The organism is Streptomyces sp. NPDC053427, assembly GCF_044544985.1.
GTDB lineage: Bacteria > Actinomycetota > Actinomycetes > Streptomycetales > Streptomycetaceae > Streptomyces.
In genome coordinates this window covers 669,377-711,265 of the sequence record NZ_JBITYA010000004.1, presented here as the reverse complement: position 1 = coordinate 711,265, position 41,889 = coordinate 669,377, and the positions used below count along the sequence as shown (strand labels likewise).

At 70.7% G+C, this 41,889-nt stretch carries 41 protein-coding genes and 2 rRNA genes (1 of these 43 running past the window's edge); 17 read left to right on the top strand and 26 right to left on the bottom strand.

Features of this window, described 5'->3' with window-relative positions:
• Together ACIGWZ_RS14975 and rrf are read left to right on the top strand one after the other, a co-directional pair.
• Nucleotides 1–144: ribosomal RNA gene (locus ACIGWZ_RS14975) — 23S ribosomal RNA — on the top strand; the annotation flags it as partial.
• Between the two features lie 77 nt (nt 145–221).
• Nucleotides 222–338, top strand: a 5S ribosomal RNA gene (gene rrf, locus ACIGWZ_RS14970).
• A gap of 450 nt (nt 339–788) precedes the next feature.
• On the opposite strand, the gene ACIGWZ_RS14965 is transcribed toward rrf, so the two are convergent.
• From ACIGWZ_RS14965 to ACIGWZ_RS14935, 7 genes are all read right to left on the bottom strand, one after another.
• Nucleotides 789–2,480, bottom strand: coding sequence for a type IV secretory system conjugative DNA transfer family protein (locus ACIGWZ_RS14965; protein ID WP_400064396.1), 1,692 nt, complete (start codon nt 2,478–2,480; stop codon nt 789–791).
• On the bottom strand, nt 2,477–3,946 hold the full coding sequence (locus ACIGWZ_RS14960; RefSeq protein WP_400064479.1) for an ATP/GTP-binding protein: 1,470 nt from the start codon (nt 3,944–3,946) through the stop codon (nt 2,477–2,479). The genes ACIGWZ_RS14965 and ACIGWZ_RS14960 overlap by 4 nt, the downstream gene beginning before the upstream one ends.
• 37 nt (nt 3,947–3,983) lie before the next feature.
• Complete coding sequence (locus ACIGWZ_RS14955; RefSeq protein ID WP_400064394.1) at nt 3,984–5,546, bottom strand: SCO6880 family protein; 1,563 nt, start codon at nt 5,544–5,546, stop codon at nt 3,984–3,986.
• Nucleotides 5,543–6,865 carry a hypothetical protein gene (locus ACIGWZ_RS14950; protein WP_400064393.1) on the bottom strand — a complete coding sequence of 441 codons (1,323 nt, stop codon included), beginning with the start codon at nt 6,863–6,865 and terminating at the stop codon, nt 5,543–5,545. The genes ACIGWZ_RS14955 and ACIGWZ_RS14950 overlap by 4 nt, the downstream gene beginning before the upstream one ends.
• Nucleotides 6,855–7,700, bottom strand: a complete 846-nt coding sequence (locus tag ACIGWZ_RS14945; protein ID WP_400064391.1) for a hypothetical protein — start codon at nt 7,698–7,700, stop codon at nt 6,855–6,857. Before ACIGWZ_RS14945 ends, ACIGWZ_RS14950 begins: the two co-directional genes overlap by 11 nt.
• Nucleotides 7,701–8,178: 478 nt before the next feature.
• On the bottom strand, nt 8,179–8,487 hold the full coding sequence (locus ACIGWZ_RS14940) for a hypothetical protein (RefSeq protein WP_400064477.1): 309 nt from the start codon (nt 8,485–8,487) through the stop codon (nt 8,179–8,181).
• A 494-nt stretch (nt 8,488–8,981) separates the two neighbouring features.
• Nucleotides 8,982–9,146 carry a hypothetical protein gene (locus tag ACIGWZ_RS14935; RefSeq protein ID WP_400064389.1) on the bottom strand — a complete coding sequence of 55 codons (165 nt, stop codon included), beginning with the start codon at nt 9,144–9,146 and terminating at the stop codon, nt 8,982–8,984.
• A gap of 489 nt (nt 9,147–9,635) precedes the next feature.
• Here ACIGWZ_RS14935 and ACIGWZ_RS14930 point away from each other — a divergent pair, with 489 nt between their 5' ends.
• Both ACIGWZ_RS14930 and ACIGWZ_RS14925 read left to right on the top strand, forming a co-directional pair.
• Nucleotides 9,636–10,640 (top strand): NlpC/P60 family protein, encoded by a 1,005-nt coding sequence (locus ACIGWZ_RS14930; RefSeq protein ID WP_400064388.1) that lies wholly within the window; start codon nt 9,636–9,638, stop codon nt 10,638–10,640.
• 244 nt (nt 10,641–10,884) lie between these two features.
• A complete protein-coding gene (locus ACIGWZ_RS14925; protein WP_400064475.1) occupies nt 10,885–11,643 on the top strand; it encodes a phosphatase PAP2 family protein in 759 nt (252 codons plus the stop codon).
• Nucleotides 11,644–11,715: 72 nt separating this feature from the next.
• On the opposite strand, the gene ACIGWZ_RS14920 is transcribed toward ACIGWZ_RS14925, so the two are convergent.
• Nucleotides 11,716–13,329, bottom strand: coding sequence for an FAD-binding oxidoreductase (locus tag ACIGWZ_RS14920; RefSeq protein ID WP_400064386.1), 1,614 nt, complete (start codon nt 13,327–13,329; stop codon nt 11,716–11,718).
• 266 nt (nt 13,330–13,595) lie between these two features.
• A complete protein-coding gene (locus ACIGWZ_RS14915; RefSeq protein WP_400064384.1) occupies nt 13,596–13,769 on the bottom strand; it encodes a hypothetical protein in 174 nt (57 codons plus the stop codon).
• A 116-nt stretch (nt 13,770–13,885) separates the two neighbouring features.
• On the opposite strand from ACIGWZ_RS14915, the gene ACIGWZ_RS14910 reads away from it, so the two are divergent.
• Both ACIGWZ_RS14910 and ACIGWZ_RS14905 read left to right on the top strand, forming a co-directional pair.
• On the top strand, nt 13,886–14,740 hold the full coding sequence (locus ACIGWZ_RS14910) for a hypothetical protein (protein WP_400064382.1): 855 nt from the start codon (nt 13,886–13,888) through the stop codon (nt 14,738–14,740).
• Between the two features lie 143 nt (nt 14,741–14,883).
• Nucleotides 14,884–15,126, top strand: a complete 243-nt coding sequence (locus ACIGWZ_RS14905) for a hypothetical protein (protein ID WP_400064380.1) — start codon at nt 14,884–14,886, stop codon at nt 15,124–15,126.
• Between the two features lie 32 nt (nt 15,127–15,158).
• Here the strand turns inward: ACIGWZ_RS14905 and ACIGWZ_RS14900 are convergent, their stop codons facing one another.
• The gene (locus ACIGWZ_RS14900; RefSeq protein WP_400064378.1) at nt 15,159–15,548 is read right to left on the bottom strand and encodes a metal-sensitive transcriptional regulator; all 390 of its coding nucleotides are present in this window, start codon (nt 15,546–15,548) and stop codon (nt 15,159–15,161) included.
• A 209-nt stretch (nt 15,549–15,757) separates the two neighbouring features.
• Here ACIGWZ_RS14900 and ACIGWZ_RS14895 point away from each other — a divergent pair, with 209 nt between their 5' ends.
• Complete coding sequence (locus tag ACIGWZ_RS14895; protein ID WP_129246676.1) at nt 15,758–16,378, top strand: DUF47 domain-containing protein; 621 nt, start codon at nt 15,758–15,760, stop codon at nt 16,376–16,378.
• A gap of 9 nt (nt 16,379–16,387) precedes the next feature.
• Nucleotides 16,388–17,386, top strand: a complete 999-nt coding sequence (locus ACIGWZ_RS14890) for an anion permease (protein ID WP_400064375.1) — start codon at nt 16,388–16,390, stop codon at nt 17,384–17,386.
• 126 nt (nt 17,387–17,512) lie between these two features.
• Here ACIGWZ_RS14890 and pstB read toward each other — a convergent pair whose 3' ends face one another.
• From pstB to pstS, 4 genes are all read right to left on the bottom strand, one after another.
• A complete protein-coding gene (gene pstB / locus ACIGWZ_RS14885) occupies nt 17,513–18,289 on the bottom strand; it encodes a phosphate ABC transporter ATP-binding protein PstB (protein WP_400064373.1) in 777 nt (258 codons plus the stop codon).
• Nucleotides 18,290–18,341: 52 nt separating this feature from the next.
• Complete coding sequence (pstA, locus tag ACIGWZ_RS14880) at nt 18,342–19,421, bottom strand: phosphate ABC transporter permease PstA (protein ID WP_400064372.1); 1,080 nt, start codon at nt 19,419–19,421, stop codon at nt 18,342–18,344.
• Nucleotides 19,418–20,413, bottom strand: a complete 996-nt coding sequence (gene pstC / locus ACIGWZ_RS14875; RefSeq protein WP_400064371.1) for a phosphate ABC transporter permease subunit PstC — start codon at nt 20,411–20,413, stop codon at nt 19,418–19,420. Before pstC ends, pstA begins: the two co-directional genes overlap by 4 nt.
• Before the next feature lie 172 nt (nt 20,414–20,585).
• The gene (pstS, locus tag ACIGWZ_RS14870; RefSeq protein WP_400064369.1) at nt 20,586–21,710 is read right to left on the bottom strand and encodes a phosphate ABC transporter substrate-binding protein PstS; all 1,125 of its coding nucleotides are present in this window, start codon (nt 21,708–21,710) and stop codon (nt 20,586–20,588) included.
• 840 nt (nt 21,711–22,550) lie between these two features.
• On the opposite strand from pstS, the gene ACIGWZ_RS14865 reads away from it, so the two are divergent.
• Nucleotides 22,551–23,651: an NlpC/P60 family protein gene (locus tag ACIGWZ_RS14865; RefSeq protein ID WP_400064367.1), complete on the top strand. Its 1,101-nt coding sequence runs from the start codon at nt 22,551–22,553 to the stop codon at nt 23,649–23,651.
• 477 nt (nt 23,652–24,128) lie between these two features.
• The gene (locus ACIGWZ_RS14860; RefSeq protein WP_400064366.1) at nt 24,129–25,490 is read left to right on the top strand and encodes a PP2C family protein-serine/threonine phosphatase; all 1,362 of its coding nucleotides are present in this window, start codon (nt 24,129–24,131) and stop codon (nt 25,488–25,490) included.
• A gap of 59 nt (nt 25,491–25,549) precedes the next feature.
• Here the strand turns inward: ACIGWZ_RS14860 and ACIGWZ_RS14855 are convergent, their stop codons facing one another.
• The 4 genes from ACIGWZ_RS14855 to ACIGWZ_RS14840 all read right to left on the bottom strand — a co-directional run bounded on the left by ACIGWZ_RS14855 (nt 25,550) and on the right by ACIGWZ_RS14840 (nt 27,831).
• The gene (locus ACIGWZ_RS14855; RefSeq protein ID WP_400064364.1) at nt 25,550–25,894 is read right to left on the bottom strand and encodes a DUF2516 family protein; all 345 of its coding nucleotides are present in this window, start codon (nt 25,892–25,894) and stop codon (nt 25,550–25,552) included.
• Between the two features lie 130 nt (nt 25,895–26,024).
• Complete coding sequence (locus ACIGWZ_RS14850) at nt 26,025–26,645, bottom strand: hypothetical protein (protein WP_400064362.1); 621 nt, start codon at nt 26,643–26,645, stop codon at nt 26,025–26,027.
• A 32-nt stretch (nt 26,646–26,677) separates the two neighbouring features.
• Complete coding sequence (locus ACIGWZ_RS14845; protein ID WP_400064360.1) at nt 26,678–27,121, bottom strand: helix-turn-helix domain-containing protein; 444 nt, start codon at nt 27,119–27,121, stop codon at nt 26,678–26,680.
• Between the two features lie 104 nt (nt 27,122–27,225).
• Nucleotides 27,226–27,831, bottom strand: a complete 606-nt coding sequence (locus ACIGWZ_RS14840; protein ID WP_400064358.1) for a TetR/AcrR family transcriptional regulator — start codon at nt 27,829–27,831, stop codon at nt 27,226–27,228.
• A gap of 228 nt (nt 27,832–28,059) precedes the next feature.
• Between ACIGWZ_RS14840 and ACIGWZ_RS14835 the strand changes: the two genes are divergently transcribed.
• Complete coding sequence (locus ACIGWZ_RS14835; RefSeq protein ID WP_400064356.1) at nt 28,060–29,229, top strand: FAD-dependent oxidoreductase; 1,170 nt, start codon at nt 28,060–28,062, stop codon at nt 29,227–29,229.
• Between the two features lie 124 nt (nt 29,230–29,353).
• Here ACIGWZ_RS14835 and ACIGWZ_RS14830 read toward each other — a convergent pair whose 3' ends face one another.
• Together ACIGWZ_RS14830 and ACIGWZ_RS14825 are read right to left on the bottom strand one after the other, a co-directional pair.
• Entirely contained in the window at nt 29,354–30,808 is a 1,455-nt protein-coding gene (locus tag ACIGWZ_RS14830; RefSeq protein WP_400064354.1) for an erythromycin esterase family protein, read from the bottom strand.
• Nucleotides 30,809–31,153: 345 nt separating this feature from the next.
• Nucleotides 31,154–31,504 carry a winged helix-turn-helix transcriptional regulator gene (locus ACIGWZ_RS14825; RefSeq protein ID WP_400064352.1) on the bottom strand — a complete coding sequence of 117 codons (351 nt, stop codon included), beginning with the start codon at nt 31,502–31,504 and terminating at the stop codon, nt 31,154–31,156.
• A 108-nt stretch (nt 31,505–31,612) separates the two neighbouring features.
• Between ACIGWZ_RS14825 and ACIGWZ_RS14820 the strand changes: the two genes are divergently transcribed.
• Nucleotides 31,613–32,500, top strand: a complete 888-nt coding sequence (locus ACIGWZ_RS14820) for an NAD(P)-dependent oxidoreductase (protein WP_400064350.1) — start codon at nt 31,613–31,615, stop codon at nt 32,498–32,500.
• An 82-nt stretch (nt 32,501–32,582) separates the two neighbouring features.
• Here the strand turns inward: ACIGWZ_RS14820 and ACIGWZ_RS14815 are convergent, their stop codons facing one another.
• Nucleotides 32,583–34,082, bottom strand: a complete 1,500-nt coding sequence (locus tag ACIGWZ_RS14815) for an MFS transporter (protein WP_400064348.1) — start codon at nt 34,080–34,082, stop codon at nt 32,583–32,585.
• Nucleotides 34,079–34,732 (bottom strand): TetR/AcrR family transcriptional regulator, encoded by a 654-nt coding sequence (locus ACIGWZ_RS14810; protein ID WP_400064346.1) that lies wholly within the window; start codon nt 34,730–34,732, stop codon nt 34,079–34,081. Before ACIGWZ_RS14810 ends, ACIGWZ_RS14815 begins: the two co-directional genes overlap by 4 nt.
• 416 nt (nt 34,733–35,148) lie before the next feature.
• On the opposite strand from ACIGWZ_RS14810, the gene ACIGWZ_RS14805 reads away from it, so the two are divergent.
• On the top strand, nt 35,149–35,700 hold the full coding sequence (locus ACIGWZ_RS14805; RefSeq protein ID WP_400064344.1) for a DoxX family protein: 552 nt from the start codon (nt 35,149–35,151) through the stop codon (nt 35,698–35,700).
• 236 nt (nt 35,701–35,936) lie between these two features.
• Nucleotides 35,937–36,485 (top strand): NUDIX domain-containing protein, encoded by a 549-nt coding sequence (locus ACIGWZ_RS14800; RefSeq protein WP_400064342.1) that lies wholly within the window; start codon nt 35,937–35,939, stop codon nt 36,483–36,485.
• Between the two features lie 75 nt (nt 36,486–36,560).
• Here ACIGWZ_RS14800 and ACIGWZ_RS14795 read toward each other — a convergent pair whose 3' ends face one another.
• A complete protein-coding gene (locus tag ACIGWZ_RS14795; protein WP_400064341.1) occupies nt 36,561–37,370 on the bottom strand; it encodes a maleylpyruvate isomerase family mycothiol-dependent enzyme in 810 nt (269 codons plus the stop codon).
• A gap of 40 nt (nt 37,371–37,410) precedes the next feature.
• On the bottom strand, nt 37,411–38,373 hold the full coding sequence (locus ACIGWZ_RS14790; RefSeq protein WP_400064339.1) for a putative protein N(5)-glutamine methyltransferase: 963 nt from the start codon (nt 38,371–38,373) through the stop codon (nt 37,411–37,413).
• A gap of 421 nt (nt 38,374–38,794) precedes the next feature.
• On the opposite strand from ACIGWZ_RS14790, the gene ACIGWZ_RS14785 reads away from it, so the two are divergent.
• Nucleotides 38,795–39,781: an aldo/keto reductase gene (locus tag ACIGWZ_RS14785; RefSeq protein WP_400064338.1), complete on the top strand. Its 987-nt coding sequence runs from the start codon at nt 38,795–38,797 to the stop codon at nt 39,779–39,781.
• A gap of 38 nt (nt 39,782–39,819) precedes the next feature.
• Here the strand turns inward: ACIGWZ_RS14785 and ACIGWZ_RS14780 are convergent, their stop codons facing one another.
• Both ACIGWZ_RS14780 and ACIGWZ_RS14775 read right to left on the bottom strand, forming a co-directional pair.
• Nucleotides 39,820–40,194: a VOC family protein gene (locus ACIGWZ_RS14780; RefSeq protein WP_400064336.1), complete on the bottom strand. Its 375-nt coding sequence runs from the start codon at nt 40,192–40,194 to the stop codon at nt 39,820–39,822.
• Nucleotides 40,191–40,775 carry a TetR/AcrR family transcriptional regulator gene (locus tag ACIGWZ_RS14775; protein ID WP_400064473.1) on the bottom strand — a complete coding sequence of 195 codons (585 nt, stop codon included), beginning with the start codon at nt 40,773–40,775 and terminating at the stop codon, nt 40,191–40,193. The genes ACIGWZ_RS14780 and ACIGWZ_RS14775 overlap by 4 nt, the downstream gene beginning before the upstream one ends.
• A 231-nt stretch (nt 40,776–41,006) precedes the next feature.
• On the opposite strand from ACIGWZ_RS14775, the gene ACIGWZ_RS14770 reads away from it, so the two are divergent.
• Nucleotides 41,007–41,444: a VOC family protein gene (locus tag ACIGWZ_RS14770; RefSeq protein ID WP_400064471.1), complete on the top strand. Its 438-nt coding sequence runs from the start codon at nt 41,007–41,009 to the stop codon at nt 41,442–41,444.
• A 92-nt stretch (nt 41,445–41,536) separates the two neighbouring features.
• Nucleotides 41,537–41,889: the 5' portion of a carboxymuconolactone decarboxylase family protein gene (locus ACIGWZ_RS14765; protein WP_400064334.1), read on the top strand. The gene runs 106 nt beyond the window's last position; only the first 353 of its 459 coding nucleotides appear in the window; it begins with the start codon at nt 41,537–41,539; its stop codon lies off the right edge, out of view.

The following is a 41,889-nucleotide window of genomic DNA, read 5'->3' as shown; positions in this document are numbered from 1 at the left end:
AGCGGGAAGCCTGCTTCGAGATGAGTACTCCCACCCCCTTTGAGGGGTTAAGGCTCCCAGTAGACGACTGGGTTGATAGGCCAGATATGGAAGCCCGGTAACGGGTGGAGTTGACTGGTACTAATAGGCCGAGGGCTTGTCCTCAGTTGCTCGCGTCCACTGTGTAGGTTCTGAAGTAACGACCGTTTGAGCTGTGCTCCGGTTGGTTAACTTCATAGTGTTTCGGTGGTCATTGCGTTAGGGAAACGCCCGGTTACATTTCGAACCCGGAAGCTAAGCCTTTCAGCGCCGATGGTACTGCAGGGGGGACCCTGTGGGAGAGTAGGACGCCGCCGAACAAATTTTGAAAAAGCCTCATTCCCCGAGTTTTCACTCGGGGAATGAGGCTTTTTTGCGTTGTGGCCGGTTAATGGTTGGCATGCCAGGTGAGAGTCAGAAGGGCGGTCGCGATAGTCGGGGCGGCCAGGCGGATGGGCTTGTGGGGAGGAAGAGCGCGGCGGCGCATGCGTAGGGGAGTCCTGAGCAGGAGTACGGGGCCGGGGAGGTTGGGGGGATCTCTTGCCAGGAGGCGGCTATCAGGGCGGTGCCGCCGGCTGTGCCGATGCCGTAGACACCGAGGGTCCAGCGGAGGAGGCCGGGGCGGGCGCTGGGGAGCGGCTGGATCGTACGGGCCGCGCGGCCGAGGGAGGCCAGCAGGAGAAGGCCGGCGAGGACCGTGAGGGTGAATGCGGCGGGCCAGCCGGTGCTCCTGTTCGGCCAGTCCGATAAGGGGCGGTGGCTGTTTCGGGTCAGGCCTGCAAGGGGCGGAGTGGCCAGCGTGCCTGGGCCTGTTCCTGGGAGCGCATGGTGGCCAGGGTCAGCAGGCCGCGCGTGTGGCCGGACTCGAGGAGGTCGGGGAGCGTCGGCAGCGGGGCGAGCGCAGCGATGTCGTCCAGGACCAGGGTGAGTGGTGGGTCGAGCCGACCGTCAGATGACCGTTCGGCCATGCGGCGGCCGTGCTCGACCACGTGCGAGAGGAGTGCGGTGAGCAGGGGCATCGCACCCGGGTTGGTACGCGGGTCCTCGATGGGTTCGCCTACCACGTAGAGCGTTCCCCCCTCATCGACGAATGATTCGAGAATGAGCGAATCCGCTCGGGGAGGATTGCAGGCGTCGCGGATGTGGATGGAGGAGAGGGTGGCCAGCGCGCGGCCGATCAATTCCTTGGCCATTTCGCGGCGTTCGGCGTGTGCAGTGAGGACGGACTCCAGCTCGCCGGCTTGGCCGGCGGATGCCTTGGGGCTGGTGCGCAGGATGCGTACGGGTTCCTGTGCGGCGCCTGTGGCGTGGGCCCAGCGGTGTAGTTGGCGGAACGGACGACCGTCCACGGCGGCGGCGTGCAGCCAGCAGCGCAGCAGGGTCTGGGCGGCGTCTGCGACGGCCGAGTCCAGGGTGCTCGTGGGGCGCACGGGGGCCAGGAGGGCGGCGGCGCGGGTGGTGGCGGTCGTGATGTCCTCGCAGCCGGCGGTGGGTGACCAGCGCAGCCGGGCCGGGGTGTCGAGGCGGTGGGTGGGGTCGTAGGTCAGCAGGGGGCCGAGTTTGGCGCGGGCGTCCTTGGTCTCGGTCCAGAGGGCGGGGTCGGTGGTGGCGACGATCAGCGGGCCCTCGGCGGAGGTGATGGCGGCGGCCGCGGTGGTGCGTGCGGCGGTGCGGTCGGTGCCGAAGTGGAGGTGGGGGAGGGGCGGTGAGGACGGGCTCGCGGTCGCTGGTGCTGGTGCGGTGGTGGGGTTAATGACTTCGGGCGGCGTGGCCAGGGCGGTTGCGTTCACCTGTTCGGGTGATTCGAGCGGTTTGGTGGCGATAGGGGAATTGGGTGCGGGTGTCGGGCGTTGGGCGGGGTGAAGGTCGTTGGCGGGTGGGGTGGTGAGGCCGGCCGCGGCGGGGGGCTTCTGGAGGGAAGCGGGGGGTGGTTCAGGTGCGGGGGAAAGTGCCGTGTCGTGGGTGCAGGGGGCGGTTGTTGCGGCCTGGAATTGGGGCTCGGCCGCCGCCGGATCGCTGCTGGACGACGCGCGGGTGGCTTGGCGGCGTGCGGCGCGTACGGCGCGATAGCGGGTGACCGTTCCGAGCGTGAAGATCGTCAGGACGAGCAGCACCATCAGTTCGCCGATGAGGATGCCCCAGAACAGGCCGTAACCGGAGAGCTGGCCCTTGGGGGTGTGGGGCCAGGCTGCGGCGAGGTCGTGCGGGGCGGCGACGAGGTGGCGCAGGGCGATGGGGGTGCCGGGGTAGCTGACGCCGTGTGGCCAGGATCCGTGGGCCAGCAGGCCGGCCAGGCCGGTTGCCGTCCAGACCAGCAGCGTCAGGCCGAGAAGGAAGAGGAGCAGCCCTATGAGCAGGGCGTCGGGGACGCCGCGCTCGCGGTCGCGAGCGTTCCTGCCGTCGTGGTCGTCCCGCCTGCTGTATCTGCCGTGGCCTCGCTCCGGCTCGTATCCGCGTGTCACGCCACCGTCTCGCTCGACTCGTCTCTCCACTGCCGTTCCATCGCCAAGGCTTCGGCGCGTGCTTCGGCCTCGGCGTCCGCCGCCGCTTCGAGGGCGCGTGCCTCGTCCGTGGGCATCACGGAGGCCTCGGTCATCGCCCGGTCGGTGTAGACGAGCGGGCGCTCGGCCTCGGTGATGAGGTGTTTGACGACCTGGACGTTGCCGTTGACATCCCAGACCGCGATGCCGGGGGTGAGGGTCGGGATGATCTCGACGGCCCAGCGGGGCAGGCCCAGGACTTGGCCGGTGGCGCGTGCCTCGTCGGCTTTCTGGGCGTAGACGGTGCGGGTCGAGGCCATCTTGAGGATTGCCGCGGCCTCCTTGGCGGCCGCGCCGTCGACCACGTCGCTGAGGTGGTGGACGACGGCTACGAAGGACAGGCCGAGCCGTCGGCCGAACTTGAGCAGACGCTGGAAGAGCTGGGCGACGAAGGGGGAGTTGATGATGTGCCAGGCCTCCTCGACCAGGAAGATGCGTTTCTTCCGGTCGGGACGGATCCAGGTGTGCTCCAGCCATACGCCGACGATCGCCATCAGGATGGGCATGGCGATGGAGTTGCGGTCGATATGGGAGAGGTCGAAGACGATCAGCGGCGAGTCCAGGTCGATGCCCGCGCTCGTCGGGCCGTCGAACATGCCGCGCAGGTCGCCGTCGACGAGGCGGTCCAGGACCAGCGCCACGTCCAGGCCCCAGGCCCGTACATCGTCTATATCGACGTTCATGGCCTCGGCGGATTCCGCCTGTGGGTGGCGCAGTTGCTCGACGATGTCGGTCAGGACGGGCTGGCGGTTGGTGGGGGTCTTGTTGCCCTGACTGCCTTCGGTGGTGTCCGTGGGGCCGAAGTCGTTGAGTACGGCCGCGTGCGCCACCTTGAGGGCGAAGCCGGAGCGTTCGTCCAGGCCGTGCCCCATCGCGACCTCGATGATCGTGCGGAGCAGGGCGAGCTGGCCGGTGGTGGTGATGGAGGGGTCGAGGGGGTTGAGGCGGATGCCGCCGTTGAGGGCGGCGGTGGGGTCCAGGCGGATGGGTGTTATTCCCAGCTCCTGGGCGATGAGGTTCCATTCGCCGACGCCGTCCTCGCCCTGGGCGTCGAGGACGACGACTTGCCGGTCGCGGAAGCGCAGCTGGCGCAGGACGTACGTCTTCTCCAAGGCGGACTTGCCGTTGCCGGATTCGCCGAGGACCAGCCAGTGGGGGGCCGGGAGCTGCTGTCCGTACAGCTGGAAGGGGTCGTAGATATAGCCCTTGCCGCTGTAGACCTCGCGGCCGATGATCACGCCGGAGTCGCCGAGCCCTGGGGCGGCCGTGGGCAGGTAGACGGCCTGGGCCTGGCCGGTGGAGGTGCGTACGGGCAGCCGTGTCGTCTCCACCTTCCCGAACAGGAAGCTGGTGAATGCGTCGGTGAGGGCACCGAGCGGGTCGAGCATGGCCATGACGTACGCGCCTCCCAGCGGCTTAGCGGCGTTAGCGGCGGATCCCGGTCGCGAACGGCAGGGTGTTGACGAACGCCCGGTGGTGCTCGCGGTCGCACCACTCCAGCTTGAGGTAGGACTTGCCGGCGGAGGCGCGGATGGTGCGCTTGTCGCGGGCGAGTGCTTCGGGGGAGCGGGAGGAGACGGTGATGTAGCCGACGAGGTTGACGCCCGCGGCACCGGACGCCAGGTCCTCGCCGCGCTGGTCGACGCGGCCGTGGTGGGCGACATCGCGCGGGTCGACGACGCGGTTCATCTTGGCGGCGCGGCTGGCTTCGGCATCGTCGTTCGTCTTCTCCGTCAGCATCCGCTCGATGGCGACCTCGGTGGGCTCGAGGTCCATGCAGACGGCGACCGTACGGATGACGTCCGGGGTGTGCACCAGGAGGGGCGCGAGGAAGTTGACGCCTACCGGGGTCAGCGGCCACTCCTTGACCCAGGCGGTGGAGTGGCACCAGGGCGCGCGGGTCGTCGACTCGCGGGTCTTGGCCTGGAGATACGTCGGCTCGGTGGCGTCCAGCTCGGCCGGCCAGGCGTTGCGCTTGCTCATGGCCTGGATGTGGTCGATGGGGTGGTCCGGGTCGTACATGGAGTGCACGAGGGAGGCGAGGCGGCCCTGGCCGAGGGGCTGGCGTACGCGGATGTCCGCCTCCGCCAGGCGGGCGCAGATGTCGGTGAGCTCGCGGGCCATGACGACGGCGAGGCCGGCGTCGCGGTCCAGCTTCTTGCCGAAGAGACCGCCGCGCGTGGTGCGGGCGGCGCGCGCCATGGTGTGTGCCTCGGTGGCCAGTTCGCGGGTGTAGTGCATGCAGGCGACGAGGTAGGCGCGGTGCTGCTCGGAGGAGGTGGAGACCATCGACTGGAGCTGGTCGTAGGACTCCTGGAGCCAATGGGGGGAGCTCTTGTCGCCGCGCTGGGCGACGTCCTTGGCGTGCGCGTCCGGGTCGGCGGGCAGTGTACGGGCCAGGATCTGCAGGCGGGTGACGAAGCCGTCCCCGTTGGCGACGTGCTTGAGCAGCGTCCCGAAGCGGTCGACGAGGGCCTCCTGGTCCTCGCTGTCGCGCAGGCCGACGCCCGGCCCCTCGATCTCGATGGCGGCCGTCACCGTCCTGCGGTCCGCGTGCAGCAGTACGGCGATCTCGTCGGGGCCGAACGGGGCGGCCAGCCAGTTGATCCGGCCGATGCCGGGCGGCGGGCCGATCTCGATCTCCCGCCCGTCGAAGCGGGTGCCTGCCTCGGCGGCGCCGGAGCGATAGGCGGCGTTGTTGCGGACCGTACGGCGGTAGCTGCGGTTGATCTCGAACCACTTGTAGAACGTGCGGCCCTTGTACGGGACGTAGACGGCGGCGAGGCCGAGCATGGGGAAGCCGGTGAGGGTGACGATCCGCAGCGGGAGTACGGGCACCAGGAGGCCGCACATCATGCCGAGGAACGCGCCCGCGATGATCAGTGCGATCTCGCCGGTCTCGCGGTTCTTGCCGACGATCGCGTTGGGCCGGGCGCGGCCGATCAGATACGTGCGCCGGGGTGCGATCGGGTGGGACTGCGCGCTCAACGCCCATCACCTCCTGCTGTCTTGCCAGTGCGGGCGCTGGTGCTCGGACCGGGGTTGTTCGTACGGGGAGCGGGGGTCGAGGCCCGGCCGCCACCGGAGCGCGTGCTGTGCGCGGCGACGCCGCCGGCCACGGCGTCGGCCGGCCGGGACTGGCCGCCCTGTGGGGACTGCCCGCCCTGGTTGCCGCCGTCGCCGGACTTGCGGGTGCTGTGCGTCTTGATGCCCTGGGAGACGAGGGCGGCGGGGGAGCTGATGACGGCGGCCGCCTTGTTCTCGGCGCCCTGCATGAGCCGGTTGTTGCGGGAATTGGCGATCTCGTCGCCGAAGCCCGGGACGAAGCGGTAGATCACGGCGCTGGCGAAGATGGCCAGGAGGATGATCGCGAGGCCGGAGACGACGGCGGAGAAGGCGTTGGGGCCCTTGTCGGAGGAGAGCGCGCCGGCGATGCCGAGCACTATCACGATGACCGGTTTCACCATGATCACCGCGATCATGATGCCGGCCCAGCGGCGGACGTGCGCCCACATGTTCTTGTCGACCAGCCCGGCGTAGACGACGGTGCCGAGCAGCGCGCCGACGTACAGCAGCGCGGCGCGGATGACCAGCTCCAGCCAGAGCACACCGGCGGCGAGGACGGAGACCAGTGACACCACGATCAGCATGATCGGGCCGCCGCCGATGTCGGTCCCCTTGGTGAGCGCCGCCGAGAACGCGCCGAAGAAGGTGTCGGTCTGGGCGCCTGTGCCCTTCGCGATGATCTCGGTGACGCCGTCGGTCGCCGAGACGACCGTGTAGAGGATGAGCGGGGTGAAGGCGGAGGCGAGCACCGTCAGCCAGAGGAAGCCGACCGCTTCGCTGATCGCCTCCGTCAGCCGTACGCCGCGGACGGCGCGCTTGGCGACGGCGAGCAGCCACAGGACGAGGGTGAGGACGGTGGAGGCGGCGAAGACGACCGCGTACTGGCGCAGGAAGGCGGCGTTGGTGAAGTCGACCTGGGAGGTGGCCTTCACGGCTTCGGAGAGCTTGGTGACGATCCAGGCGGCGGCTTTGGCGCAGCCCTTGGCGAGGGAGGTGAGGGGGTCGAGGGGGTTGTTGTCGAGGCTTCCGCCCGGATCGGGGGCGCTACCACCGCCACCGCCACCCGTGCTGCGCTCTTCGCAGAGCTCTTTGGCCTTGCCCGTCAGCAGATCGCAGGCGCCTTCACTCGGCTTGGGCGAGGGAGCCGCAAATGCGCGAGCCGAGAGGATCACCAATGCCGCCTGCAGACTGGCCAGCACCGAGCCAACGGCCAGGGCACGGCGCCGGTTGTTACCTCGCATAGGTGAAGCCTCCGAACCCTTGGACGGCCTTGGACATTTCGCCGGCCGTCGCAGCGGTCTGGTCGCTCCCGATGGGAGCCGGCCCGGCCTTCTGCTTGATGTTGGCGACCTTCCAGTCGCCATTCGACCACTGCAGCTGCATCGTGGACGTGTACCAGTTCTCCGAGACCGGGTTCTGGGAGCCCTGGCCCGCGATGCCGAACAAGAGGGAGTACCAGACCTCGACCTTCGCGGTACCGCCCTTGAACTGCGTGGTCTTGGTGCCCACCGGGTTTGCCCGCGACACAAACGTCGTACCGCGAGGTGCGTTGCCGTCCGCCTTGAGGCCGGCACTGGCGAGGAACTTTGGGTCCGTGTAGAGCTTGCGCAGGCTCTCCTTGCGGGCTGTGGCCACGGAGGAGGCGTATACGGTGTCGAGGATGACGTCACGCTGGTCCGAGTCGTACATACCGCTGCTGTCGAGCGCCACCGCATAATTAGCCGCCGCCGACTGCGCCCCCTGTTCCGTCTTGGCGAAGCCCGTGGCGATGTCGCCGTTCTTGCCGGTGACGGGCTTGGTGCCGGTGGGGGCCGTGGGCTGGGTGTCGGAGCTCTTGGGGGAGTCGGCGGAGGGGGAGTCGCTGCTGGTGTCGCCGCTGCGGTTGGCGAAGGCGATGGCCGCGATCAGCAGGACGACCACGCCGACGCCCGTGACGAGGTTGCGGCTGGACAGGCTGGCTCGGGGTCGTCGTCCCGTGCCGTAGCCGTCGCCTCCGCTGTCGGGAAGCCTTGTGCGGGTCTGGCCCGTCTCGGGGCCGCGGTCGCCGCCGTAGCCGCCGTCATCACTGAGACTCATCGCGCCTGTGCCCCCTCTGCCGCCGTCGCCGTCCGTGCTGTTGTTGTGCCGCCCTCATATGACCGTAGCCGCGTGGGCGGCGGCTCGGGCGAAGTGGTACGAGTACATCTCACGGTGACGATTCCTCAGATGCTGGGCGGCAGAGGCGAATGGGGGACTCTGGGGCATTTACGCCCATTGCCTGTTCCGCGCCTGTCGTGGCCTTCTTCCCTCCGGAAGCACCTGTCCCCGCGCAACGGCCCGCCCAATCGGCCCGCTGGTGGCAGGGGTGGCGCAGGCGTGAAGGGGCGGGTGTCGAGCCGGGGTGAGGGGGCGTCAGCATGTGGCCTCGACAGGGGAGGTGGGGCCAGTGGGGGCAAGTGGGGGCACGGGCGGCGGAGAGGTGGCGGGCGGGGGCGCACGGGGGCGGCACCGGGACGGGTGCGTGCCGGGGTGTGCGGTGGGGGGCGGAGGCTATGGAGGGGCGGGGCTTGTGGCCCTAGACCGCCATGCCGTAGACGATGGTGAAGAGCGTCCCCAGTGATCCGATGATGAAGACGCCGGTCAGGCCGGCGACGATCAGACCCTTGCCCTGTTCGGCGCTGAAGGTGTCGCGCAGCGCGGTGGCGCCGATGCGCTGCTTGGCCGCGCCCCAGATGGCGATGCCGAGGCACAGCAGGATCGCGATCGCCATGACGACTTCGACCATCACGCGGGCTTCGTTGCCCAGGCTCCCGAACGGCCCCCAGTCCGGGGCGATTCCGCCGATGATGGTGGTGATGTCGCCCTTTTCGGCCGCAAGGAACATGTTTGACATGTGTGCCATGTGTGAACTCACCGCCCTTTATGGGTAGTTGTGTGCCTGCGCCCGGACGGCACAGTCAGCCTCTATCTTCGCCGACAAAGGCGCCGTCAGAAGTCGACTTGGCGGCTTTCTTTGAAGGATCCGGTGGGAGGGGTGTGTGCGTGGGCACTCACACCGTCCACTGAGCCCATTAGTCTCACTGTGTGTATCACGGTCGATAACGCTGAGCAATGATCATCGCGGGGGCGGCGGTCGACCGGTCGCGCCCGGTCGCTCTCGCAGTCCGGTTCGGTCTCGGAGCCCCGCGAAGTGGTCGAACTCACCGGTCTTTACGCCGAGCATGAAGGCGTCCCGGTCGACTCTATGGGGCCGGGGGCGTGGGCCGGGCGGGCCATGCGTGGGTTTCGGCCGTTGGGCGGGCCGCTGGGCGGCGTGGTGAGGTTCGCGGCGGCTCGTACGGGAGCGGGGCTCGCCGGAGCCCGTCGGGGCGAGGGGGCCTACTTCGGGGCGTGGGAGACGGCGAAGATCATGACGAGCGCTACGAGGTGGATGGCGAACAGGAAATAGCCGACGCGCCACCACAGGTGGCGGCTCATCTGCTTCGGGTTGTTCTGGTCCATGGGGCGCGTCCCGTCTTCGGTGTCCTCGGAAGTGTCGCGCATCGGGTGGGGAGCGGGCGAACGGGTGGGGAGCGGCCGGCGGCCGGGCGGCATGGGCCGGGACGGCCGGCGGGTTGCCGAAGGGTGCCGTGCCGGCCGCGCGCGGTGGCACGGCGAGGGGATCGGTGGCCCGGCGCACCGCATGAGCGAGATCCGTAGCGGCCCGCGAGGCCGACGTCTCCGGGGTGCTCTCCGGTTTTCGCGGGATCGACGTCGACGGGTGCGCGACCGGTGGTCGGCTCGATGCCGGTGCGACCAGTGGGGTCGGCAACTCCTGGTGGGCGGCGGAGCAGTGGTAGGTGCGAGGGGGCACGGGGCGGTGGCGGCCGCGGGTTCGCCGTCCGAGGGCCGCTCGCCGTGGGACCGGCGGCTCCGTGGCGCGTCCTGTGTGTGCCCCGACCCGAGCGCCCCCGCGCCCCCCGTGCGGCCGTAAATCGCGCGTAGGTGCGTAAAAAACCCGTGAACCCGGCCCGGATGGGGGAGGGTTGTGGGGTGCGGAAATTCTGGGTTGCGGGTGGGGTCGGGCTGGGGCTGATGCTCTGCCTGGTGGGGTTGTTGGTGGTGGGGACGTATTCGGCGGCGGCCGGGCTGGCGGGGGCCGGGGCGCGGGCGGTCGGGCTGGCCAAGGGGGCGGTGCCGGCTGCGTATCAGTCGTTGGTGCAGAAGTGGGGGACGCTCTGCCCGGCGATCAGTCCTGCGCTGCTGGCGGCGCAGCTCTACCAGGAGAGCGGATGGAACCCCAGGGCGCAGAGTCCCGCCGCCGCACAGGGCATGGCGCAGTTCATTCCGGGGACGTGGCAGACGCACGGGGTGGACGGGAACGGGGACGGGAAGCGGGACGTATGGGATCCGGAGGATGCGATTCCGTCGGCGGCTTCCTACGACTGCGACTTGGCGAAGTATGTGAAGGGGGCGTCGGGGAACGCCACGCACAACATGCTCGCCGCCTACAACGCGGGGGCGTACCGGGTGATCCAGTACGACGGGGTGCCGCCGTACCGCGAGACGCAGAACTATGTGAAGACGATCACGACGCTGGCGAAGAGCTTCGAGGCGCCGACCGGGCCGGTGGCGTCGTCCAAGCAGGCCGCGGCCGCCATTTACTACGCCCAGCAGAAGCTGGGGACGAGGTACCTGTGGGGCGGGACGGGGACGGCCGCGCAGGGCGGGCGGTTCGACTGTTCCGGGCTGACCCAGGCGGCGTACCACTCGGTGGGCATCGAGCTGCCGCGCGTGGCCAATGACCAGTGGAACGCCGGGCCGCATCCGGGGCGGGCGGAGCTGCTGCCGGGGGATCTGGTGTTCTTCGCGTACGACTTGAAGGATCCCCGGTCGATTCATCACGTGGGGATCTATGTGGGCGGTGGCTACATGATCAATGCGCCGTACACCGGGGCCGTGATCCGGTTCGACAAGATCGATACGCCGGATTACATCGGGGCGACCCGGGTCACCTCGGATGGCGCGAAAGCGCTGCCGCGGTCCGGTGCTGCGTGACGATGGAGGGCGGAGCGGGCCCGGATTCGGGCCCTGAACTGCGGTGATGAGTCAAGCTTCGATAACGTCCTGGTGATCATCCGGTAGCGAGTGGAACGCCGGAGGGGGGCACCACGTTTCCCTTGCGTGGGGACGTATGGACGTATCCGGGTGGACGCACGGAACGCGGCAGACGCTCGACGATCACGGGGGCCGGCAGCACACACAGGCGCTCGCGCGCGTGAAAGGTAAGGGGTCGCGGCAGATGGCTGGACTCGCACTGGAGGGGCCGAACCCCGATGTCGACGTGCTCGACGGCATCAACGGCCTTGCGAAGGGTGCCCCCCACTGGGTCAACAAGGCCATGGAGTACATCGGCGAGTACGGCATCATCGCCGCGCTCGCGGTGCTGTGTCTGATCGCGTGGTGGGGTGCCCGGCGCAAGCCCGATGCGCCCGCCGCCATCGCCGGGTTCGTCTGGGCGCCCCTGGCGGCCGGGATCGCGCTGCTGGCCAATATCCCGATCCGGGCGTTCGTGGAGCGGCCGCGGCCGTTCAAGGACCACGCCGGGCTGGAAGTGCTGATTCCGAGCAAGAGCGATTACTCGTTCGTGAGTGATCATGCGACGTTGACGATGGCGGTCGGCGTCGGGCTGTTCGTCGCCAGCCGGAAGTACGGGCTGATCGGGATCGTGCTGGCGCTGGCGGAGGGGTTCTGCCGCGTGTACATGGGGGTGCACTACCCGACGGACGTGGTGGGCGGGTTTGCGCTGGGGACGGCCGTGGCGCTGCTGCTCGCGCCGGTCGCGCAGGCGTTGCTGGTGCCGCTGATGACGGCGATCGGGCGGTCGCGGGCCGGGTGGATCGCATGGTGGGTGCGGGCGCCGGGCGGCCGGACGCAGGCCGCTGCCGGTGCGGGCGGCCGTGCGGAGCTCGACGCCGATGGCGAGCGGATGGTGTCTGCCGGCTCGGCGGTGCCGACGCGGCGCCGGGACCGTGACCGCGACAAGGATCTGGCGGCCTGACGCGCCGTACCCGGAGAGACGAAGACGGCCCGGCCCCTCTGCCAGAGGGGCCGGGCCGTCGCCGTACGTGGCTCAGAGCGCCTGCGGGAAGGTGCTGAACAGTCGCTGCGGGTCGTAGCTCTGCTTGACCTTGGCGAGGCGGTCGGCGGCCGGGCCGTAGTAGGCGGACTTCCAGTCGGTCAGGGCCGGGTCCGTGTAGTTCTGGTAGGCGGCGCCGGAGGAATGGCGGCGCATGGCGGCATGGAAGGAATTCAGCCATGCGGTGCGGGAGTCCGGCGAGCCGGTGGACGGCCAGGACGTCAAGTACTGGGCGAGGAAGCGGGATCCGCGGTGGACGAAGGCGGTGTCGGTGCGGCCGACGCGGTTGATCGCGCCGCCCAGTGCCGTCAGGGCGACATTGCCGGCGACGCCCTTGCGGCCGCCGCTCTCTATCTGGGCCATCAGGGTCTGGATGCCGGCCGTGGAGAGCGCGCGGTCGAAGAAGTGGGAGCGGGCGGCGTAGGTCTCGCGGCCCAGTTGGCCGTCGCCGGTGCGGCCGGGGAGGGTGCCCGGCATATGGCACTGTGCGGTGGTTTTGGAGGAGCAGCCGGCGTAGGACTCCATCGCGTCCAGGTAGCCGGTCGGGGTGAGGCGGACGGTGGTGGCGGGGCCGGGGCCGCCGGGCTGGTCGGCGAGCTTGTCGACGGCGTTCTGCAGGTCGCGGTAGCTGCCCAGGGAGAAGGCGGCGACGGAGACGGCGGGGGTGCCGCCGGGGCGGGCGTCGAGATGGCAGGCGGACCATATCTCGTCGGCCTGCGTCGGGCCCCACTTCTGCCAGGACGCCACGACCTTCGCCGCCTTGGCCCATGGCCAGGTCATGTATGCCATCACCGCGCGCGGCGCCGGATGCGTACGGAAGCGGAGCTCGGTGACCACGCCGAAGTTGCCGTTGCCCGCGCCGCGCAGCGCCCAGAAGAGGTCGGCGTGGTGGGACGCGTCGCAGTCGATTTTCTTGCCGTCGGCCGTGACGACGGTGGCGCCCACGAGGCTGTCGCAGGTCAGGCCGTACGCGCGGGAGACCACGCCATGGCCGCCGCCGAGGGTGAGGCCGGATATGCCGACGGTGGGGCAGGAGCCGCCGGGGACCGTCACGCCGTGTGGGGCCAGGCCTTCGTAGACGTCTATGAGCTTGGCGCCGGCGCCGATGCGGGTGATGCCGCCGGACGGCGCGCCGACCTTGGAGAGGGCGGAGACGTCGATGATGAGCTTGCCGTTGCCGCTGGACCAGCCGGCGTAGGAGTGGCCGCCGCTGCGGATGGCGACCGGGGCGTCGTAGCGGCGGGCGAAGGCCAGGCATGCGGCGATGTCGGACGGGTGCGCGACGTAGGCGATGGCCGAGGGCTTGAGGCTGTCGTAGCGGGTGTTGTAGAGGCGGCGGGCCGTTGCGTACGCGGCGTCGGAGGCCTGTATCAGCTTGCCGTCCAGGCTCTTGCCGAGGGCGGTCCAGGAGGACGCGGTGGCCCGGTTCTTGGTGACGGCTGCGGGGGCGGAGGCCGCGTTCGTCTGGGCGCCGCCGGCTCCGGTCGCCGCTGTCGTGGCGGAGGACGCCGCGTCCGGCTTGCCCGTTGTGGTGTTGCAGCCGGTGGCCCAGGCGACCGAGGTCGCCGCGAGTCCGCCGCCCGTCTGCAGGAGTGTGCGCCGCTTCACTGGGATGTGTCCCCCTCGATGTGTTCGGTCGGGCCCGTCCGCCGATGGCCCGGCGGGTGGACACGGGGTGCGTAGGGGAAGCGGGCCGCCGGACGGCGGCGCATAACGGATGCATGCCGCTGTGTCCGGAATTCGGCGGTGCCGTCCGGCGCTTGTTGCCCCGCGGTGTTGCGTTATGACCGTGAAGTCCGTTGCCGCTCGGTGCTGTCGCTTCCCTTATTACCCAGATGCGGTGCGGGCGTTGGGGGTTCCCGTGGTGGACCGGGTCATTCCGCGGAGCGGTTCGCGTCGCTTTCGGAGGCGGCCTTGTGCCGCTCGGCGTCCGTACGCGCCTGGGAGCGTGCGCGGCGGGCCGGACCCCGCCAGCCGCAGTCGCAGCGGGCGTAGCAGAAGGAACCGCTTTCGGCGGTGGAGGTCGCGTGCGGGGTCGGGTCGGGCACCCGGACACGCTACGCGCCTCCAGGGGGGCTGCGTGACGGGCCCCCGGTATTGGTCGTTGAACGGAGCGGTCGGCACAGGCCGTCCCGAACACAGCGGCCGAGGGGGCTCGTACGCGATGGTGGTGCAGGACAGACGAGGCGGCGCGGTCGCCATGGCCGTGGTGTGCGGGACGGGTCTGGCCGTTGGGCTGCTGGCGACGGGCTGTTCTCCCGACGGTGCGGCGGCCGACGACCAGGCGCCCCGCGGCCGGGCCGCCGCCTCCGAGGTCCGGCGCAGCGCCGATGTGCTGGTCCGGGCCGGCTCCGCCAGGGTCCGTACGGCGATGGAGACCGCGAGCGGCGGTACCCGCGTCGCCATCCGGGGCATCGGGGCCTATGACTTCCGCGCGAACAGCGGGCGGCTGCGGGTGCTGCTGCCGGACCCGGCGGGGCGGCCCGGCGAGGGGCATCAGCCGATCACCGAGATCCTGGCGCCCGGTGCGCTGTTCATGAAGAATCGCGGGGCCGGGGTGCCGGCCGACAAGTGGGTGCGGGTGGCGACCGCCTCGCTGGACGACGGGAATCTGGTCACCGGCGGCGCGACCGATCCGCTGGCCGCCGCCGAACTGCTGCGGGGCGCGCGGGAGGTGACGTACCGGGGGGACGAGCGGCTCGGGGGCGTCAGGGTGCGGCACTATCGCGGCACGACGGACATCGGGGTGGCCGCGCGGGCGGCGTCGGGGCGCAGCAGGCCGGCGCTGGTCGCGGCGCAGAAAGGGTTCACCACGGCGGTGGTGCCGTTCGACGCCTATCTGGATCGTGCGGGTCGGCTGCGCAAGGTGCGCCAGCGGTTCCAGTTCGCCAATGGTGCGCCCAAGGGGGCGTCGGTGACCTCCACCACCGAGCTGTCCGGCTTCGGCAGGAAGGCCGCGGTGCGGTTGCCGGAGGGGCGCGACATCTACGCAGGGAAGATCGCCTCCGCTACGCCGTAAGGGAACGGCCGGGCGGGGCGGCATCTGCCCGGGGCGTTTGCCGGATGGCGGAAATGGTCCATCCGTGCCATGCGCGGAGCGTGCGGCCGTCTCTACGCTGGGCGGTAACCACCAGAGGCGTGGGAAGGCGCTCGAAGGAGGAGGTGGGGTACGTGGCTGCGCACCGCCATCCGACGGTTCAGGACCACGTAGCCCTTGTCGAGATCGACCTGACTGGTGAGTTGATGATCGCGGCCGCGGCCGCCACGGGGGATCGGCTCAGCCCGGACCGTATCGACGAGGTGCTGGACGTGGACGGGGAGGAAGCTGACGGCGCGGAGCCGGGGGCACCGGATGCCACGGGGCCGGGGGCACCGGACACCGGCGCGCCGGCGAGACGCGCCTAGGGGGCGCTTTTCCCAGGGCCTGCCGGCCACCGTCAGGTGCGCAGCATCCGCTCGATGGCCTTGGTCGCTTCCTGGACCTTGGCGTCGATGGCGTCGGGGCCCTTGACGGCGGCGTCGGCGACGCAATGCCGCAGGTGCTCCTCGAGGAGCTGGAGGGCGAAGGACTGCAGGCCCTTGGTGCTCGCCGAGACCTGGGTGAGTATGTCGATGCAGTAGACGTCTTCCTCTAGCATCCGCTGCAGGCCGCGGATCTGGCCCTCGATGCGGCGCAGGCGCTTGATGTGGGCGTCCTTCTGCTTGGCGTAGCCGTGGATGCCGCGATCGTGGTCGGTCACCGTGTCAGGGTCGGTTTTCGGCTGCGGGGCGGGGTTGGCCGCGGCGGCTGCGGCGGTGCCGTTGGTGTCGGCGTCCGTGGTCGTCATGGCCGTCTCCCGTGGTATCTCGACGTTCCGTATACAGGCGATCCGTATACCCCTGGTGGGTATATTGTACCGAACTTTGCGGGCACCGGCGGTACCCCGTGCAGAGCATGGTGCCCGATGGGCGACACTGAAGGAATGCCGGTTAGCTGTGGCTGGATGATGCGCCTAGCATCAACTCGACCGAATCCGATGCACCCCGAGGATTTCACGTGCGCTTTCGTCTGACCCCCAGGGAGACGAGCTTCTACGACATGTTCGCCGCCTCCGCGGACAACATCGTCACGGGCTCCAAGCTCCTGATGGAACTGCTCGGGGCGGACGCCTCCGCGCGGGCAGAGATCGCCGAGCGGATGCGGGCGGCGGAGCACGCCGGGGACGACGCGACGCACGCGATCTTCCACCAGCTCAACTCCTCCTTCATCACGCCGTTCGACCGCGAGGACATCTACAACCTCGCCTCGTCGCTCGACGACATCATGGACTTCATGGAGGAGGCCGTCGATCTTGTCGTGCTGTACAAGGTCGAGGAGCTGCCCAAGGGCATCGACCAGCAGATCGAGGTGCTGGCGCGGGCGGCGGAGCTGACCGCCGAGGCGATGCCCAATCTGCGCACGATGTCCAACCTCACCGAGTACTGGATCGAGGTCAACCGCCTCGAGAACCAGGCCGACCAGATCCACCGCAAGCTGCTCGCGCACCTCTTCAACGGCAAGTACGACGCCATCGAGGTGCTCAAGCTCAAGCAGATCGTGGACATCCTGGAGGAGGCGGCGGACGCCTTCGAGCACGTCGCCAACACCGTCGAGACCATCGCGGTAAAGGAATCCTGAGCCCCGGCCATGGATACCTTCGCGCTTGTCGTGACCATTGCGGTCGCGCTCGGTTTTACGTACACCAACGGCTTCCACGACTCGGCGAACGCGATCGCGACCTCGGTCTCGACGCGGGCGCTGACCCCGCGGGCGGCGCTCGCGATGGCCGCCGTGATGAATCTCGCAGGTGCTTTTCTGGGCAGCGGGGTCGCCAAGACGGTCAGCGAGGGGCTGATCGCCACGCCACAGGGCAACAAGGGGATGGGCATCCTCTTCGCGGCGCTGCTCGGCGCGGTGGTCTGGAACCTCGTCACCTGGTACTTCGGCCTGCCGTCGTCGTCCTCGCATGCGCTGTTCGGCGGCATGGTCGGCGCGGCGCTGGCCGGTGGCACGACGGTGATCTGGTCCGGGGTGATCGAGAAGGTCGTCCTGCCCATGTTCATCTCGCCGGTGATCGGCCTGGTGCTGGGCTATCTGGTGATGGTCGCGATCCTGTGGCTGTTCCGTAAGTCCAACCCGCACAAGGCCAAGCGCGGCTTCCGCATAGCGCAGACCGTCTCGGCCGCGGGCATGGCGCTCGGCCACGGTCTGCAGGACGCCCAGAAGACCATGGGTGTCGTGGTGATGGCCCTGGTCATCGCCGATGTCGAGGACGCCGACGACGCCATCCCGATCTGGGTCAAGCTGGCCTGTGCGATCACCCTCTCGCTCGGTACGTACGCGGGTGGCTGGCGGATCATGCGTACGCTCGGCCGCCGGATCATCGAGCTGGACCCGCCGCAGGGCTTCGCCGCGGAGACCACGGCCGCCTCGGTCATGTACACCGCGTCCTTCATGTTCCACGCGCCGATCTCCACGACCCACGTCATCACGGCCGGGATCATGGGCGTCGGCTCCACCAAGGGCTCGCGCGCGGTGCGCTGGGGCGTGGCCAAGAACATCGTGATGGGCTGGTTCATCACCATGCCGGCGGCGGCGGGTGTCGCGGCGCTGGCGTACTGGCTCATCCAGCTGGCGTTCGCGTAGCGCACGGCAGCGGACAAGCAATGGGCCCGCCCCCCGGGAAGAGGGGCGGGCCCTTCGTCTTGCGGTGGCACCGCCATGCAGCACCGCAGGACGCTCAGGGGGCGTCGGCCGGGACCGGATCCGGTCCTAGCCGAAGCGGCCGGAGATGTAGTCCTCGGTGGCCTGCACCGACGGGTTGGAGAAGATCCGCTCGGTCTCGTCGATCTCGATCAGCTTGCCGGGCTTGCCGACCGCCGCGAGGTTGAAGAAGGCCGTACGGTCCGAGACGCGGGCGGCCTGCTGCATGTTGTGCGTCACGATGACGATCGTGAAGCGCTCCTTGAGCTGGCCGATCAGGTCCTCGATGGCGAGGGTGGAGATCGGGTCGAGGGCGGAGCAGGGCTCGTCCATGAGCAGGACCTGCGGCTCCACGGCGATCGCGCGGGCGATGCACAGGCGCTGCTGCTGGCCGCCGGACAGGCCCGAGCCGGGCTTGTTCAGGCGGTCCTTGACCTCGTTCCAGAGGTTGGCGCCCTTGAGGGACTTCTCGACGATGTCCTTGAGCTCGGACTTCTTGTAGGAGCCGTTCAGCCGCAGGCCGGCCGCCACATTGTCGAAGATCGACATCGTGGGGAACGGGTTGGGGCGCTGGAAGACCATGCCGACGGTGCGGCGGACGGCGACCGGGTCGACGCCGGAGCCGTAGAGGTTCTCGTCGTCCAGCATCACCTTGCCCTCGACGCGGCCGCCGGGGGTGACCTCGTGCATGCGGTTCAGGGTGCGCAGGAAGGTGGACTTGCCGCAGCCGGACGGGCCGATGAAGGCGGTCACCGAGCGCGGCTCGACGGTCATGGAGATGTCGTCGATGGCCTTGTGGCTGCCGTAGAAGGCGGAGAGGCCGCTGACGTCGATTCGCTTGGCCATGGGGATCACTGCTTCTTTCGCGGGGGTATGTCTGGTCGCTGGGTTGGCCGCGTCAGCGACCGGACTTGGGGGCCTTCCAGCGGGCGATGCCGCGGGCCACCAGGTTGAGGATCATGACGAAGGCGATGAGCACCAGCGCCGCGGCCCAAGCGCGGTCGTAGGAGGCATCGGAGCCCTGCTGCCACTGCTGGAACACATACAGCGGAAGCGACTGCTGGGCGCCTTCGAAGGGGTTGTTGTTGATCGTCTTCGCGCCCCACACCAGGAGCAGCACCGGGGCGGTTTCACCGGTGATGCGGGCGATGGCAAGCATCACGCCGGTGGTGATCCCGCCGAGGGAGGTGGGGAGGACGACCTTGAGGATGGTGCGCCACTTGGGGACGCCCAGGGCGAGGGACGCCTCGCGCAGCTCGTTCGGGACGAGCTTGAGCATCTCCTCGGTGGAGCGCACGACGACCGGCACCATCAGGATCGCCAGGGACATCGCGCCGGCGAAGCCGGACGGGCCGAAGCCGAGGATCAGGATCCAGACGGAGAGGATGAACAGGCCGGCCACGATGGACGGGATGCCGGTCATCACGTCGACGAAGAAGGTGACGACCTTGGCGAGCTTGCCGCGTCCGTACTCGACGAGATAGATCGCGGTGAGCAGGCCGATCGGCGCGGCGATCAGGGTCGCCAGGCCCACCTGCTCCAGGGTGCCGATGATCGCGTGGTAGATACCGCCGCCGGGCAGCGCGTCCGGCAGGGTGCCCATCGAGTGGGAGAGGAAGTAGACGTCCAGGACCTTGATGCCGCGGGCGACCGTCTCCCACAGGAGGGAGGCGAGCGGGATGACGGCGAGCAGGAAGGCGACCCAGACCAGGCAGGTGGCCAGCCGGTCCTTGGCCTGCCGGCCGCCTTCGACGGCCGCGGCCAGGACGTACGTACCGAGGACGAAGAGCAGGGCGGCGATCAGGCCCCACTGGACGGTGCTGTCCAGTCCGGCGGCCAGGCCGATGCCACAGCCCGCACCGGCCGCGACCAGCGCGAGGACCGGCGGGGTCCAGCGGGGCAGCCGGGCCTGCTTGAGGGAGACGGGGAGCGGGGAGGAGCCGTCGGCGACCGGACGGCGGTCGGTCACGGTGGTCATGCGGCGGCTCCCGAGTACTCCTTGCGGCGGGCGATGATCAGGCGGGCCGCGCCGTTGACGAGCAGCGTGATCACGAAGAGGACGAGGCCGGAGGCGATCAGGGCGTCCTGGCCGAATTCATCGGCCTCGCTGAACTTGCTGGCGATGTTCTGGGCGAACGTGCCGCCGCCCGGGTCCAGCAGGCTGGTGTTGATGAGGAAGCTGGGGGAGAGGACCGTGGCGACGGCCATCGTCTCGCCGAGCGCGCGGCCCAGGCCCAGCATGGAGGCGCTGATCACGCCGGAGCGGCCGAAGGGGAGTACGGACATCCGGATGACTTCCCAGCGGGTGGCGCCCAGTGCGAGGGCGGCCTCCTCGTGCATCCTCGGGGCCTGGAGGAAGACCTCGCGGCTGACGCTGGTCACGATCGGCAGGATCATGATCGCGAGCAGGATGCCGACGGTGAACAGCGAGCGGGCGGCGCCGTCGGAGTAGCTGAAGATGCCGGTCCAGCCGAGGTAGTCGTCCAGCCAGCTGTAGAGGCCGCTCAGATGCGGTACGAGGAACAGCGCGCCCCACAGGCCGTAGACGATGCTGGGCACCGCGGCGAGCAGGTCGATGACGTAGCCGAGCGGCGAGGCCAGCTTGCGCGGGGCGTAGTGCGAGATGAACAGCGCGATGCCGACCGCCACCGGGACCGCGATGACCATCGCGATCACGGAGCTGACGACCGTGCCGAAGGCCAGGACGGCGATGCCGAACTTCGGCTCCAGGCCGCTGGCGTTCCAGTCGAGGGTGGTGAAGAAGTTGGCCTTGTCGCCGGAGATGGCGAGCACGGACCGGTAGGTGAGGAAGGCGGCGATGGCCGCCATGATCGCCAGGAGGGCGATACCGGAGCCCCGGGAGAGCCCGAGGAAGATCCGGTCACCGGGGCGGACCGACTTGCCGGATATGGAGGCGGCGTCGTTCCCCGGCGGCGGTGGCGTATCGGTTTGGGTAGCTGTTGAGTCCATGATTTCTCCGGTCTGCGGAGCCGGTGGGAGAGGGTCCTCCGGCTCCTGGCGCGGCGGTGCACCGGACGGGGGGGGGGGGGGGGGGGGGGGGGGGGGGGGCGGGGGGGGGGGGGGGGGGGGGCCGGGGGGGGGGGGGGCGGCCGGGGGGGCCCCCCCCCCCCCGCCCGGTGGGTCAGGAGAGCGTGGCGACGGTCTTGCGGACCTTGTCGGCGATCTCGGTGGGCAGCGGGGCGTAGCCGAGCGCCTTGAGGGCGTTCTGGCCGTCCTTGCTGGAGACGTAGGTCAGGAAGGACTTGGTGGCGGGCAGGGTGTCGGCCTTGTTGCCCTTGTCGCAGGCGATCTCGTACGTCACCAGGGTGATCGGGTACGCGCCCTCGGCCTTGGTGGTGTAGTTGAGCTTCAGGGCCAGGTCGTTGCCCTCGCCGGCCGGCTTGGCCTCGGAGATCGCCTTGGAGGCGTTGTCGACGGTGGCGTCGACCGGGGTCTTGGCGCCGGTGTTCAGCTTGACCGTCGGGATCTTGCCGGAGGTGGCGTAGGACAGCTCGAAGTACGAGATCGCGCCGCTGGTCTGCTTGACCTGCGAGGAGACGCCGGAGGAGCCGGAGGCCGCCTGGCCGCCCTCGCCCTCCCACTTCTTGGCGGGCTCGTGCTTCCAGTCGCCGGGGGCGGCGGCCTTGAGGTACTTGGTGAAGTTGTCCGTCGTACCCGAGTCGTCGGAGCGGTGGAACGCCTGGATCTTGAGGTCCGGGAGCTTGGCGCCCGGGTTCAGCTTCTTGATCGCCGCGTCGTTCCACTTGGTGATCTTCGAGTCGAAGATCTTGGCCAGGGTGGGCGCGTCCAGGACGAGGTTGTCGACGCCGGGGACGTTGTAGCCGACCGCGATCGGGCCGCCGACCATCGGGAGGTCGATCGCCTGGCCGCCCTTGCAGACCTTCTTCGACTTGGCGATCTCCTCGGGCTTGAGCGCCGAGTCGGAGCCCGCGAAGGCGGTCTGGCCCTGGAGGAAGGTGGTGACGCCCGCGCCGGAGCCGGTGGGCTGGTAGTTGATCTCGGTGCCCTTGCAGGCGCCGGCGTAGTTCTGGACCCAGACGTCCATGGCGTTCTTCTGCGCGGAGGAGCCGGACGCGAGCAGCTTGCCCTTGCCCTCGCACTTGATGTTCGCGGCCTTGGCGGCACCGCCACCACCGCTGGAGCCGCTGGTGTCGTCGGAGCCGCACGCCGTCAGGGCCAGGGCACCGGAGACGGCGAGAGCGCCAACGGCGAGGGCGCGAACCCGGTTCTTGCGCTGAAGCTTCACTGTCGAGAGTTCCTTCCTGGGGCGCGCCGCTTCGTCGGCGTGCTGGGGAGCTATGAGGGTGAGGTGACCAGCGCTACTTCCAGCGTCGGTCCACCGCGTCGCGCTTGCCATGTGGGCGTGGCGCGCACTCGGTAGGGCCGAAATTAGGCAGATCAGGTGAAGCGACCGATGGAGGGGAGTGAACGCAAGGTGAACCTCGGCCATCAGATGGGGGTGGGCGCCGGGGTGTGTCCGAAAACGTTCGGTCATTACGGCATAGGGCCGTCCTGCGCCATCGCGGCACACCGGGCGGGCCGGATGTCCAGGGGTGGCGTACGGCCGGGGTCAGGGGTCCGAGGATCGGGGTCTGCGGTCCGGGGTCCGCGGCTTCGCCGGGGGTGGGGTCGGTGGTGCCGCGGCGGCGAGGTGGGCCGTGCCGGGCGCCGGCCGCCAGGGGCGTCCGCCCCGTATGCCTCCGGTGGGCGGCATTTCCCCCCGCCCCTTGTTTTCTGTTTCTCCTCGGCCGGGCGCATGGGCTTCGCGTCGACCGGCAATGGGCTTTCCGCCCGCGGCGGGGGCTTTATCGGCGAGACCGTCCGGTGCGGGGAGGGCAATGGAAAGGGATCGACCCATTCCGTTCTGTGGTGTGCCGCTTCCGCGTCCCGCCGGCCGTGGGTCGGCGCGGAACGGCCCGTCGCTCTGTTGAATTACCGGCAGGTATGGCAGCATCCGCGCGGGAGATGAACACGCGAATCGGTGCGGAACGACCGGAGGTGGCTGGTGGGGAGCCAGGGGGCACGGCAGGGCGTTCGGGACGTACGGGGCAACTGGGGCCGGGGCGTTGTGCGGGGTGGCCGGGTCGTGGCCTGCACGGCGGTGGTCCTGTGCGCGACGGGGCTGCTGGGCGGAACGGCGACCGCGGCGTACGCGGATCCCAAGCCGGGGGAGAAGCGGGACGCGCAGCAGGGGGCGGAGCGCGGACGGGATTCCGCCGAGGCGTCCCTCAAACACCTCGAGGACGTACGGAAGAAGATCGACGACCTCTATCGCAAGGCGGAGAAGGCCACCGACGCCTATAACGGCGCCAAGGAACAGGTCGAGCTCCAGCAGAAAGAGATCGTCAAGCTGGCCCGGAACATCGACCGTACCCAGCAAAGGCTGGCCGACCTCAAGCGCCAGGCGGGCGCGTTGGCCAGTGCCCAGTACCGCGGCGGCGGAATGCCCTCCGAGGCCAAGCTGATGTTGGGCGCCGACTCCGGTGCATTTCTCGACGACGCCACCCTGGTCCGTAAGGCGCAGCAGGCCGCCAAGGGCGTGATCACTCAACTGTCCCGGACCAAGGGCGAGTTGGAGGGGTATTCGCAGGCCGCGACGGACCGCTGGGAGCGGCTCGAGGCGAACCGTAAGAAGAAGGAAAGCGCGCGGCGGGATATCAAGAAAAAGATCGAGGCGGCGAAGAAGCTCGAATCCCGGCTGGCCGCCAAGGAAAAGGACCGGCTGAAGAAGCTGGAGGACGAGCGGGCGTTCCTCACGCAGCAGAAATGGCTCGACTCCGGCGTGCTCGAGGAGATCAGCAACAAGGCCTCCCGCTTCGGCAAAAGGGCGATCTCGTTCGCCACGGAGCAGATCGGCAAGGACTATGTATGGGGCGCCGAAGGGCCGGACACTTTTGACTGCTCCGGGCTGACCCTGCGCGCATGGCAGGCCGGCGGCACGACGATTCCGCGGACCTCACAGGAGCAGTGGCGGCAGCTGCACCGGGTAGCGATCAAGGACATGCGGCCCGGTGACCTCATCATCTACTTCTCGGACGCCAGCCATGTCGGGATGTACATCGGCGACGGCGCGATCGTGCACGCCCCACGGCCGGGCCGGCAGGTGACGATCACCGGGGCGGGCTCGATGCCGATCCTGGGCGTCGTACGGCCGGATGCCGAATCCGACCGGGGGGCGGACCGGTAGCGGCGGCGGCGAGCGGCAGAAAACGCCGGCATAAGCCGAGCGAAGTCGGGACAGGCGCCGAGGGAAGTCGGAGAAGTCGATGCGGCCGGGGGAACGGGAACGCCCTTACCGCTGTCGACGGCCATATGGCCGATAGGCCCCCCGCCTCGTGACCTGGGCCACTCGGTGAATGACCGGATTGATCGGTATCGGCCGGATAGCGGCGGGTAACCGCACACGGTCAGGATTCGGTCAGGCGGGGTGATATTCGTCATTCCGCTTTCCTCCCTCCCCGCGTCACATCGCAGATGAGATGCCGAATATGACATTGGCCGAATGCCGTCGGCCATTCCATACCGCTCGGACATGGCGCTATGGTCGCCTCTCAGTGCCCGGTAGCGCCTCGCTCATGTGACCGAAGAGCGGTGCGGACCAGGGCACGGTGGCGCGTCGCTCGGCGCATCGCCGCACCCTCGGGGGGAGGGAAGGAACTGAGGAATGCCCGTACCCGTGCCGCACCAGCGGACGGCCGTGCTGCCACACCAGGCAGGACCGGTGGATGACGCCTGCGCGGATGCCGCGCAGGAGGCCGTCGCACCGGTGGCGGGCGATGCCTTCCTCCAGGACACCGGCGTCCCGGTGCTGGACGAGGATCCGGCTTCGGGTCACGGTGCACTGCCCCAGGGCCTGACCCTGCTCCTCATCGGCGAGGACCCCAACAGCCCCGTCCCCGACATGTGGGACTGGGCGGGCCGCCGGGTCCGGCTGCGCACCGCCCGTAACCTCACCGAGGCCGAGCGGCTGCTCACCGACGATGTGCACTGCATCCTGCTCGACCTGGCACCGCCCGAGCACACCGAGTGCGATGCGGCCGACGCCGACTGCCCCGGTGACGAGCTCGGCGCGCTGCGCGAGGTGCTGCGGATGGCGCCCGCGCAGGCCGTGCTGGTGCTCACCTCCGAGACGGACGCGGAGCGGGCCGCCGATGCGGTACGCGTCGGGGCCCAGGACTATCTCTTCCGCGACGAGCTGGACGGCGCCGTGCTCAGCCGCGCCGTGCGCTACGCCGTCGAACGCAAACGTGCCGACCTGGCCCAACGCCAGCTGACCGAGTCGCGGATGCTCGCCCAGGAGAACGCCCGCCTCGAACGCGGCCTTCTGCCGACCCCCCTCCTCGACGGCTCCGATCTGCGGTTCGCCGCCTGCTACCGCCCCGGCCGCAGCCGCGCGCTGCTCGGCGGCGACTTCTACGACACCGTCCGCACCCCGGACGGCACCGTTCACGCCATGATCGGCGACGTCTGCGGCCACGGCCCCGACGAGGCCGCCCTCGGCGTCGAACTGCGCATCGCCTGGCGGGCGCTGACCTTCGCCGGCCTGTGCGGCGACGAGCTGCTCTCCACGCTCCAGAAGGTGCTGGAGCACGAGCGCTCCGACGACGAGATCTTCGCCACCCTGTGCACCGTCGACATCTCCCCCGACGGCCGCCGCGCGGGCCTGTGCCTGGCCGGCCACCCCGCGCCGCTGCTGGCCCGCGCGGGGCGGCCGCCGCGCCTGCTCCCGTACGAATTCGGCGGCCCGGCGCTCGGCCTGCTGCCCAACGCCCGCTGGCCGCGCCGGCAGGTCGAGCTGGGCGGTTCCTGGAGCCTGATGATGTACACCGACGGCCTGATCGAGGGCCGGATCGGCGAGGGGAACCAGCGCCTGGGCCAGGACGGCATGACCGAACTGGTCAGCCGCCAGATGGCGGCCGGCCTGCGCGGCGAGGAGCTGCTGGACGCCTCCGTGCGGGAGGTACGCGATCTCAACGGCGGCGAGCTGACGGACGACGTGGCCGTGCTGCTGCTGGACCGGCGGTAGGACTGCCGGACCGGCGGTAGGAGCGCCGGACCGCCGGTGGGGCCGGTGTCCCGGGGGCTTTACCGGCCGCCGTTGTACGGCCCGTACGGACCATCCGAGCTGGAGCCGCCGCGGCGCGGGCCCCGGCCGCCGCCGGCGACCTGGCGGAGCGCCGGCCGGACATCCACGGTGTAGACGATCACGGCGATCAGGCCGAGGATCGGCAGGAACGCGTCGAAGGGCAGCAGGAACAGCAGCGCCGTGGCCATGCCGAGGAAGAGCAGCCACATGGCCTTGTTCTGCTTGTCGGCCGCGCGGTAGGCGTCCTCGCGGCGCACCGCGGCATCGATCAGCATCGCGGCGGCGTACACGCCCAGAGCCAACTGCACCCAGGACAGAAGCTCGCCGAACCCGGACAACAGCACGCTTGCACCACCATTCGCTCTATCGGTATCGGCCTGTTGGGGCCCTGCTGCGGCCCCACCGTACCCAAACAACGGGCCGGGCACCCGAAGTGTGCCCGGCCCGGCCCCGCTCAGCGCAAGGTGACTGACGTCACTTGGCGGCCGGCGGCGTGGTCTTCTTCGCCACCGGCTTGCGCGCCGCCGGAGTGGTCTTCTTCGCCCCGGCCGGCTTGCCGTCCGCGGCCTTCGTCCCGTTCGCCGTGGCGGTCTTGTCCTTCGCCGCGTTGCTGTTCACCGTCGACTGCGACCGGGGCTCGGACTTCTCGGCCGGCTCCGGCTCGATCGCCACCGCGAGCTCCTCGACGTGGTCGGCGGTCTGCCCGCGCCAGCTGTCCACCGCGCCGCGGCCCCGCTCGGCCAGCTCGTCGTACGTCTCCCGCACGCGTACGGCGGCCTCGGCGGCCCGGCCCACACCCTGCAGCGCGATCTCCTGCGCCTGCTCACGGAACTTCTTCAGGTCACCGTCCAGCGAACCCAGCAGCTCGGTCAGCTTTTCCTGAGCGTCCTTGGCCTGCTTGGCGAAGCGGTCCTGTACGTCCTTGGGGTCGGTGGCCCGTACCGACTCGAAGCGCTTGGGCGCCTCGACGCGGATCTTCTCGACGAGCGTCGGCACCTCGCCGAGCTTCTCGGCGGCCAGATCGGCGGCACCGGCAAGGGCGTAAAGGGGGGTCGCGTCGGTGACGGTCTTGCGGAGGTCATCGGTGATGGCCATGCGTTCTTCCTCCTGGAAACGAAATCGGTTGCTCAGGTGGCGTGCGGGCCGCCGTCGGCCTCTGACTCTGGGGAGCCCGAACCGCGCCCGTTCTCATGCCCGTTCGCAGTGCGGTCCGCGCCGCTCCCGAGCCCGTTCTCCTTGCGGAAGGACTCGTAGATCTGCAGCAGGACCTGCTTCTGCTTCTCGTTCAGCGACGGGTCGGTGCGTATCGCGGTCTGCACCTCGACCCCATCTGGACCCTGTCGCTCATCGAGGATCCCGGCCTGGACGTACAGCGTCTCCGCGGAGATCCGCAGCGCCTTCGCCAACTGCTGCAGAATCTCCGCGCTCGGCTTGCGCAAGCCGCGCTCAATCTGGCTGAGATACGGGTTGGACACCCCCGCGGCATCCGCGAGCTGCCGCAGACTCAGCTGCGCCGTGCGCCGCTGCTCCCGCAGGAACTCACCGAGATTGCCGACGTTGAGTGATGCCATGCCCCGATAGTGCACGGTAGTGCTAACTATTGCAAGCAACCGCTAGCAAAAGTGTGGGTGTGTCGGTGCGGCGGAGTGCGCCGTGATGCGGCGTCCGGTCGCGGTCACCCGTCCCGGCCGGGGCGCTCTTCCTCTCGCGCCAGGGGGGTGGTGGCCCAGCCGTGCTCCAGCAGGGCGAACAGGTCGCGCATGGTCCGGGCCGGGTCTTCGCTCGCGCGGGCGAGGCCGGGGGCTTCCAGGGTGAAGCGGGCCAGGCCGGTGACGGCGGGGGCGTCCGGGGTGAGTCCGGTGGCGTCGGCGAGGGCGGCGGCCAGTGCCTTCTCGTGGCGCGACCACATGCGCCGGGCGTAATCCCGCAGCGCGGGAGTGGATTCGACGAGGGTGAACGTGGGGTCGTCGGTCGGCACGACGGTACGGGTGTTCACCATGTGGTCGCGCAGGGCGTGCAGCACGGACCGGCCGGGGGTCCGGTCGCGAACGGCGGCGACCAGGGCGCTCTCGATGTCCGCGTCCAGATCGAAGACGAGGGCTTCCTTGCCGGGGAAGTGCTTGAAGAGCGTGCTCAGCGAGACGTCGGCCGCCTCCGCCACCTCGCGCACGCCGACGTTGTCGTAGCCGCGCTCGGTGAACAGCCGCAGCGCGGCATCCGCCAGGGCCTGCCTGGTCAGGGCCTTCTTGCGCTCGCGGCGCCCGGTCGTCGTCTCGGCCATGCCGCCAACCCTACCCCCTTGAGGGGATTCGATCGCTAAGGCGATCCGATAGAAAAGCGGAGCGGTTGTACTTTTGGAGCGACTGTGTTTCTGTGTGCGGGGACGCCGGACCGGTCCGGCACCCGGCCGCCGGACCCGCCTCATGGCCCGGGACCCGGAGCCCGGGGCCCAGGGCGTCGCCACGCGGCACCCGCACTCTCTTCATCCGTGGAACGGAGCGTGACCCCTATGTCCCCCACCCCTCGCATCGCGATCGCCGGCGCCGGTCTCGGCGGCCTCGTCTGCGCCCGCGTCCTGCAGCAGCACGGCGTGCCGGTCACGGTCTTCGAGCGTGAGACCGACCCCCACTCCCGCTCGCAGGGCGGCACCCTCGACATCGACGAAGACACCGGCCAGGCGGCCCTGCGCGCGGCCGGACTGTTCGACCCGTTCCTCGCCCTGTCCCGGCCCGAAGGCCAGGAATGGCGCCTGTACGACCGCCACGCGAACCTGATACGCCACGACCGGGCCGGCGAGGGCGATCTGAGCAGGCCCGAGATCGACCGCGGCCAGCTGCGCACCCTCCTGCTGGACTCCCTCGCCCCCGGCACGGTCCGCTGGGGCCACTCCGTGGAGGCCGTCGCCCCGCTGCCCGACGGCACCGCCTGCCTGCACCACCACGACGGCAGTGCCGAGGACTTCGACCTGGTCATCGGCGCCGACGGCGCCTGGTCCCGGGTGCGCCCCGCGCTCTCCGACGCCCGGCCCCGCTACGCCGGTGTCACGATGGTGGAAGCCCGTTTCGACGACGTCGACCACCGCCACCCCGGCATCGCCCGCCTGGTCGGTCGCGGCACCATGTCGGCGAAGGCGGGCCGTCGGAGCCTGGTGATGCAGCGCAACAGCAACGGACACGTCCGCGTCTACGTCACCTTCCGCGGCCCCCAGGACTGGCACGCGGGCCTCGACCTCGCGGACACCGAAGCGGTACGCGCCCGCCTCCTCGCCCAGTACCAGGGCTGGCACGAAAGCCTGCTGGACGTCCTGCGCGACAACGAGGGCGGTTTCATCGACCGGCCCATGTTCGTCCTGCCCGTTCCGCACTCCTGGCAGCGCGTCCCCGGCATCACCCTGCTCGGCGACGCCGCCCATCTGATGCCGCCCGCCGGCGTCGGCGCCAACCTCGCCCTGCTCGACGGCGCCGAACTCGCCCGGGCCGTCATCGGCCACCCCACCCTCGACGAGGCCCTCGACGCCTACGAAAGCGTGATGCTGCCCCGCGCCCTCGACAACGCGAAGGCCGCCCAGCAGATGCTCAGTACCCTCATGCCCGACACCGACTCCGACGACGCGGCCTTCCCCGACACCCTGTGGCCGGCCGACAGCGTCCCCGACTCGCGTCCCGCCCACGCCGGTTGAGCCCGGCCGGCAACGCGCGGCGCACCCGGGCGGCGGGCCCGGTTGCCCGTGCCGGACGCGGCGGGCCGCCCCTGGCGCGTACGGAACGGCCCGCCCCGCCCGCGCTGCTGGCGCGGTTGCCTCCCTACTGCGCGTCGGCGCTGAGGGTGGTGTCCGGGACGCAGATGATCCCGTCGAACGCCTCCAGGGCGGGGATCTCGAGGAACGCGGTGTCCAGCCGGGTGCGGACCGGCTCCGGCAGCCCGTGCCGTCGCGCGTACGCGCGCAGCGCCCGCGCGTCCACCAGGGCCGGTTCCCCGGACACGCCCGCGAACAGCGCCTCGACGCTGTCCGGCGCGGCCTCAGGGGTGACGGCCCGGCCCCAGCGCATCCCCTCGGGGTGGTCCCGGTCGGGCACGTTCTCCACCGTCTCGCCGCCGTTGCCGGTCAGGGCGAGGGGAACGTAGTCGGTGCCGAGCGCCCGGGCGAGCAGATGGCCCATGGTCGTCACCGCCAGTGGGCCGTCGGCCTGGTTGGCCGAGCGCTGGAGGTGAGCGTTGTGCCCGACGAGGACGACGCGGACGCCGGGGCCGGACCGCTCCAGGTGCTCCAGCAAGGTGTCGGCCAGATAGCGCTCCCGGGTGGCGAAGTCGACGCCGTCGGGCGCGCCCGAGAGCGCTTCGGCCATGGCGCGCTGGGCCCGGTCGGTCGTCACCGCCGCGCGAACGTCCGACAGTGCGGTCGCGTACGCCGTGGGGCTGCTGCGCTCGGTGTAGATCTCGCGCAGGTCCGTGAAGCGGCCCAGCAGCCTGGAGAGCGCGGTGGTGAGGCGGTCCTGCTCCGCCGGGTCCACAGCGAGCCGCGCGTAGGCGGGGACCATGACCGTCCCGCCCGCGATCGGCTCGGAGATCTCCAGCGCGGTGTCCAGGAAGCGCAGCGCGCCGCGGTCCACCGTGGTCAGGTAGGCGGCGACCGGCTCGAGTACGGGCGCGAGCGAGCCGCCCGCCATGGGGATGTCGCAGCCGACGAAGCGGACCGGGTGCGCGGCGCCGGCGTTGTGCCGGCGCAGCCATCGCAGGGTGTCCCGGCATTCGACGGGCTGCCCCAGGCCCTTGAGGACCCTGCTTCCGTCCTCGTCCTCGTCTTCGGTGCTGTTGCTCCGGGCTGCGCCGTCGTCGGGGGCCAGGAGGTCGTCGATGTCGCCCGGCCCGCCCTGGATCCAGGCGTCCACGGCGCGGCCCTCGGCGGCTCCGTACTCCATGGCGTAGACGGTGAAGCCCAGCTTCTCGACGAGGAAACGCAGGATGCGGTGGCGCAGCAGGCCGAACTCGCGGATCTGGTGGGAGCTTTCGCCGAGGGCGACCACGCGGGCGTCGCCGACGAGGGCGCGCAGCGGCTCCAGGTCGTCGAGCGGTGCCTCCAGGTCCGCGCCGGGACCGAGACCGGCCAGCCGGGACGCATGCCGGGTGACCCACTGCGACAGTTCGGCGGGAGCCGCAGCCAGGGTCGGCTCGGCCGGCGGAAGGAGATCGCGCAGATCGCCGTGGCTGTTGTGGGTGCCGTGGTTGTAGTCGTGGTGGTGATTGTTCTGGTCGTTCATGACAGTGCTCCGCGGTGTGCGTCATCGTCGGAGCCGGGCAGCGTCGAGCACCGCACCGGCGGGAACCGGAGTGCGGCGAAGCTGTCGGAACGTCGGTCGCAGCTTGCCGCTATGCGGCGCTGCGGGGCTTGAAGAACCAGCTCTGGCCGGCGCATGGAGTCACGTCGGGACCGTATCAACGGCAGTCGCGGCGCGCAGCGCGATTTTCCGGTGGACGCGTGTGAGCCCTGCCGCCTCCGCAGTACCCACTTTTTTGTGGGTACTTGGCAGCGGAGGGCGGGCGCCCGAATCTGGTGGTGGGTGGCCGGCGGGCCGCCGGACGCGAGCGGGACGGAGGGCGTTGCGTCAGGAGGCCGAGGTGGCCTCGGCGAGCTTGGCCAAGCGGCGGTGTCCCCAGTCGGAAAGGGGGCTCAATGCCTCGGAGAGCTCGCGGCCGAACGAGGTCAGGGAATACACGGTCTTCAGCGGCAGCACCTCGTGCACTTCCCGGTGCACGAGTCCGTCCGTCTCCATATCGCGGAGCGCCTGAGTCAGCACCTTCTCGCTGAGGCCGGGCAGCCGCTGGCGCAGCTCACCGGGCCGGTGCGGACCGGATTCCAGCAGCCAGAGCAGGGCTGTCTTCCACTTGCCGTCGATCACGGCGATCGCGGCGGTCACTCCGCACACATTCGGGTCCTGGGCACGACTGCGTGTCATCTACGTCCCGTTCCTCTTCCTGTCCCTGTTCCTGATTCCTGTTTCCGTCTGTTTTCTTTTTCGGTTTCTCGGCGCCGTTCTCGGCGCCTTTCCAAGGGAGTTGATCCGATGTCCAACCGATCCGAACAGTCTGCCGTCACCGTGCTCGGTCTGGGGCCGATGGGCCGGGCCCTGGCCGGTGCGTTCCTGGATGCCGGCGTGCGGACCACGGTCTGGAACCGGACGCCGGGCCGGGACCGGGAGTTGGCCGCGCGGGGGGCGGTGGGCGCGCGATCGGCCGAGGAGGCAGTCGCCGCGAGCGGCCTGACGGTGGTCTGCGTGGTGAACTACGACGCGGCCGATGCCGTTCTGCGGCGCGATGAGGTCACCGATGCGCTCAAGGGACGCACCGTCGTGAACCTCACCGCCGACACCCCGTACCGCGCCCGCGACGCCGCGGACTGGGCGGCCGGGCACGGCATCCGCTATCTGGACGGCGCGATCATGACGCCGACCACCACCATCGGAACGCCGGCCGCGGTGTTCCTCCACAGCGGCCCGGCAGAGCTCTACCGGGAGCACCGGCCGGTGCTGGACGCGCTGGGCGGCACCCACACCCATCTCGGCGAGGAGATCGGCCGGGCGGCGGCCTACGACATCGCGCTGCTCGACATCTTCTGGACCGCCATGGCGGGCTATGCGCACGCCCTGGCGGTGGCGCGGGCGGAGGGTGTCACCGCGCGCGAGCTGGCACCGTTCGCCAAAGGCATCGCCGCGATCCTCCCGCCGATCTTCGAGCAGTCCGCGGCGGACGCGGAGGGCGGCGGCTTCTCCGGTGAGGGCAATCCGCTCACCTCGGCGGTGTCGTCCATGGCCCATATCGTCCACACCTCTGAGGCCCACGGCATCGATGCGGGCGTGATGCGCGCGGCCGAGGGCATGGCCCGCCGCGCCATCGGACGGGGCCACGGCGGGGACGGGTTCATCCGGATCGCCGAGCTCCTCGGCCGCCGCTGAAGACCGGCAAGGCCACCCCGGGCCACCGCCGTTGACGGCCGCCCGCGCTCTCCGTCCGCCGGGCGGGGGCGCGGGCGGGCGGTCAGGGGGCGGTGGCCGAGGAGGGCTCGGCGGGCTCGGCTGTCCGGCGGGCGGTCCGGCCGGGCAGCCTGACGGCGAGCAGGGCGCCGATCGCGGCGACGGCCGCAAAGGCGGTGAGAGTCGTGCCCATCGCTGCCGTGAAGGCCGGGCCGCTCCAATGGGGGCCGTTGCCGTGCGCCGGCCGGCCCGCCGCGTCGCCCGGTGCGGTGACGGTCATCAGCACGGTCGCGGCGGCGACGCCGAGTGCCGGGCCGATGTTCATGGCGGTCTGCTGGAGGCCGCCGGCCACCCCGGCGTGGGCCACCGGGGCGTGGCGGACGATGACGGCCGTCGCGGTGACCATCACCGTGCCGAAGCCGGCGCCCAGCAGAAGGAAGCCGCCGCTGATCGCCACCGTTGGCGATGACTGGTCGAGGCGGGACAGGAGGAGGATGCCGAGCGCGAGCAGGGTCATCGCCGCGGCGGTCGTCCGGCGGGGGCCGTGGCGGCGTTGCAGCACGGCCGAGGCGGGCGCGCTCAGCACCATCATCGCGGCCAGGGGGAGCACCCGTAGTCCGCTCTGGAGCGGGTCGAGCGCGAGGATGTCCTGGAGGAAGTAGGTGCCGATGAACAGCGCGCCGAACATCGCCGCCGATGCGGCGAGGAGGATGCCGAGCGCCGAAGCGACGGTCGGTGAGCCGAGCACGGCGGGCGGCACCAGCGGGCTCGGCGTACGGCGTTCGTGCCGGACGAAGGCGATGCCTGCCGCCGCCATCGCGACGAGCCCGAGCACGGTCGTCGCCGTCCAGCCGGATTCCGGTATGCCGACAAGGGTGTGCACCAGGCACGCCAGGGCGGTCGCGAGCAGGCAGGCGCCGGGCAGGTCGAGCCGGGTGGGGACGGCGGTCTGACGGGGCGTCGGTATCCGTACGAGCAGCGCCAGCACGCCGATGACGAGCGCCGGTGCGACATTGAGCAGGAAGACGGACTGCCAGCCCAGGCGGGCGGTCAGGGCGCCGCCGATGACCGGGCCCGCGGCGGCGGCCAGCCCGATGGCGCTCGTCCGCAGCGCGATGGGCATGCCGAGTTCGTCGGGCGGGTACGTGGCGCGCAGCATGCCCAGGGTGGCCGGTTGCAGCAGCGCGCCGAAGATCCCCTGGACGATGCGCAGGCCGATCACCCAGTAGACGTCGGGTGCCAGGGCGATCCCCGCCGAGGCGGCGCCGAAGCCCAGGATGCCGAGGGCGAAGATCCGTTGGTGGCCGTACCGGTCGCCGAGCCGGCCGGCGAAGACGAGCAGGCTTGCCACGGCGATCAGGTAGCCGGTGCTGGTCCACTGGACCTGGACGAAGGAGGCGCCCAGGTCGCGTTGCAGGGAGGGCTGGGCGATGGTCAGCACGGTGCCGTCGAGGGCGACGATCACGGCTCCGATGATGCTGCCGACGAGGGCGAGGCGCCGGTGGCGAGGGCGGTGGTCGGGGTGGGGCTCGGGGCGGTTCTCGGGGCGGGGCGTCGAGTTCACCGGTCCGCCCTGTCCGGCCCGAGGTGGGCGTCGAGTGCGGCGCGGAGCAGCGGTTCGACGGTGTCGGCGCCGGTGGCGAGGGGGAGGCTGCCCCAGCCCCACAGCTGGGCGATGCCGTGCAGATTTCCCCACAGCGCGCCCGCGACGACCGCCGGTGGCACGGCCGGCTCCGCGTCCGACGGCGGTCGTGCCCGGGTGACGAGCCGGACGAGCGTGTCGAAGAGCGGCAGGCTGGTGTCCCGCAGGCCGAGCTCGTTGCTCTCCAGCAGGTCGTGACGGAACATCAGCTCGTACATGCCGCGGTGGGTGAGGGCGAAGTCGAGGTAGACCCGGGCCAGTGCGGAGAGTTGGGCGCGAGCGGCCTGCCGGGTGTCCCGGTCCTCGTCGGCGAGCACCTCGGCGACCTCGGCGGCGAGGTCGGCGAAGCCCCGGCGGGCGATGGCGGACAGCAGCGACAGATGGGTCGGGAAGTAGCGCCGCGGCGCCCCGTGGGAGACGCCGGCCCGGCGGGCGATCTCGCGCAGGGACAGCGCCTGGATTCCCTCGCGGGTGACGAGGTCGACGCCGACGTCCACCAGGCGGGCGCGCAGGCCCGCCTCCGGGTCGCCGCCGGAAGGGGGAGGGGCGGGCGTGGCTGGGGGCAGGTTCATAGACACTGTCTACCAGGGTGAGTAGACAATGTCTACGGAGGGTGTGTGCGGACGGCGGGCGACCGGCCCACGTACTCCCTCCGCGCCGCGGGGCGAGCGTGAGAGGCTGAAGGGAGAGGAACGACGATCGAGCACCCCAAGCCGACACACCTCATAGCGAGAAAGACCGGCGGCCCGACCGGTCCGACCCGAGAATTCGGACCGGCGTGAGAGCGGTGGCGTGTGGCGTTGCCCCGGCTGATCACCCGGGTGATTTCCTGCCCCCACTGCGCCCTGGCCGTCCCCCCAGTGTGGTGGCCCCCTCCGCACCTCGCATGTTTGAGGGGCAACGCCGCGTGACTGCACAACCGATCTGCCGGTTCCTTGAGCGGCCGGTCGGCTCCGCCCGGGGACCCCGGCGCAGAAGAGAGCTCCCGATGAAGAACATCGTTGAGCGACTGCGGGCCTCACCCACGCCCTCGACCGACGCCCCGGCGCGGTCGTCGGTGTCCGCCGGCGACTGCGGTCTGTTTTTTCTCAGAATCACCTTCGGCCTGATCATGGCGGGACACGGCGCCCAGAAACTCTTCGGATGGTTCGGCGGCGGCGGCCTGTCGGAAACCGGAAAGGGATTTGCCGCGCTGGGCTACCGCCCCGGAAACGTCTACGCCGTGATCGGCGGCGCGTCCGAATTCCTCGGCGGCCTCGGCCTGGCGCTGGGACTGCTCACCCCGCTGGCGGCCGCCGCCGTAATCGGCGTCATGATCAACGCCATGGTGACCGTCACCGCGGCACACGGCCTGTGGTCGACCGCCGGCGGCATGGAATACAACATCAGCATCGCGGTGGTCGCCCTCGCCATCGCCGCCATCGGCCCCGGCCGACTCGCCCTGGACCGCCCGTTCCGCTGGGGCAAGGGAGGTTGGCGCGAGGCCGGCCTCGCACTGGGGCTCGGCGCTATCGGCGCGGCCATTTGTTTGAGTATTTAGGACCTGTCAAGACAGCGGTTCAGTAAGGCGGCGATCCAGTAAGGCAGCGATTCGGTCAGGCATTGATTCTGTAAGATGCTGATTCGGCAAGGCGTGATTCGGCAAGGCGTTGATTCGGTAAGGCGGCATAGGGGCCGCCGCGGGGTCGAGGCGTTGATTCGGTAAGGCGGCATAGGGGCCGCCGCGGGGTCGAGCATTCCCCGGTACGCCGGAAACGCCTGCGCCATCATGGCGGCATGACGGTTACCCCGGACGCCGCCGGCTCGGCCCTGCCCTTCTCCCGCATCATGATCCGTACCGCCGCGCTGGTGTTCTGCGGCGACGAGGTCGCCCTCATCCGGCGCGACCGGCCCGCCGGGGTCCTCTACAGCGTCCCCGGTGGCAACGTCGAGTACGGCGAGAGCCTGCCGGGCGCGCTCCGCCGGGAATTGGCGGAGGAGCTTTCCCTCGACGTCGACCGGGCGGAGGGCGGCGAGCTGCTGTGGGCGGTCGATCAGATGGTGTACCGGCCCGGGGCGGCTCCGGCGCCGCGGAAGCTGCACCTGATCCATCGGCTGCACATCGGGGAGGACGTCCGCGCGGACCTGGCCACCGAGGAGGTCGACGAGCGGCCGGACGGGTCCCGGGACGTGGGCGCGATCGAGTGGATCGACTACCGCAGGACGGGCGAGCTGCCGGTCTACCCTCCCGTTGGGCGGGCGCTCGCCGCGCTGCCGTCGGCGCGCGCCACTGTTGCCGACGCGGCTCTGGAGGCCGTCACGGACGACAACTACACATGGCGCTGATCCCGGCCACACCTGGCACTGACCCCGTCCGTACGGCCCTTCCGCGCGCACTGCCTCTGTACGGCCCGCCCGCGCTCACTCCTTGAGCCAGAAGCTCACCCCGTCCAGCCAGACGTCCAGCAGCCGCGCATCGCCCAGGATCTCGATGCCGTCGCCGTGCGGGCGGCGCCGGCCGTAGACGAGGAGCAGCAGGTCGGCGAGCGGTCCGCGGACCGCGACGGTGGCCTTTTCGTGGGCGCGGCGCCAGGTGGGGGCGTCGCCGGTGAGGTCGATCAGCCATTCCGCGGTGGCCTGGGACGAGGCGTCGGTGGCGTGGAAGTGGAGGGTGCTGGAGGGGCGGCCGAGCAGGTCGCGGATCTTGGAGGTGGCCTCCAGGACCTGGGGGAGCGCGCCGAAGGCCATCCACTCGTCGAGGGCGTCGACGGCCACCGCCTCGTCGACGCCGAACTCCGCGCCGACGGCGAACGCCACATCGGCCCGGTGGACGACCGTCTCGTGCGTCATCCGGCGCGCCCAGAACACCGGCGTGCCCCCGGGCACCACGGTCCACACCGCGGCATCCGGCCCGGCGGCGCGCAGGGCGTCCGCCAGCTGCCCGGCGCCCTCGGCCAGCCAGGCGCCGAGGGCCGCCGGGTCCTCGTCATGGAACCCCGAGACGTCGTTGACCTGGTCGTCGGGCACGAGCTGCGTGGCCCGGGTCCGTACGACCGTCTCGGCCCAGCGGTGCGCGCCGCCGAGGTGCCGCAGCAGCTGGCCGAGGGTCCAGTCGGGGCAGCCGGAAACCGGTGCCGTCAGGTCCGCGCCCTTGAGGTGGGACCTCAACAGAGCGGTCTGCGCGACGATTTCGGCGCAGTGGCGTTCGTAGCTCATGCTTGGCGAAGGCATGGCGCCACGGTAGCCCCACAGGGGGCCGGGACCGGGGTGTTTATTCCCGGTGGGCCTCGTCGTCGCCGGTGGGTCTCGTCCCGATGATCACCGTGGCGTAGAACTCGTCGGACACGGCCACTTGGGGGACCAGGCCGCTGCGGGCGACGGTCTCGACGGCCCGTTCGGCCTGGCGCTCGCTGGTCTCGACAAGCAGATGGCCGCCGGGCGCCAGCCACTGGGGAGCCTCGGCGGTCACCCGGCGCAGCACGTCGAGCCCGTCCGCCCCGCCGTCGAGAGCCACCAGCGGCTCGTGCTCGCGGGCCTCGCTGGGGAGCAGGCCGACCTCCTCGGACGGCACGTACGGGACGTTGGCCACCAGGATGTCGATACGGCCCCGAAGATCGGCGGGCAGCGGGGCGAAGAGGTCGCCCTCGTACACCTCGCCGCCGGCGGCGCCGATATTGCGGCGGGCGCAGCGCACCGCCGCGGGCTCGATGTCGGACGCGTACAGCTCGACCTCGCCCAGGGCCGCACCCAGCGCGGCGCCCACCGCGCCGGAGCCGCAGCACAGATCGACGACGACCGCGCGGTCCGGTCCGGGGCGGGCCGCCCGGCGGCCGAGGGTGACGGCCCGGCCGACGAGGAATTCGGTGCGGCGGCGGGGCACGAAGACCCCGGGGTCCACCGCCACTCGCAGGCCGTGGAACTCCGCCCAGCCGACGATGTGTTCCAGGGGCAGGCCGAGGACCCGTCGTTGCACCATGGCCACGAGTTCGGCCGGGGTGCGTGCCGCGGAGAGGAGCAACTCGGCCTCGTCCTCGGCGAAGACGCAGCCGGCGGCGCGGAGCCTGGCTATGACGGCGGGGCGTGCGGGGGCGGGCGGGGCTGCCGGTGGGGGAGTTGAGGCGGCAACCGATGGGCCGGTTGCGGGGGCGGTCGATGCGCGGGTCGGGACGCCGGTGAGCGAGCCGGAAAACGGGACGGGGAACGGGCCGGGGAACGAACGCTGGTGGTACGACATAGGAGCCGGTGAGCCTTTCGGGGCGCCGATGGGCGCTCCCGGCTCATATACGTCGGACGGTCACCTGAGTCCGGCGGACCGTACGGCGTGAGACGGGAGCACCTGCCTGTTCTGGCGGGGAATCGGTCTCACCTCCTCGGTCGGGCCCTGCTGGGGACGGCAAGAGTACCCGACGCCGGGCGGCGCGGCGCCGGGGGAGGCCTGGACGCCTGCGTAGCCGGCCGCGCCGAGCACGCCCAAGCCCTTAGTGGCCGGTGTGGTCGACGTGACGGGAAGGGCGGGGCGCTGTGGACTTCGCGCCGTGGACCACGACTTGGACCGTGACGTGTTGACTTCGAGTGCGCTCCAGCTCGTAGCGTCTGGGACGTGATCACGGGGACCGCCCGGATCCATCCGCGGTACGGCGCCAGGAGGCAGCAGCATGACGGACAATTCCACACGTCACCTTGGTGAGCTGGCGGTTTTCGGGCAGGGGCTCGGGTGCATGGGGATGAGCCACGGTTACGGGGACTCGGACGACGCGCAGTCGATCGCCACCATCAACAGGGCGCTCGACCTCGGCGTCAATCTGCTGGACACCTCCGATTTCTACGGTGCGGGGCACAACGAGGAGTTGATCGGGCGGGCCGTCGCCGGGCGGCGGGACGAGGTGGTGCTGGCGACCAAGTTCGGCTTCGCCAACCGGCTCGGCGAGCCGACCGCGATCCGGGGTGACGCCGCGTACGTACGGCAGGCCTGCGACGCCTCGCTGCGCCGTCTCGGCGTCGACCACATCGACCTCTACTACCAGCACCGGGTCGACCCCGATGTGCCGATCGAGGAGACCGTCGGCGCGATGGCCGAACTCGTCGCGGCCGGCAAGGTGCGCCACCTCGGGCTCTCCGAGGCGGGCGCGGCGACCATCCGGCGGGCGCACGCGGTGCATCCGATCGCCGCGCTGCAGAGCGAGTGGTCGCTGTGGACCCGCGATCTGGAGCAGGAGATCGCGCCGGTGTGCCGGGAGCTCGGCATCGGCCTGGTGCCGTTCTCGCCGCTCGGCCGGGGCTTTCTGACCGGGCGATACACCTCGGTGGAGGGGCTGCAGGAGTCCGACGTACGTCGTTCCCAGCCGCGCTTCGCCGACGGCAACCTGGCGCAGAACCTGGCCATCGTGGACAAGTTGAACGAGCTGGCCGCCGCGAAGGGGGTCACCGCCGGGCAGCTCGCGCTGGCCTGGGTGCAGTACCGCGGGGACGATGTGGTGCCGATCCCGGGCACCCGCCGTGAGAAGTACCTGGAGGAGAACCTCGGCGCGCTGGCCGTGGAGCTTTCCCCCGAGGACCTCGCCGCGATCGACGCCGCGGCCCCGGCCGGCCAGATCGCCGGCACGCGGTACGACGAGGCGAGCATGGGATTCGTGGGCCGCTGAGCCCTGACGCCGACGGCCCGCCGCGCCCTCGGGCGCGGTTACGCCGGGGACATGATCTCGTAGAGGTTGCGGGAGTCGTCGGCGAAGAAGAGGCCGCGGGCGCACAGCGGGTGGTCGGTCCGCCCGTTGTCCGGCGAGGCGGGGTCGTTGCCGTACGGGATGCCCGCCGTCCGGATGCGGGCGAGGATCGCGTCGAATGTCTCGGGGTCGACGTCGAAGGCCAGGTGATGGCCTTCGGGGTCCGGCACGCTCATGAAATCGAGGGTGAGTTCCGCGTTCACGCGGACCGGGGCGAAGTGCCCCGTGCGGCCGGCCGGCGGGAGCTCCTCGAGCCCCATGACCGTCGCGAAGTACCGGGCGGCCGCGCGGTGGTCGACGGCCGGGACGATGGTGTGATTCAGGCTGACGGTCATCGAGCGGTCCCCGGGTCGTTGAGGGTGCCGCGCAGCAGTACGGCGATGAGCTCTTCCGGCGTCAGCGGGGCGTCGGGATCCGCGGTCGGGGTCTGCATCCGCGTGAAGAGCAGGGCGAGGAAGGCGGAGGCCACCTTCTCGGGCGGCAGGCGCAGGGCTTCCCGGTCGGGCTCTATCAGGGCGATGACGCCGTTGCGCAGGGCGGCGAAGGACCGCGCCCGGCTGTCCGGCGCCGGGCGGTCGGCCGGGCGGGCGGGGCCGCCGGCTTCCCGCCCGCGGCGGTGACCGGAGGAGTGCAACGAGCCGACGACGGCGCCCACCCGCTCCAGATGGGCATGCAGCGCCTCGGCCGCCTCGGTCAGCCGTATCTCGAGGGGCTCGGCGAGGTCGATGGAGGCGAGCTCGCGCAGCACATGGTCCGCGCCGACCGCCTCCGCGACGCAGGCGTCCAGCACCTCGTCCTTGTCCTTGAACGCCCGGAAGATCGTGGCCTCCCCGATTCCGGCGGCGCGTGCGATCTGGCTGGTGGTGACGGCCGCTCCGTACTCCACCACGAGCGGCAGGGCGGCCGTCACGATCATCACCCGGCGCTGGTCGATGCTCATGCCGGGGGCGCGGCGGCGGGGCTCGGCCGGGCCGGCGGACTCCGTTTCCGTGGTTCCTGACGTTCGTTGCGTCATGTCATTCATAGTGCGGAGTGAGTACTCACTCCGTCAAGCGTTGTGTCCGACGAATGTGAGCGCAAGCGCGCCGCCTGCCCTTTACCTACACTTTTGTCCGTCGCCTCGACGGAAGGACGACGCGTGATGGGCATGGCATGGAAGCTCGAACTGGTGCCGGTTCCGGTGTCCGACATCGACCGGGCGAAGCGCTTCTACAGCGAGCAGATGGGATTCGTCGTCGACCACGACACCCGCGTCGGCGAGGACGTGCGCGTTGTGCAGCTCACGCCGCCGGGGTCGGGCTGCTCCATCGTCATCGCCGCTGGTGCGGGCGTCGCGGCGGCGGAGCCGGGGTCGGTGCAGGGGCTGCAGCTCGTCGTCTCCGATATCGCGGCGGCCCGCGCGCAATTGGTCCGGCGGGGGGTGGCGGCCGGTCCTGTACAGCACGTGGAGAACGGGGCGATGGCGGAGGGGCCGGGCGAGCCGTGGAACTCGTTCGTCTACTTCAGGGATCCGGACGGCAACGGCTGGGCTCTTCAGGAACGGCCGGCCGAGGGCGTGGCGGAGGGTGTGGGGCGTAGCGGGTGAAAATTCCGGCCGCCGCCGGTCACATTCCTTCCTCGGGGTCCGTCAGTGCAGTGAGAGCAGGTAGTGCTGACGGAATCCAGAGGAGAGAAACGATGACGGCACGTATGCAGAACCCGGTCGCGGTCCTTCCCGACGCCCTGAAGCCGATCCTGGCCGTGCTCGAGGCCGCCAAGCAGGGCGGCGTGCCGGAGGCGACGCTGGAGCTGGTGCATCTGCGCGCCAGCCAGATCAACGGCTGCAGCTTCTGCGTCGACCTGGGCACCCGCAGCGCCAAGAAGGCGGGCGAGACCGATGAGCGGCTGCACGCGGTGGCCGCCTGGCGGGAAGCGCCGTACTTCACCGACGCCGAACGGGCCGCACTGGCGCTCGCCGAGGCCGCCACCCGGCTGGCCGACCGGCCCGACCCGGTGCCGGACGCGATCTGGGACGACGCGGCCGACCACTA

What these genes read in the sequence shown, in the direction of transcription:
- ACIGWZ_RS14945 (WP_400064391.1), bottom strand. Translation starts at nt 7,700, where the DNA reads ATGAGTCTCAGTGATGACGGCGGCTACGGCGGCGACCGCGGCCCCGAG.
- ACIGWZ_RS14825 (WP_400064352.1), bottom strand. Translation starts at nt 31,504, where the DNA reads ATGACACGCAGTCGTGCCCAGGACCCGAATGTGTGCGGAGTGACCGCC.
- ACIGWZ_RS14800 (WP_400064342.1), top strand. Translation starts at nt 35,937, where the DNA reads ATGACGGTTACCCCGGACGCCGCCGGCTCGGCCCTGCCCTTCTCCCGC.
- ACIGWZ_RS14940 (WP_400064477.1), bottom strand. Translation starts at nt 8,487, where the DNA reads ATGTTCCTTGCGGCCGAAAAGGGCGACATCACCACCATCATCGGCGGA.
- ACIGWZ_RS14910 (WP_400064382.1), top strand. Translation starts at nt 13,886, where the DNA reads ATGGTGGTGCAGGACAGACGAGGCGGCGCGGTCGCCATGGCCGTGGTG.
- ACIGWZ_RS14790 (WP_400064339.1), bottom strand. Translation starts at nt 38,373, where the DNA reads ATGTCGTACCACCAGCGTTCGTTCCCCGGCCCGTTCCCCGTCCCGTTT.
- ACIGWZ_RS14780 (WP_400064336.1), bottom strand. Translation starts at nt 40,194, where the DNA reads ATGACCGTCAGCCTGAATCACACCATCGTCCCGGCCGTCGACCACCGC.
- ACIGWZ_RS14795 (WP_400064341.1), bottom strand. Translation starts at nt 37,370, where the DNA reads ATGCCTTCGCCAAGCATGAGCTACGAACGCCACTGCGCCGAAATCGTC.
- ACIGWZ_RS14845 (WP_400064360.1), bottom strand. Translation starts at nt 27,121, where the DNA reads ATGGCATCACTCAACGTCGGCAATCTCGGTGAGTTCCTGCGGGAGCAG.
- pstA (WP_400064372.1), bottom strand. Translation starts at nt 19,421, where the DNA reads ATGACCACCGTGACCGACCGCCGTCCGGTCGCCGACGGCTCCTCCCCG.
- ACIGWZ_RS14805 (WP_400064344.1), top strand. Translation starts at nt 35,149, where the DNA reads ATGAAGAACATCGTTGAGCGACTGCGGGCCTCACCCACGCCCTCGACC.
- ACIGWZ_RS14840 (WP_400064358.1), bottom strand. Translation starts at nt 27,831, where the DNA reads ATGGCCGAGACGACGACCGGGCGCCGCGAGCGCAAGAAGGCCCTGACC.
- ACIGWZ_RS14925 (WP_400064475.1), top strand. Translation starts at nt 10,885, where the DNA reads ATGGCTGGACTCGCACTGGAGGGGCCGAACCCCGATGTCGACGTGCTC.
- ACIGWZ_RS14935 (WP_400064389.1), bottom strand. Translation starts at nt 9,146, where the DNA reads ATGCGCGACACTTCCGAGGACACCGAAGACGGGACGCGCCCCATGGAC.
- ACIGWZ_RS14830 (WP_400064354.1), bottom strand. Translation starts at nt 30,808, where the DNA reads ATGAACGACCAGAACAATCACCACCACGACTACAACCACGGCACCCAC.
- ACIGWZ_RS14770 (WP_400064471.1), top strand. Translation starts at nt 41,007, where the DNA reads ATGGCATGGAAGCTCGAACTGGTGCCGGTTCCGGTGTCCGACATCGAC.
- pstB (WP_400064373.1), bottom strand. Translation starts at nt 18,289, where the DNA reads ATGGCCAAGCGAATCGACGTCAGCGGCCTCTCCGCCTTCTACGGCAGC.
- ACIGWZ_RS14810 (WP_400064346.1), bottom strand. Translation starts at nt 34,732, where the DNA reads ATGAACCTGCCCCCAGCCACGCCCGCCCCTCCCCCTTCCGGCGGCGAC.
- ACIGWZ_RS14785 (WP_400064338.1), top strand. Translation starts at nt 38,795, where the DNA reads ATGACGGACAATTCCACACGTCACCTTGGTGAGCTGGCGGTTTTCGGG.
- ACIGWZ_RS14890 (WP_400064375.1), top strand. Translation starts at nt 16,388, where the DNA reads ATGGATACCTTCGCGCTTGTCGTGACCATTGCGGTCGCGCTCGGTTTT.
- ACIGWZ_RS14820 (WP_400064350.1), top strand. Translation starts at nt 31,613, where the DNA reads ATGTCCAACCGATCCGAACAGTCTGCCGTCACCGTGCTCGGTCTGGGG.
- ACIGWZ_RS14860 (WP_400064366.1), top strand. Translation starts at nt 24,129, where the DNA reads ATGCCCGTACCCGTGCCGCACCAGCGGACGGCCGTGCTGCCACACCAG.
- ACIGWZ_RS14900 (WP_400064378.1), bottom strand. Translation starts at nt 15,548, where the DNA reads ATGACGACCACGGACGCCGACACCAACGGCACCGCCGCAGCCGCCGCG.
- ACIGWZ_RS14960 (WP_400064479.1), bottom strand. Translation starts at nt 3,946, where the DNA reads ATGCTCGACCCGCTCGGTGCCCTCACCGACGCATTCACCAGCTTCCTG.
- ACIGWZ_RS14950 (WP_400064393.1), bottom strand. Translation starts at nt 6,865, where the DNA reads ATGCGAGGTAACAACCGGCGCCGTGCCCTGGCCGTTGGCTCGGTGCTG.
- ACIGWZ_RS14850 (WP_400064362.1), bottom strand. Translation starts at nt 26,645, where the DNA reads ATGGCCATCACCGATGACCTCCGCAAGACCGTCACCGACGCGACCCCC.
- ACIGWZ_RS14835 (WP_400064356.1), top strand. Translation starts at nt 28,060, where the DNA reads ATGTCCCCCACCCCTCGCATCGCGATCGCCGGCGCCGGTCTCGGCGGC.
- ACIGWZ_RS14775 (WP_400064473.1), bottom strand. Translation starts at nt 40,775, where the DNA reads ATGATCGTGACGGCCGCCCTGCCGCTCGTGGTGGAGTACGGAGCGGCC.
- pstC (WP_400064371.1), bottom strand. Translation starts at nt 20,413, where the DNA reads ATGGACTCAACAGCTACCCAAACCGATACGCCACCGCCGCCGGGGAAC.